The organism is Xanthobacter aminoxidans (assembly GCF_023571765.1).
Taxonomy (GTDB): domain Bacteria; phylum Pseudomonadota; class Alphaproteobacteria; order Rhizobiales; family Xanthobacteraceae; genus Xanthobacter; species Xanthobacter aminoxidans.
This window is the reverse complement of the sequence record NZ_JAMJXC010000001.1, coordinates 114,795-171,081: the sequence shown is the minus strand read 5'-3', so window position 1 is coordinate 171,081 and position 56,287 is coordinate 114,795. Positions and strand designations below refer to the sequence as shown.

Here is a 56,287-nt window from a genome sequence, read left to right as displayed (position 1 = left end):
GCTGTGGGTGTCCATCATCCCGCTGGTGGTGATCGCCTTCGTGCTCACCTACATCCACAAATATCTCTGGCATCGCATGGAGGGGATGAAGGCCCTGCACCTCGCCATTTCCGGGGTCGCGTGCCTGCTCTTCCTGTTCATCCCGCTGATCTTTCTCACCAACATCAACCTGATGCTGTTTCCCGAGAAATGGGGAACGGTGCACGGCTTCCTCTCCGCCCTCGCCTTGCCCAACGTGCTGCCGCGCTACGCCCATTTCGTGCTCGCCTGCCCGGCCATGGTGGGGCTTTTCCTCGTCTGGCTGTTCCGCCGACGCAGTGATGCGGAGATCGCCGATACCGGCTTCAGCCGGGCCGAGCTGATCCGCCTCGGCTATCGCTGGGCGTTCTGGCCGACCATGGCGCAGTTCCTCGTCGGCCCCGTGGCCCTCTTCACCCTGCCGCACACCAGCGGCTCGCAGGCCGGCGCCTTCGGCCTGTTCGGCCTCTCCATCCTCGTGTCGCTGGCGCTGTGCGTGGTGATGATCCGCGAGATCCGCGGGCCGGACGGCGCCATCGGCCGCATGTTCGGCCTCGCCGCCTCGCTGATGCTGGTGGTGGTGGTGCTGATGGGCGCCGGGCGGCACCTCTATCGCGAGGCGGCGGTGAGCGAGCATCGCGAGATGGTCCGCGCCAAGACGCTTGAGTACGCGCGCAAGGCCGAGGAGGCCCGCCGGCAGGCCGCGTCCGCCACGGCGGCGGCGGTGAAATGAGCCCGGCGCGCGGGGTACGGACTTCCCCGGAGGCGGAAAGGTCGCGTTGCCTCGCGTGCCGACGGGGCGATAGTGGTCGCGGTCCAGCTGCCGCAACCGGGGAGTGACGTCGGCATGAGCGTGACTGCCATCGAGAGCGACGCCACGCGCGACAATCTGCGGCTGCTCATATCGCTGCGCTGGCTCGCCGTGGCGGGGCAGATCGCGGCCATCGCCTTCGTGCATCTGTGGCTGGGCATCTCCCTGCCGCTGGCCGAGATGGGACTGGTGGTCCTCTTCCTCGTCGGCCTCAATCTCGTCAGCCTTCACCGGGCGCTCAGCGCGGTGGAGGTGACGCAGACGGAGCTCTGCATCGAGCTGCTGCTCGACGTGGCGGCGCTGACCCTCCAGCTCTATCTGAGCGGCGGCGCCACCAATCCCTTCATCTCGCTGTTCCTGCTGCAGGTGATCCTCGGCGCGGTGCTGCTCGCGCCGGCCATGGCCTGGGTCATCGTGCTCGTCACCAGCCTGTCCTTCATCTGGCTGACCCACTTCTATCGGCCCATCGACTTCGGCAACCATGTGGGCGGGCACCACCACGCCGAGCGCACCTTCTTCGACCTCCATGTGCAGGGCATGTTCCTGTGCTTCATCCTCGCCTCGGTGCTCGCGGTGGTGTTCGTGACCCGCATCACCTCCAATCTGCGCCGGCGCGATGCCCACCTCGCCGAAGCCCGGCGGCGCGCGGCGGAGGAGGAGCACATCGTGCGCATCGGCCTCCTCGCCTCGGGCGCCGCCCATGAGCTTGGCACGCCGCTGGCGACGCTCTCGGTCATCCTGAACGACTGGCAGCACATGCCGCGCTTCCGCGACGATCCGGCCTTCGCCGAGGAACTGGCGGAGATGCAAACCGAGATCGGCCGCTGCAAGTCCATCGTCTCGCACATCCTCATGGTCGCCGGCGAGGCGCGGGCCGAGGAGGCCCAGCGCAGCCCGTTGTCGGACTTCCTGGACGAGATGGTGGAAAGCTGGGTGCAGAGCCGCCGCCCCAGCGCCCTCGACTACGCCAATGCCACCTCGAAGGGGGCCGCGATCACCGGGGACGGCGTGATCCAGCAGGCGCTGTTCAACGTGCTCGACAATGCGCTGGAAGCTTCGCCCGGCGGCATCAGCGTCCGGGCCGCGGAAGAGGGGGAAGACCTTGTGATCCGCGTCACCGACCAGGGTCCGGGCTTTGCTCCCGATGCCCTCACGCAGCTCGGCCGGCCGTTCCAGTCCAGCAAGGGCGAGGCGGGGCGCGGGCTCGGCCTGTTCCTCACCATCAACGTGCTGCGCAAGCTGGGCGGGGATATCGAGGCCGGCAACCTTGCGGGCGGTGGCGCCTTCGTCGAGCTGCGCCTGCCGCTGGAGGCGCTCGCCGTGGACTATGCCGATGTCGCGTGAACGGGACCTCCTTCTGGTCGAGGACGACGCCACCTTCGCCCGGGCCCTTCAGCGTTCGTTCGAGCGCCGGGGCTACAGCGTGCGGCAGTGCGGGCGCATCGGCGACCTTCCCGAAGTGCTCGCCAGCTTCCACCCCGGCCGCGCCGTGGTGGACCTGAAGCTGTTCGACGCCTCCGGCCTCGAATGCATCCAGCAGCTGCGGACCTTCGATCCCGACATGAAGATCGTGGTTCTGACGGGCTTCGCCAGCATCGCGACCGCGGTCGAGGCGATCAAGCTCGGCGCCTGCCACTACCTCGCGAAACCGTCCAACGCCGACGACATCGAGGCCGCCTTCGCGCGGCAGGACGGCAACCCGGACGTGCCCCTCGGCGTGCGGCCAAGCTCCATCAAGACGCTGGAATGGGAGCGCATCCACGAGACCCTGGCGGAAACCGATTTCAACGTCTCCGAAACCGCCCGCCGCCTCGGCATGCACCGCCGCACGCTGGCCCGCAAACTCGCCAAGCGCCGGGTGACTTAGACCGCACGCGCCATCATCGCGCGGCCGGAGGCCGGATTCCGGCGCCTCATGGCCAAGACCAAGTTGCCACGTCCGGGAGCCGCGCCTAGCGTGCGCGTCGAACCGGCGGTTGTGGGCCGGGAAGCCGGCTTGCGCCATCGGCTTCCGCCTGTCCGCATCTACCGGCGGAGAGGGAGCATGGCCCGTTGTGACCCGGCCGGCTCCCGCGCGTCATCCGCCATGCAGATGCCCACCTCGCGGAGCGCGGCCGACACAAAAGACCTGATGCGGCAAGGAGGGATGAAATGCGTAAGACGACATTGGCGATCGCAATGACTATGGCATTGACCCCCTGCATTGCGGCCCGCGCTGCCGAGCCGGATGACAGCGAGGTCATGACGGTTGTGAATCAATATCTCGCCGACATGAACCAGGGCGCGGCGGAGAAGTTCGTCAAGCTGTGCGCGCCGCAGACCATCATCATCGATGATTTCCCGCCCCATGTCTGGCAAGGCCCCACGGCGTGCATGGACTGGCTGACCGCCTTTGCGGCATTCGATGCGAAGGCGGGCATCACCCCGCGTGCGGTGACCGTCGACAAGCCATGGCGCGTCAGCGTCACCGGCGACGTCGCCTATGTCGTGATGCCGGCAACGTACAAGTATACGGAAGGCAAGGAGAAGATCACCGAGGCCAATTCGGTGTGGACCCTGGCGCTCCGGAAAGGCGCGGATGGCTGGCGCATCTCGGGATGGGCCTGGGGACAGCGATAGCCAGCCCGCCCGTCCTTCCAGATCAACCACGCCCTCCCGCTCAGCCGGCGCGCCCGGCCCGGCTGTCGGAAGACGGGCGAGACCGGCTTGAGGGACAGCGAAGGAGCGACAGCGCGAGGATGTCGCCCCTGTGGGCGCCCGGCTAGGCGAGTGCGGCCCGCACTTCGGCGTCGGCCAGCACGTCGTCCAGGGTGCGCCTGAGGCGCGACAGAAGCAGGTCCATCTCTTCGCCGGTGCAGGTCAGCGCGGGCGCGAGGCCGATGGTGCCGTCAGCGAAGGCGCGGAAGATCAGGCCATTGCGGTAGCCGGCCTCGAACAGGCGGCGCGGCAGCTCCACTGCGGGATCGAAGCGCGTCTTCGCCGCCTTGTCGCGCACGAGTTCCAGCGCGCCGAGCAGCCCGCGCGCGCGTGCGTCGCCCACCAGCGGATGATCGACGAGGGCGGCGAGGCCCGCCGCAAAGGCCAGCCCGCGCGCCTCTCCATTGGCGAGGATTCCCCCCTCCGTATAGAGGCGCAGGACTTCGAGCCCCACCGCCGCGCTCACCGGGTGGCCGGAATAGGTGAAGCCATGCCCGATGGGCGCCTCGGGCGCCAGACCGTCGGCGATGGCCTGATAGATCCGGTCCGACATAAGAACCGCGCCCATGGGCACGTAGCCGGCCGTCAGGCCCTTGGCGACGGTCATCAGGTCCGGCGACACCGCCTCCGCGTGGCAGGCGAAGAGCGGCCCCGTGCGGCCGAAGCCGGTAATGACCTCGTCGGCCACGAACAGGATGTCGAGGCGCGTGCAGGTCTCCCGCATGGCCTTCAGCCAGCCGGGCGGTGGCACGATCACGCCGCCCGAGCCCTGCACGGGCTCGCAGAAGAAGGCGGCCACGTTGTCGGCCCCGAGTTCGGCGACCTTCGCCTCCAATGCGGCGACGGAGGCGGCGATCACCGCTGCGGGGTCGCCACCCGCCGGGTTGCGGTAGGGATAGGGCGAGGCGATGGTGTGCTGGCGCGGCGTCGGCACATCGAAATGGGCATGGAACGCCGGCAGCGCGGTGAGGCCCGCCCCGGTGGAAGACGAGCCGTGATAGCCGCGCTCCAGCGAAATAAAGTGTTTCTTCGCCGGCCGTCCAGTGGAGTTGAAGTAGTGCGTGATGTAGCGGACCGCGCTGTCCACGGCGTCCGATCCGCCGAGGGTGAAATAGACATGGTCCAGCCCCTCCGGCGCCAGTTCCGCGAGGCGCGCCGCAAGGCGGATGGAAGGCTCCGAGCCGAAGCCGAAATAGCCGGTGGCATAGGGCAGGCGGCGCATCTGCTCCGCCGCAACCTCCACGATGCTCTCCTGCCCGTAGCCGACATTCACGCACCACAGGCCGGCGAAGGCATCCAGCAGTTCATGCCCCGAGGCATCCCGCAGGAACATGCCGGAGGCGGACTGCAACACGGTGACACCGTGCTTCTCATGGCCGCGGAACGACATGACCGGATGGATGAGGTGATCGCGGTCGAGAACCTGAAGGGAATTCGCGGGCATCGCGGGGCGCGGCCGGGCGTCAGTCGAGGGCATCGGCGATCGCCTTTCCGCAGCTCAGCGTGTTGGCGGTGCCGCCGATGTCGGCGGTGCGGCCCGCAGGTTCGGCCAGCACCCGCTCGATGGCGCGTTCGATGGCAGCGGCGGCGTCCATTTCCCCGAGATGCTCGAGCATCATGGCCGCGGACCAGATCTGGCCCACCGGATTGGCGATGCCCTTGCCGGCGATATCCGGCGCGGACCCGTGCACCGGCTCGAACAAAGAGGGGAAGGTGCGGTCGGGATTGATGTTGCCGGACGGCGCGATGCCGATGGTGCCGGTGCAGGCGGGGCCGAGATCGGAGAGGATGTCGCCGAACAGGTTGGAGGCGACCACCACGTCGAACCGGTCCGGGTGCAGCACGAACTGCGCGGTGAGGATGTCGATGTGGTACTTGTCGGTGCGCACCTCCGGGTAGGCGGCCGCCATCGCCTCCACCCGCTCGTCCCAATAGGGCATGGTGATCGCGATGCCGTTGGACTTGGTGGCCGAGGTCAGGTGCCGGTTCGGCCGCCGCATGGCCAGCTCGAACGCGAATTTCAGCACCCGGTCCACGCCATGGCGCGACATGACGGTTTCCTGAATCACCAGCTCGCGGGGCGTGCCGGGATACATGCGCCCGCCGATGGAGGTGTATTCGCCCTCCGTGTTCTCGCGCACCACCCAGAAGTCGATGTCGCCCGGCTTGCGACCCACGAGGGGGCAGGGAACGCCCGGCATCAGCCGCACAGGCCGCAGGTTCACATACTGGTCGAACTCCCGCCGGAACTGCAGCAGCGAGCCCCAGAGCGAGACATGGTCGGGCACCGTATCCGGCCAGCCCACCGCGCCGAACAGGATGGCATCCGAGGTGCCGACCCGCGCCTTCCAGTCCGCCGGCATCATCTCGCCATGGCGGGCGTAGTAGTCGCAGCAGGCGAAATCGTGCCAGGCGAGATCGAGGCTGAAGCCATAGAGCGCCGCCGCCTTCTCCAGCACGCGCACGCCCTCGGGCATCACTTCCTTGCCGATGCCGTCTCCGGGGATGACGGCGATGCGATAGTGTCTTGCGGCCATGGTCACGTTTCCTGCGATATGTGTGAGATTGGGGTCAGACCGGCGCCGTGAGGCGCAGCCCACCCATGTGAAAGGCCTTGGGCTCCAGATATTCGGCGATGCCGAGATAGCCGCCCTCGCGGCCGAGCCCGGACTGCTTCACGCCGCCGAAGGGCGCCACCTCCATGGAGATGGCACCGGTGTTGAGCCCCACCATGCCGAATTCCAGCGCCTCGCCGACCCGCCAGGCGCGGTGCATGTCCTCGGTGAAGAAATAGGCGGCGAGCCCGTAGGGGGTGCCGTTGGCAATGGCGATCGCCTCCCCCTCGGTCTCGAAGCGGAACACCGGGGCGACGGGGCCGAAGGTTTCCTCATTGGCGAGCCGCATGTCGGTGGTGGCGCCGGTGAGGAGGAGCGGGGCGACGAAGTTTCCCTCCGCGCAGGACGTGTCGGCCTGCTGCGCCACGCGCGCGCCCTTGGCCAGCGCGTCGGCCACATGCGCGTGCACCTTTTCGGCGGCAGCCCGATTGATGAGCGGGCCGATGCCGACACCGGGCTGCGTGCCCGGCCCGACCTTCTGCGCGGCGATCCGCGCGCCGAGGCGGGCGACGAAGGCGTCGTGGATGCCGGCCTGCACCAGGATGCGGTTGGCGCACACGCAGGTCTGTCCGGCATTGCGGAATTTGGAGGCCATGGCCCCCTCCACCGCAAGGTCGAGGTCGGCATCGTCGAAGACGATGAAGGGCGCGTTGCCGCCCAGTTCCAGGCTCAGCTTCTTCAGCGTCCCCGCCGACGCACGCATGAGATGGGCGCCGACACGGGTCGAGCCGGTGAACGAGATCTTGCGGACCGCGGGGTTGGAGGTGAGCTCCTCGCCGATGGCGGCCGGCAGGCCCGTCACCACCGAGATGACGCCGGCGGGAATGCCGGCCCGCTCCGCGAGCTTCACCACCGCCAGAGCGGAAAACGGTGTCAGTTCCGACGGCTTGATGACCATGGTGCAGCCGGCGGCGAGGGCCGGCGCGCATTTGCGCGTGATCATCGCGATGGGAAAATTCCAGGGCGTGATGGCGGCGGTGACGCCGATGGGCTGCTCCAGCATCAGGATGCGCCGGTCGGCCCCGGGCGCGGGGATGGTGCGGCCGTAGATGCGCCGTGCCTCCTCCGCGAACCACTTCACGAAGGAGGCGCCGTAGCGCACTTCCCCCTCCGCCTCGGCCAGCGGCTTGCCCTGCTCGGCCGTCATGATCCGCGCGAGGTCGGCAGCGTTGGCGAGGATGAGGTCGTTCCAGCGCTCCAGCAGGCGCGCGCGCTCCGCCGCCGGCACTGAACGCCACGAGCGGAACGCCGTCTCCGCCGCCTCGATGGCGCGCCGCGTCTCGGCCGCGCCGCAGGCCGGAACGGTGCCCACGACCTTGCCCGTGGCTGGGTCCTCCACGGCGAGCGTCGCGCCGTCGTCGGCAGCGCACCACTGCCCGCCGATGAAGGCCGCCTGGACGAGGAGGCTCGGGTCGGCGAGGTTGAGGATGTGTTCAGCGGCGAGGGACATGGGCGGCGTCTTTCAATAGCCGCGGCTGCGTTCGACGAGGCCGATCATCGGCTCGCCCGCGGCGTGGCGGCGGAGGTTTTCGAGCAGGCTGACCACGGCGGTCTCCGGCCGGGTGAGACTTGCGACGTGCGGGGTCAGCAGGATGCGCGGATGGCTCCAGAACGGATGCTCCGGCGGCAGAGGCTCCGGCTCCGTGACATCGAGCACGGCGCCCGAGAGGGTACCGGCATCGAGCGCGGCGACCAGATCCTCAGCCACCACATGGCCGCCGCGCCCCGCGTTGACGATGCGGGCGCCCGCCGGCAACCGGGCGAACAGGCTTGCATCGAGGATGCCCCGCGTCTCGGCGGTGAGCGGCAGCAGGCAGACGAGGATGTCGGTGCGCGCGAGGAACGGGGCGAGCCCGGCCTCGCCGGCGAAGGTCTCCACGTTCAGGATATCCCGCGGTGAGCGGCTCCAGCCCGCAAGCGGAAAGCCGAACGGCGCGAGGCCCGTGAGCGCCGCCTGCCCCAGCGAGCCGAGCCCCATGATGCCGACGCGCCGCTGCGCCGCCGGCGTTTCATAGTGCTGCGCCCAGAGGTGCCGCTTCTGCTGGTCGATATAGGTCGGCAGGTCGCGGTGGAGCGCGAGCACGGCCATGGTTACGTACTCGACCATGCCCTCGACGATGCCGGGCTCCACCATGCGCACCACGGGAATGCCCGGCGGGATGCGGGTGAGGTCGAGGTGATCCACGCCGGCCCCGGTGGAGAAGACCACTTCGAGATTCGGAAACGTCGCCGCCAGATCCACCCGCACGTCCCAGACGGCAACCCAGCGGATATCGGCCGGGTCTCCCATGTCGGGCCAGATGCGCACGTCGATTTCAGGCGCCATTTCGCCGATCAGCCGGCGCCAGACTTCGCCGCGGGCGGGATCGGCCATGTAGAGGAGTGCCATGGGCAGGACCTGACGGAGTGAGGGAGCGGAATCAGGAAACGGCAACCCACAGCTTGCGCACGGTCTCCAGCGTTTCCCAGGTTCCCACGAAGCCCGGCCGCAACACGAAGGTGTCGCCGGCGCTGAAGCGGCGCGGACTGCCGCCATCCTCGGTCAACACGATCACGCCGGAGAGGATCGTGCAATATTCCCACGTCTCGCCCTTGATGGAGCGCGTGACGCCGGGCGTCGCCTCCCAGATGCCGGTGCGGATGTCCTTGTGGCCGGCCGCCGCGATTTCCCAGGTCTTGTAGCTCGGATCACCGGCGATCAGCCGGTCGGGCACAGGCTTGCTCTCGCGCGCGGGTCCAGGGGCGGCAAGGTCGAAGGCGATGAGGTTGCTCATGGGCGCGGTTCCAGACGGCAAAGGGAGGCGGGCGCCGGCCGGGATGGGCCGCCGCCGCGCGGGTGCGAGGCGTGCGAGGTCTCAGGCGTCTGCGTTCTTCCGCGGCGCGGTGCGTGCGCTGAGGGAAACGAGGATCACCATCAGGAAGGAGATCGCGGTCAGAAGGGTGCTGATGGCGGCGATGGTCGGATCGATCTCGTCGCGCAGCGCCGTGAACATGCGCTTGGTGAGCGTCTGGTACTCGCCGCCCGAGATGAAGATGGCGACCACCGTCTCGTCCAGCGCCGAGATGAAGGCGAACAGCAGGCCCGAGATGACGCTGGGGCGGATCTGCGGCAGCGTCACGATGAAGAAGGTGCGCAGCCGGTTCATGCCGAGACTGCGCGAGACCATCTCCTGCGCCGGATCGAACTTCCTGAGGCCCGTCAGCACCGAGATGATGACGAACGGCAGGCCGAGCATGACGTTGGCGAGGATCAGGCCGCTCATGGTCGCGAGCAGTCCGACGTTGGCGTAGACGAGGAAGACGCCGACGGCCGTGATCACGATCGGCACGACGAGGGGCAGAAGCAGCACCACCTGCAGGCTGCGCACCAGGCGCGACGTGGAGAGGTTCAGCGCGTAGGCCGCCGCCGTTCCAAGCACGGTCGCGATGATCGCGCTCGACACGGCGAGGATCAGGCTGACCCGCGTCGCCTGCATCCAGGCGGCGCTTTCGAGATAGGCCTCATACCAGCGCAGCGACCAGGAGGGCGGCGGGAAGGCGAGGAAGCGGGCGCCCGAGAAGGACATGGGCACGATGATGAGGACGGGGACCATCAGCCAGACCAGGATGAGGCCCACCACCACGTAAAGGATGATGCGGGAGAGGGACATGATCAGCGCGCCCCCATGATGCGTTCGAACGGGATGATGAGGCTCGCCAGCCGGAAGACGAGGAACACGCAGGCGAGCAGCACGATGCTGATGGAGGAGGCGGCGCCCCACTCGTTGTAGACCTCGATGTTCCGCGACACGAGCATGGAGACCATGTAGGTCCGTCCGCCGCCCAAGAGTTCCGGCGTGATGTAGAAGCCGAGCGTCAGCACGAAGACGAGAACCATGCCGGCCACGACGCCGGGCAGCGACAGGGGCAGGAACACCCGCGTGAAGACATAGAACGGCGTGCCGCCGAGGCTCGCGCCGGCCATGGTGAGTTCGGCCGGAATCTTCTGCATGGTGGCGTAGAGCGGCAGCACCATGAAGGGCAGGAGGATGTGCACCGTCGCGATCACGGTGCCCAGCTCGTTGTTGACGAGCGCGAGAGGGTTCTGGATCAGCCCGAAATCGGTCAGCACCGAGTTCACGAGGCCGCGCCGTTGCAGCAGGATCAGCCAGGCGTAGGCCCGCACCAGCACGCTGGTCCAGAACGGCAGGATGACCATCGCGAGGATGAAGATGCTCCATCGCCGCGATGCGCCGGCCGCCACATAGGCGATGGGATAGCCGAGCAGCACGGTCGCCGCGGTGACGATGAAGGCGATGCGGAAGGTCTGCAGGAAGGTCGTCCAGTAGACGGCGTCACTGAAGAACCGCGCATAGTGCGCCAGGGTGAACGCCCCATCCTGCCGCACCGACTGCCAGACGAGCCAGCACAGCGGCACGATCAGCAGGCATCCCACCACGGCAAGCGAGGGTGCGAGCAGCAGCAGGACGAGGCGCTGTTCGCCCCTCTTGTGGGCAAGCGACGGATCGGTTGACGAGGCCGACATGGCGGGCTCCTGGAGCAGGCTTGCGGGTCGGGCCGGCCCGCGACACGGCGGGCTCGGCAGCGCGGGAGGGATCGCTTCACCCCACCTCGGGCAGGGGAAGCGATCCGGTGGCCCGCGGGCTTATTTCTGGACGAAGCCCGCCCAGCGCTTGATGGCATCTTCGCCGGCCGGCGAGGCCCACCAGGCCTGCGACACCAGCACCTGCTTGGCCGCATTCTCCGGCGCGCTCGGCATCTGGGCCGTGCGCTCGGGCGAAATCTTGCCGGTGGCGTAGGCGGCCGGGTTGCCCGGGCCGTAGTCGATGTAGGCGGGGAAGTTCGCCTGGATATCAGGCGTCATGGCGGCATTCACGAACTTGTAGGCGGTCTCGAGGTTCGGCGCGCCCTTCACGATGCACAAAGAGGTTTCCTGAAGCAGGCCCTGGTTGAAGGTAAAGCTCACCGGAGCGCCCTCCTTCATCACCGCGGCGACGCGGCCGTTCCAGGCCATCTCCATGTCGATCTCGCCATCCGCCAGAAGCTGCGCCGACTGGGCGCCGGAGGTCCACCACACCGTGATGTTCGGCTTGATCTGCTCCAGCTTCTTGAAGGCCCGGTCCACATCGAGCGGATAGAGCTTGTCGGCCGGCACGCCGTCCGCGAGCAGGGCGGCTTCCATGGTCGCCTGCGGATGGTTGCGCAGGGCACGAGTGCCGGGGAAGGCCTTCACGTCCCAGAAGTCGGCCCAGGTCTGTGGCGCCTTGCTGGCGAACTTCTTCTTGTTGTAGGCGAGGACCGAAGAATAAAACTCGTAGGCCACCGAATAGGGCGTCTTGTACTGCGCCGGCATGGACGCCGCGTTGGGAAGCTTGGAGAAATCGAGCTTCTCCACCATGCCCTGGTCGCCGCCGCGGACGCAGATGGTGGTCGGCGCGTCGATGACGTCCCAGATGGGCTTGCCGGTGGCGGCCTGCGTCTTCAGGACCGGCCATGCATCGGGCGCGCTGTCCTGGTTGATGGTGATGCCGAGCAGCTTGGCGGCGGGGTTCAGGATGGCCTTGGTCTGGGCCTCCTGATACGCGCCGCCCTGCGAGACGAAGGTGATCTGCTCTGCGGAGGCCGTCGCCACCGACAGGGCCAGCGCCGCGGTCATCACCGGGATCGAGACTGAAAAGCGCATGCCTTTTCTCCTCTTGGCCGCTTCGGGCCCTTGCCTTCTGGAAGCTGTCTGCTCGTCCGCCGTCATCTCCCGATGGCGTCGAGGAATTGATAGACCCCTGCGACCAGCCGCACCGCCGGCTCGCGCAGGGCATAGAATGGAATGGGGTGGAGCGGCTGCCGGGTGATGAGGCCGAGATCCGGCTGGCGCCCCGTCACCAGATCCGCCACATGCCGTCCGATGCCGGAGGCCAGCGCGACGCCGGTGCCGTTGTAGCCCACGCTATAGACCACCCGGTCGTCGAGGCGTCCGAGATGGGGGAGGCTGTCCAGCGTCATGGCGACGAGGCCGGACCAGCGGTGCGTCACCTTCACCTGCTGGAGCTCGGGGAACTGCCGCACCATCGCCTGTTCCAGCGCGGTGAACGCGCTCTCCCGGTCGGTCTTGCCGAAGGCACCACGGCCGCCATAGAGCAGGCGATCGCCGGCCTTGCGGAACCAGCGCATCATGCGCCGCGTCTCGGTATAGCTCCGCCCGGTGCGCAGCAGATGGGCGCCGGGCGTGCCGGTGAGCGGCTCGGTGGCGATCATGGCGGAACGGAACGGGATGATGGAGGTGCGCACGCACGCCGTGGCAGGCGTCAGGTCCGAATAGGAATTGGTGGCGATCACCACCTGCCGCGCGGTGATGCGCGCCGCCGGCGTCTCGATCACCACGCCCGCCCCCTCGCGGCGCAGGCTCATGACCGGCGAGCGCTCATAGACGCAAATCCCCGCCGCCTTGAGCCCGGCGGCGAGGCCCAGCACGTAGTTCAGCGGGTGGATGATCCCGCCATGGGTGTTCAGCATGCCGCCGGTGAAGCCGTGCGAGCCCGTCTCCGCCGCGACCTCTTCTGCGCTCAGGATGGAGATCGCCGTGTCGCCGAGCGCGCTGCGCAGCCACTCCGCTTCGGTCCTGAGCTGTTCGAGCGTATGCGCATTGTGGGCGCAGCGCAGCGAGCCGGTGGGCTGGTAGTCCGCCCCTTCAATGCCAAGCTCCGCGATGATCTCGCCCGCATGCGCGATGGCCTCGAGCCCGAGATCGTGCATCCGGCGGGCGGTGTCGATGCCATGTCGGCTGGCGATGTCGCGGAAGCCGAGCCGGAACTTGCCAGAGACCACGCCGCCGTTGCGCCCGCTCGCGCCCCAGCCGATGCCGTTGGCCTCCAGCACCACCGGCGACAGGCCGGCCTTGGCCAGATAGTGAGCGGTGGTGAGGCCGGTATAGCCGCCACCGATCACAGCCACGTCGAAGCTCTGGTCTCCGCCCGCGCTCGCAAATGTGGGACGCGCGACCGAAGTCGCCTGCCACAGCGAGGGGATGTCGGTCGGGAGCGCGGGGGTGACCATGAGGTTCTGCCTTCTCGCTCAGGCGGCCACGCGGGACGTGTCGAGCTCCGCATCCACGGCATCGGCGAGCTGCTTCAGCGTGGAGAAGTGGAAGTCCGGCTTGGTCAGCACCTTCGGGTCCGGCGTGCCGCCGAAGCCCTTCTGGCCCTGGCGTCGTTCGATCCAGCAGGTGGTATAGCCCTCGGCCTTGGCGACGCCGATGTCGTGATACTGGCTCTGCGCCACGTGCAGGATTTCCGACTGGCGGAAGCCGTGCGCGGACTGGCGCCCCTTGTTGAAGGCGAAGAAGCGCGGATCCGGCTTGGCACAGCCCGTCTCGTCGCAGGTCACGCTGTCGTGGAAGGGGTTCTCAAGGGTTGCCGAATAGGCCGAGAAGGCGGTCCGGTCGGCATTGGTCATGGCGACCAGGCGGAAGTTCTTGCGCAGGCGGCGCAGCGCCTCCACCGAATCCGCGAAGGCCGGCCAGCGCAAGACGGCGAGCTGGAAGGCCTCGGCGGTGGCCTCGTCGTTCTGGAAGCCCCGTTCGGCGGCGAGGGACAGGTAGACGTCCTTCATGGCGAAGGAGGAGCGGCCATAGAACTTGTCGCGGCCGCGCTTGTAGGGCTCGAAGATGTCGTCGTCGCTGGCGGCCGCGGCCTTCGGGCCGCCCAGCGCGCGCACGGCGTTCAGGACACCCGTCTCGAAGTCGATGAGCGTGCCGACCACGTCGAACGTCAGGACCTTGAACTGAGAGAGCTTCATCTTACGCTTTCCTTGTGGATGTCGAATTCGGGAGCGGGGGTGTCAGGGCGCCTGAGGCACCACGATGGTGTCGTCGGGATGCAGCCGGACGGCGATGCGTTCGCCCGGCGCCTTCATGCGGGAGCGGTTTTCGTGATTGCTCGGCACCCGCAGGCTCAGGCGGACGCCGTGGTCCAGATCCACGAAGATGCGCACGCTCTCGCCCTGGTAGAGCGTTTCCGACACCGTGCCGGAGAGGATGTTCGCGGTGGTGTCTCCGCCGTCCTGCACCACCGTGAGCTTCTCGGAGTGCACGGCCAGGAACAGCTTGAGATTGTGCGGGATCGGCCGCGCCGAGACGATGCGGGTGCCGCCGAGGTCCACCGAATTGTCGTCGATGCGCGACACCGGCAAAAGCGTCGCCTCGCCGATGAAGCCGGCCACGAAGGAATCCACCGGATGGTCGTGCAACCGCTCCGGCGCATCCACCTGGACCACACGCCCCTTGTTCATGATGGCGATGCGGTCGCTCATGGTGAGCGCCTCGCGCTGGTCGTGCGTCACGTAGATGATGGTGGCGGCAAGCTTGCGGTGCAGATGCTTGAGCTCGATCTGCATCGTCTCGCGCAACTGCTTGTCGAGGGCCGAAAGCGGCTCGTCCATCAGGATCAGCCGCGGCTCGAAGATCATCGCCCGGGCGAGCGCGACGCGCTGGCGCTGGCCGCCGGACAGTTCGTGGATCTTGCGGTCGCCGAACCCGCCGAGCTCCGTCATCTCCAGCGCCGCCTTCAGCTTCGCCGGCCATTCGGACTTCGGCATGCGGCGGGCGCGGAGCGGAAAGGTCACGTTCTCGGCGACGGTCATGTGCGGGAAGAGCGCGTAGTTCTGGAACACGATGCCGATGTCGCGCTTGTGCGGCGGGGCGAACGTGATGTCCCGCTCACCGAGGAATACCGACCCGGAGGAGGGCTGGACGAAGCCGCCGAGAATGCCCAGCAGCGTGGTCTTGCCAGACCCTGAGGGGCCAAGCACGGAGACGAACTCGCCGGGCGCCACCTCAAGACTCACGTCGTTGAGGGCGCAGAACCCGGCGTAGTGTTTGGTGGCGTTCCGGATGGATACGCCAACGGTTCCGGAAGATGCAGGCCTGTTCATCTCGCCCCGCTCTGGAAAGCAACGCGGCAACGTTACATCGCATGTGCCACCGGACGAAAAAGCCCGTGCGCTGGCGCGGGCCGATCCGCGATCGCGATGCCGTTCCCCTGTGTCTCTGGCTTTTATCGGCCCTTGTTGGGCCTTCGTTGCGGCTAAGAAGACCAATCTTGCGCACCGGGTTCAATTGAAAAAAAATCCCGGCTAAGTTACATTATGTAAATGCGCAAAATCCGCCTCGCCCTGCCGTCCATGAATGGCTTCTTCACGTTCGAGGCGGCGGCCCGCTGCGGCAGCTTCGCCCGCGCCGCCGGGGAGCTGAACGTCACGCCGGCGGCCGTCAGCCGGATGATCGGCCGGCTCGAAGACCACATCGGGACCACTCTGTTCAACCGCCTGCCCGGCGGCGTGACGCTCACCGAGCCCGGGCTCATTCTCTACGAAGCCATCTCGCGGGGATTTTCCGGCATCGAGCACGCGCTGCGCGAAATCGAGGACCGCAATGCCGGCGTGGATACCGTGACGCTCTCGGTCTCGACCGGGTTCACCACCCACTGGATCATGCCGCGGATGGCGGAACTGAAGCGGACCTTCCCGACGGTGGAACTTCGGTTCGAACTCATCATGTCCGCCTTGACGGGGCCGGTCACCGACGTCGACCTCGGCATGCGCTTCGTGAACGGGCCGGACGAGCGGCACGAGGCGGCCTACATCATGCCCGAGATTCTCCTGCCCATCTGCAGTCCCGGCTACAGCGACGCGCACCGGGGCCCGACGAAGTCCACGGAGGAAACCCTCATCTTCCTGAGCGAGGCGCAGCCGAACTGGTCGCACCTCTTCTTTCCGGAGGACCCGAGTTCGCCCGTCAATTCAATGATCTTCTCGGACTACGCCATCGTCGTGCAGGCTGCCCTGCTGGGTCAGGGCGTGGCACTCGGTTGGCTGAACGTGATCTGCCACTGGCTGCGCAACAAGATGCTCATCCCCGCGAGCCCGCGCCTCATGACCACCGGGCGGCACTGCCAGTTCGTGCGGTCGCGCGACAAGGCCACGCGCGCGATCGTGACCGAGGTGCGGGACTGGATCATCGCGCGCATCCAGGAAGACATCGCGGTGGTCACGGAACTCCATCCGGAACTCGGCCTCGACGCGGTGCTGGAGCAGGGCGCGCGTCAGATCGCGTCGAGGAGCTGATGCGATCTGGACAGCCCCGGATTTTTAGGTGGGGGGCTCATAAGGCCGAACCCCAGATTCACCACGGCGAGCTTGAAAGCGGCAAGGACGGCGCCACTATCGCCTCCTCCCCTGACGGCCTCTCGCGGGCGGAGGGGTCGGCGCCGTCTATGATCGCCTTCTTGGCGTCGTCGCGCCGCGCCCGCGCCTTGGCAAGCGTCACATCGGGATAGGGGCCTATGGCGAGGAGCTTCTCCTTGCCCTCGATGCGGTACTTCAACCGCCAGAGGCGGGAGCCCGTTGGGTTCACCAGGAGATAGAGACCACCACCGTCCGCCAGCTTATAGGGCTTGTCGCCGGCCTTGGCCGCGCGGATGGCCGTGTCGGTCAGGGGCATAGAGGGCGCCCTCAATGGGGGTACGTTTCAGATACCCCCAAATTTGCCGGCTGCCAACGGATACCCCCAGACACCCCCGGAACCTGCTGAACCGGAGAATTGAGTGCCTACAAGGGTTTTCGGAGCTTTTGGGATCTACCCGGAAGGGTAAATGGTGCCAGGAGAGGCAACGAATAATTCAGATATATATCTGATTTCAAAGAAAATAATCTTTTGGTGAATTTTTGATACCCCCAAATGTACCCCCAATTGCTCAGGCTACCCCCTCCACAGCACGTCGCGCGGCTCGATCATACCCCCTTATCCCATCCCGGAAACAGCTCCTTCAGCCGCTCCACCGTATGGCGCCATTTCGGGGTGCGCGGGGCGCAGACGGTGTTCTGGTTGCCGAACATGCCGGTCTCGTTCACCGCCTGAGAGAGCGGCCGGGTCGCGAGCCATTCCATGGGCACGAAATATTCGCACCGCTCCGGGTCGTCGGCGACGCTGCGGTAATGGCCCTTCATCACCTCCAGCGCCGGGCGCTCGACACCGGCCTCGTCCGTCACGGTGAAGTCGGAGGCGGGGACGGAGCTGCCGCGCGCGCGGCCGACGCCGACGAAGCCGTAGCCGGGCGCCTTCACCCACACCAGATCGCCATCCTTCAGCAGCTTCAGCGTGCCCGTATACCAGGAGCCGCCGCCCGCGCTGATAAAGCCGTAGCGGCGTGCGTCTTCCCAATCGCGTTCGCCGTCGTGGCCGAAGCTGGCATAGAATTCGCCGTTCCACGGCTCCTTTTCGCCGGAGGCGCTGCTGCTCGATGCGGCCACCTGCGTCTCGATGGGATCGAGCAACCAGGCCCGGCTCAGCAATTGGCCGGCATCGGTCTCGAACACCTGAAAGCAAAGCACGTTGATGGGAATGTCGCGGCGGTTGAGATAGCCAACGATGCGCTCGCTGGCGGCGTCCAGCTCGGATGCGACGATAACGATCTGGTGGTTCTGGTTCAGCGTGTCGGGATCGAGCTTCTGGCCGAACCTTGCCGCAAAGGCGTCGTCGAGGCTGCCGCCCTTGGAGAAGCGAGCATAGATGCGATTGAGGTCCTGCGCCTGCAATCCTTCGGCCCAGGTGGCATAATCGAGGGCCTGCGCCACCACCTCGCGCGGGGTCTTGCCGCGCTTCAACTCGATCAGGATCAGCGTGCCATCGGGGGCGAGGGCGAGGAGGTCGATGCGGCCGGAAAAGCCGGTGTCCTCCTGCCGGCCGATCATCATCCATTGCCGAGAGAGGATATCCGGCGCGGCGACGATCATGTCTTCCAACAGCGCCTCACTGGGCAGGCTCGCCTCAACCAGCCGCGCCGGTTGTGCGCCGACGCGCCAGAGACTGTGATGGATGGGCATGAGGTCTCCTCTAGCTCAAAAGTATTGGTTTCTCTCAAATCATGTAATTATTCTATCTCCACGTCCGGCTGTCCTGCCATGAGCGCGTTGATCCAGGCCAATGTCATGTCGCGGCTGCGATACCGGCCGTATCTTGACACCTCCTCCCGCTCCACGATCGGGAAGGTCGAGAAAATATATCGGATGTTGTCACGGCTCTGCCCCGGTGCGGCAGGATCGAATACGCCGTAGAGGATGAAATAGAGCGCATCGAGCTTCGCCCGGAGCTTCAGTCGGCGGCCCTCGTCCCAGACAAAGGGCGGCAGGACGGCGCCCGACGCATCCACATGGCCCATGTCGCGGGCGAAGGGAGCCATATCGTGGGCTGTATAGGTCAATTCGAGTACCGCATCCCGCACGATGTCTTTGGCCGCCTTCGTGCCAAAGGCGCGAGTATAGGCGGCAGGCGGGACGGTAGGGAGCTGCTCTAGCAGATACCAAGCAAGGTGATTGCCATGGACTTTCTGCCGAGCGAGATAGTCGAAGACTACGCTGTTCAAATTTGCGAGTACCAAGGGTGCGAACTCGACATAACTGGGCGGACCATCGCCTTTCTCGGGAAAGAGTACGGGAAGGGTATGCCCGGCGGCGTAGCGTGGGATCATCGTGGCGATGGTGGTGCGCGCGTTCGTGACTGATGTGACATCCTTGAGCGACACGCACCAGTCGGTGGGCGCGGCCCATCCAATCTTGGACGCCGGCACCCAATAGCGCGGATTGGGCAGGCGAGCGGTGTCACAGTGTTCCTCATCGGTCAAGTCGGCGCCCTGACCGGGACGAAAAACGTTGGCCTCCGCCAGTACGACGTCTGAGGCCCGATGGTCGAATGCCTGCACCATCTTGCCCTCGTAAAGCGGCACCCACTGCCCGGCAGATGATGCGAAGCAATTGCCGTTGATGGGCCAAGCGCCTTCTTCGCTCTCAAGTTCGGCACGGGTCCGAAAGAGACCGCTGTCGTTCGCCATATCTAACATACGAACGTATCGCAACGGCCACACAACTACTGGCTCATTGCCGGAGCGGTTCACTAAGACGGGGAGGCGATCATAAATTTGTGCGGTGATGTCTTTGTCGCGTCTTGATCGAAAAATCGGAGCGGTTCCGCTATTAGGATTGATTTTCCGAATCTCATCAGCGGTTAAAGCAAACACGCGATCAGGATTTTCAATCTCTGCAAGCTCACGGATGAAAAATCCGTACGACGCCTCCTTGAACGTCCGAGCTTCGCCTCCTGCGACATAGGCACAAAACTTGAAGCGGTAATATACATCTGGGAAGAATAAACTACCGTCGTAGCGGCGATTGAAAAAATCGATGACCGCATGAATCTGCCTATTACTTGTGACTTGGCGGAAGAATGCAGCAGAACTCTGGTCCGACGCGATACCCGAAGGGACCAGGACGCCGACCATACCCTCCTGCTTTACCAGCGCGTGGGCGCGCTCAATGAAAAGCGAATTAAGATTCGTATCGCCGCCTGCCAGAAATGGATAGTGGCCCGACTTGCGCGCGACGCGGGCGGTGTCCGCTGCACGCGCCTCGGCCTTTTCATAGTCGGCAAAGAGCGGAGCACCCTCGGCCTTTAGGGCTGCGATCATGCGGGCACGGTCAGAGGCCCGCTGCGCCAGCGCAATTTCTGGCTTGCGAGCTGCGAACCATTCCACCTGTTGCAGCTTGATACGGTCCCACGGCGGATTGCCCACAACCGCGTCAAACCCGCCATCACGCTCCCGGCCTTCCCAGTTCGACCACACGCCAGGAAAGGCGATCTGCCAATTGAGGAATCGCTCCTCAGCAATCAAGGCGTGGGCGCGTTTCAGAATAGCGGCAAAACGTTCGCCCTCGTCCCGCCGCACGCGGCCGAACTGCGGCTGCGCTCGGCCGCCAGCAATGTCAATTGGGTTGCCGAACTGGCCGTCAAGCCAAGCCCTCACAGCCGCTTTATCTTCGCGTGATTTCAAGTCCAGCCAGTCAAGGGCATGCAGGAACGAGACGAAGGCATCCAGCGGGGCCACCTGTGCCTTGATGCCGAAGAAGGTGTCTGCGGATTGGTGCGCCTCGGCAATCTCCACGTCCACCAGCCGCTCGATCACCTGCATGGCGGATGCCGCCGACTGTGCCTCCTTCAATGCGGCGGCATAGAGCAGTTCGCCGCCGCCCCGCGCTGCCGCCTTGTCGATGGCATCACGCACCCACAGGCCGAACAGACTGTCGCCCGTGCGCAGATGATGGTCAATGAAGGAGAGGGGCGCGCCAACGGTAAAAGTGTGGAGCCAAAGGGCAACCTTAGCCAGCTCTACCGCCATGGGGTTCTTGTCCACCCCATAGATGCAGCGTTTGAGCACCATACGCCGAACGATGTGCCGGTCGTCGAGCTGGGCTTCGTCGACAGCCCATTTTGCCGCGCGGGCGTTGCGTAAGATGGTGGTTCGGATGTCCTCGATTTTCTCCGCCAGTGGGGAGACATAGCCGAGTTCCCCCCCCAGCACTGCGGCTTCCGCCATGGCGTCGAGCACATGGTCGGCGATCATGTCCACGAGGCTGACGAGGAAGTGGCCGGAGCCCATGGCCGGATCACAGATGCGCAGCCTAAGGATCGCCTCGGCAGGGTCTGCCTCGCGTAATGCGCGGCGACGCACAGCTTCAGACTCTTCCGGGTCGAGCCCGGCGAGCGCCGTGCGAAAGGTGCCGAGCCGCTCTATGATCAGCGGCTCCAGCGTCTGGGCAAGGATCAGGCCCACCAGTTCGTCGGGTGTGTAATAGCTCCCGCTATTCTTGCGGGCGAAAAGGTTGGGCCGCACCGAAAGCGTACCATCTTCTCTCCGGATCAGCTCAAACTCCAGCAATCGCTCATAGATGGAACCGAGCTGCTGAACTGACAGGTCCCGGTAGTTGATATAGCGCCGCTCACCCGTAGAACGCTCATAGGACAGGGCATCGAGTGCCCCGGCCATGATGGCATCGGCGATGCGCACCCGCCCCAGGAGCGGCGTGCCGTCGGCGGCGAACAAGCCGCCGTTATAGGGCGGAATGCCGACGCTGGTATCTCCTCGGTCGATTATGCGCGCCAAGTCCGCCACATGCCCGAAGATGCGCGTGGCGCTCGTGGAGAAGGCATCACCATTCGACACACGCCTGCCCACGTCGAGTCGCAAGTTGCGCAGGGCATAGTCATCATAGCGTTTGTCGTTCACCGGCAGCAGCGCGCGGTCTTCAGCGTAGAGCAGGAACAGCAGTCGATAGAGCAGCACCAACGCCGTGTCGCGCACCTCGGTTAGAGGTGCGTCCGGTGCCGCTTCGGCGATGGCTCCGGCTAGGTTGGGGAAGACGGTGGTGAACACCAGCTCCGACAGGCTAGAGGCAACCTTTTCCTCATAGAAGGCCGCATCGGCGCGGGCGCGCTCGTGGAAAGTTCGCCGATCGACACCTGTGCCGAGGAACGCTTCACGCGAGAACAGAACGGCAAACACCCGCAGCCAATGCTCGCGGTCCGCATCGCTGGCGAAGAGGTCAGCACCATCGAGTGCGAGGACGCGGGCAAGGTCGATCTCCAGAAACTGTTCCGACACCGAACGCGCACCAGCCCAGTAGAGCCGCCACCGCGAACCGTTGGTAAGGATACCCCAACGCAGACGGCCACTGGTCAAGTCGTCGATGCGTCGCAGATATCGCAACATCTGCGTTGACGGCGCGGTGGTCTCATCCTTACCTGATGCGCGGTCGAGGGGCCGAGCCCACCGCTTGCACTCCACGACGCAGAGGCCATGCGCATAACGCCTCCATTGTTCGGCCTGTGCGTTGGCCGCCACCTTCGATGCGGCGTCGGCGAACAAGAGCCCGTCGGGTACATCGTCGCGACCGCTGGCGGTCAGATTCTGTTGCCGGAGGCTATCGGACCAGCCAAGGGCACCGAGCACAGGCCATATGAAGTCGTCTTCAGTCTGGCTTTCGTTGGTTCGGATGCTCTTAGGGAACGGAACAGCGATTTCGGCCAAACGGGCGCGAAGGCTGGCAGCGTCAACGGAGCGATAGGCTTCAGTATGCTTAATCGCGTCCGCGAGGTAGTCGGTCGTGAACAGCGCGCCGGAAATGAACGAAGCTGAATCGGACAAGGCTTCCCCCTGCATCAACCCGCTCAATACCCGCAGACGCCCGACCGGCAAAGCGCATTATGGTCCGGTGCCTCCAACCCTTCTAAATCAAGGCCTGGACCTAGGCGACCAAATCGCCACCTCTTCGTTTGGCCAGCAAGGCGCCGATCTGCGCCAGCGTATCATCGTCGCTGCTGGGGGCTTGCGCTCCCATCCGCCCCATCACCTCCCCCTGCCGGTGGGGATCGATTCGGCCATACGACGTGAGCGTGGTGGCGATGTGTTCGTGGCCGAGGTTCTGGCTCCAGGCCTTCAGTTCCTCCGGGGTCCGGCACATGGTCTGCGCCAGATGGCCGAGGGTGTGGCGGAAGGAGTGGGGCGGGAAATAGGGCAGGCCCGCGCGCTCGAAGGCCTTGCGGAAAATCTCCCGCACCGGCGAGGCATTGCTCCAGTGCTCCCGCTCGATGCCCACCGGCGCAAAGCCGCCATCCTCGCCAAGGCCCATCCGCGTGCGGGGGAAGAGCGGGTCGGCCGGGCCGAACAGGTGGACCTTGCGCAATTCCTCGATCCAGGCGAGCGCGATATCGGCGAGGTCGTCGCCCACCGGGAAGAAATAGGTGACGATGGCCTTCGCGAATTTGGTCTCGACGCTGTTGGGGTCCTGCGCCACCACCGGTGTCTTGCCGGACGTGTCCAGATGGCCGAGCGACAGCGACACCAGCGCGCGGTCGCGGATGCCGGTCAGGAGCGTGAAAGCGACCAGGGCGCGATTGCGGCGCTCGATCACGGTTTCTTCCGGCATGGCGGCAACGGTCGCACGCACCAGTTCGAGGCTGGGGAAGGCCCGCAGCTTCGCCGCCTTGGCTCGCGCCGCATCCTTGTTCGACGGCGACAGATAATCGATATCCGCCATGTGGACCTTGGACTTGAAGCCGGGCTGCCACGACAGCCAGGTGAAGAACTCCTTCAGCGCGGTGAGCGTGGTGGCCTGCGTGGATGCGCTCAAGGCCTCGCCGGTGCGCACGCCTTCGGTCTCGGCAAGCCGCGCCTTGAAGCCCATAGCCTGCTCGCGCCGGAAGGTCTTGAAGTCCTTCGCAGCCGTGTACGCCTCATAGCGTGCGAGGGCCTTGCGCACGGCATCGAGCGTCGCCTCGCTCTTGCCCTTGGCTTCCTTCAGATAGCGGATATAGTCCCGCTTCAGGCGCTCATTGGACGGGTTCAGTCTCGTCATCGCGTTACACCTCCTCGAAAGCACGGTTTGCATTGGGGTCGGAACACCCATTCATTCGTTCCGGCGCCAGCCTGTGCAGATCGATCAGGGCGCCGAGGGCCGGCAGGTCGGCCCGCCGCACGGTGCGGTGCATGGGGGTTCCGCAGGAGGCGCAGAGGGCAGCAAGGCGCGCGACCTTCTCATTGCGGAATGAGAGGTCAGCCGTCCCGCCCCAAGGCGCGCGCGGCACCCGGCAGCGAAAGCAATAGAACTCGCCGGGGCGGCATGTGTGGCGCCGGCTCTCCCGCCGCTTGGCGAGGAAGGCCCTGAGGGCCGAGCCATGGATCAGGAGGGGGCGCCGGTCATCGATCGCCCCCAGCCCCTCCTTGAGCCACCGCCGCACGGTGTTGCGGTGGATGCCGAGGAGCTTGGCAACCTCGGCCACTTCATAGGTGGTGCCCTGCTTCACCTTCTGCGGAGAGCACCGGCGCGGCTTGCGGGCGCGCATTCCCTTCACCCCCGCCGCCCCGTCGCGATGCGGTCGGCAATCCAGCCGTCAATCTCCGCCTCGATCCAGGCAACGCACCGCTCGGTCAGGGCCACCGGCTGGGGAAAGCGCCCCTCCCGCATATAGGCGTAGATGGTGCTGCGGCTGAGGCAGGTACGGGCCTTCACGGCCTCCAGGCGCAGGAGAGAGGGGCGGGTCGTCGTATCGTTCGCGTTCATTGGCTCCATCCGGGTCCGAGTGGACATGAATGGAAGGATGGGCGCGACGCGGACGTTAAAATAGCCGGGCGAATTTGAAAAAAGGATGCCTGCTCAATGCACTAAGCGAACCCTAACCCGACCCAAAGTCACCTAGAAGGGGATGTCGTCGTCTAGGTCGGAACTGAACGAACCCGCCCCTTCGCTTGTCGAAAGAGGGGGGACCGTTGTTCCGAACCCTCCCCCATGTTCGCGGCGATCCTTGGGGGTGGTTGGGGCGCCGCCCGCTGGTTTCCAGTTCGCTACCTTGGCTATTTCCTCGATCCCGGTGGCATTTGGCGTTCCGTCTTTGTTCAGCAGTCCGTATCGGGCCGCGTTCTCTTTCAACCAAAGCTCGATCGCCTTTTTTGGCGAGCGTCCTCGAAGCCATTTCTTATCCGACGTAACGGCCTTCCAGGCATCATTCGCAGCCGCTAGTTTCGGCGCGTAGTAGGGACTGAAGAAGTCACCCGGCCCATCATCCTCTTCTTCGATGGGTACAAAAAACCCATCCTTGAAACCGGCTGCTTCCAACCATGAACGAATATCGTCTACCCGCATCAGACTGCGATCTAGATCGAGATATTCCTCGAACTCGCCAGTACGAAACTCTTTTGCCAGTTTTATTGTTCCATCTTCACTCGCACTTCGAAGCGCATGAATAACTGCGGCCGTCTTATTCTTAATATCGGGATGCCAATTGTATGGCGACGAATCCTCAAATTTGGCTGGGTCATAACCTTCGATGAGAAGCGCTGCTTGATAGATGGTTAGCGACTTGGCGAGCCGCCATCTGGACCGGCCGGACATAGTGCACCTGCGGACTGATTCGTTAGTTTTATTGTCGAATCAATTGGCCCTCAGTCCAGCGCCGTCCGAGGATTTCATCAGCCCGTGCACAATGGGCGGGCTGAGGCCTCCTCACTTTCCCGCAGCCCGTCCAGATGATCCGCCCACCACGCCATCATCCGCACCCGCTCCTCCCAATGCTCGCCTCTCAGGTACGCCCGGCGCACCTCATTGTTCTCCGCATGGGCGAGCTGGCGCTCGATGGCGTCGGGATTCCACCGCCCGCTCTCGTTCAAGAGTGTCGAGGCGGTGGCGCGGAAGCCGTGGGCGGTGGCGATATCTGGGCCGAAGCCGAGACGGCGCAGGGCGAAGTTGAGGGTGTTCTCGCTGATCGGCTTCTTCGCCGCGCCGATGCAGGGGAAGGCGAAATCGTCCTCCGCCGTCACCGCGTGAAGCTCGCGGAGGATGGCCACCGCCTGCGGGGGAAGCGGGATGCGGTGGGGCCGGCGCATCTTCATGCGTTCGGCCGGAATGGACCAAACGGCCTTGTCGAGGTCGAATTCGGACCACCGCGCCGCGCGCAGCTCGCCGGGACGGGGGAACAGCAGCGGCATAAGCCGCAGCGCGGCGCGTGTCGCCGGCTGGCCTCGATATCCGTCGATAGCCTTGAGGAGCTTGCCCAGCTCGGTCGCAGTGGTGACAGCGGATCGGTGCTGCACCTTCGGCGTGGTCAGGGCGCCGCGCAGGGCGAAGGTCGGGTCGTTCTCGATTCGGGCGGTGGCTATGGCGTAGCGGAAAACCGAGCCGACGACAGAGCGCATCCGCCGCGCCGTCTCATGGTGGCCCTTGGCCTCGATCTCCCGCAGCGCCACCAGCACGTCGGCCGAGCTGACACCGCCGATATCCCGGTCCCCGAAATGGGGGTATGCGAACCCAAGCAGCCAACGCCGCTTCCCCAGCGTGATATCGGCAAGCCCCTCGCGCTCCAGCTTGGCGAGGTGTTCCTCGGCCACCGCGCGGAAGGTGTTGGTCGGCGCCGCTTTCGCCTCCTCCCGCGACTGCTTCTTGAGGGCGGAGGGGTCAGCGCCGTCGATGATCGCCTTCTTGGCGTCGTCGCGCCGCTCCCGCGCCTTGGCGAGCGTCACATCGGGATAGGGGCCTATGGCGAGGAGTTTCTCCTTGCCCTCGATGCGGTACTTCAACCGCCAGAGGCGGGAGCCGGTCGGGTTCACCAGGAGATAGAGACCGCCACCGTCCGCCAGCTTATAGGGCTTGTCGCCGGCCTTGGCCGCGCGGATGGCCGTGTCGGTCAGGGGCATGGGGGGTCGCCCTCAATGGGGGTACGTTTCCGATACCCCCAAAAATACCCCCAAATTTGCCGGCTGCCAACGGATACCCCCAGACACCCCCGGAACCTACTGGACCGGAGAATTGAGTGTTTGTAAGGGTTTTCGGAGCTTTTGGGACCTACCCGGAAGGGTAAATGGTGCCCAGGAGAGGACTCGAACCTCCACGGCTTTCACCACTGGTACCTGAAACCAGCGCGTCTACCAATTCCGCCACCTGGGCCCCGTCCGGTTGGGGCCGGATCGGAGCGCGACACATAGAGGGGGTGCGGCTTGCTTGTCAACACGCTCCTTGCGCTCTGTCGCGGAAAGATGGGGAAGGCGGGTGCGGCCGGTGGGGCGGCACCCGCGTCTGCGTCAGCCCTTGAAGTTGGGCGGGCGCTTTTCGATGAAGGCGCTCATGCCTTCCTGCTGGTGGGCGAGGCCGAACTGGGACTGGAACACCCGGCGCTCGAAGCGGATGCCCTCGGCAAGGGACGTCTCGTAGGAGCGGTTCACCGCCTCCTTGGTCTGCATCGCGATCGGCAGCGACATGCCGGCGATGACCTTGGCGACCTTCAGCGCCTCGGTCATCAGCTCGGCGGCGGGGATGATGCGCGAGACGAGGCCGGAGCGCTCGGCTTCCACCGCATCCATCAGCCGTCCGGTGAGGCACATCTCCATGGCCTTGGACTTGCCGACGAAACGCGTCAGGCGCTGGGTGCCGCCCGAGCCGGGCATGACGCCGAGCTTGATCTCCGGCTGGCCGAACTTCGCGGTGTCGGCGGCGAGGATGAAGTCGCACATCATGGCAAGCTCGCAGCCGCCGCCCAGCGCGAAGCCGGCCACCGCCGCGATCACCGGCTTGCGGGTGCGCGAGAGGCGCTCCCAGGAGGTGATGTAGTCGTCGAGATACGTGTCCGGATAGGTGAAGCTCTGCATCGCCTTGATGTCGGCGCCGGCGGCGAAGGCCTTCTCCGAGCCGGTGAGGATGATGCAGCCGATGGCGCGGTCGTTCTCGAGCACGTCGAGGGCGGCGTTCAGCTCGTTGATGAGCTGGGCGTTGAGCGCGTTGAGCGCCTGCGGGCGGTTCAGCCGGATGATGCCAACCCGCTCGTCCACCTCCAACAGGATCGTCTCGTAAGCCATCCTCGTCTCCTCCTGAGCCGGCGTGACGCCGGTCGATATCCTGCGCCGCGCGCGCGGAACCGTGCTCTAGCGCTTCCGCGCCGGCATGCGAAGTGGCAGCCTCGCACAGCGGCCGTGCGGGGCTGCGCTATCTCTGGCAGACCGGGCAGTAGAAGGTGGAGCGCCCGCCTTGCACGATGCGCTGGACGATGCCCTTGCAGTGCCGGGTGCGGCAGGGTTCGCCCTCGCGGTCGTAGACGCGGAAGGTGTGCTGGAAATAGCCGAGCTCGCCGCTCACCTGCTTGTGGTCGCGCAGTGAGGAGCCGCCGGCCTGGATGGCCTCGCGCAGCACGTCGCGAATGGCGGTGACGAGACGCTCGACCCGCGGCGTCGGCTTGCCGTCCTTCGTGACGATGGTGTGGGCGAGGCGGCGCGGCGAGAGGCCGGCGCGGAACAGCGCCTCGCAGACATAGATGTTGCCGAGGCCCGCCACCAGCTTCTGGTCCAGCAGCGCGGCCTTCAGCGACGTCTTGCGGCGCGCGAACGCGCCCGCGAGATAGTCGGCATGGAAGGCGTTGCCCAGCGGCTCCGGGCCGAGGCCAGCCAGAAGCGGATGGCTCTCCAGCCGGTCGTAAGGGACGATCAGGATGGCGCCGAAGCGGCGCGGATCGTTGAAGGTCACGGTCGTGCCGCCGGCGAGGTGCAGCACCACATGGTCGTGCGGCCCGGCGGCGGCGCGGGGATAATGGAAGGCCCCGGGGCGGAGCGCCTTTTCGCCCTCCACCCGAATGGAGCCGGACATGCCGAGGTGCAGGATCATCACCTCGCCGCCGTCGAGGTCGGCGAGCAGATATTTGGCGCGGCGGCCGATGGCCTCCACGCGGCGGCCGGCGAGGCGTTCGGCGAAGTTCTCCGGCAGCGGCCAGCGCAGGTCCGGGCGGCGCGCCTCGGCGCTTTCGATCACGGCACCCTGCAAGACGGGCATCAGGCCGCGGCGGACGGTTTCCACCTCGGGCAGTTCGGGCATTTCGTCCTTAAAGGTCACGGGCGCGCCCCAACCGGCGCGCGATTCATCTCAGGCGTCAGCATCCCGCCTCGCAGGCCGCCGCGCAAGATGCCGCAGACCCCGACGGGGGCCGCATCAACAGGCCTCAGCCCTTGCGCAGGATCTTCTCCAGCGGCCGCCCGCGCGCCAGTTCGTCGATCAACTTATCGAGATACCTTATCTCCCGCATGGTCGGCTCGGCGACCTCCTCCACCCGCACCCCGCAGACCACCCCGGTGATGAGCGCGCGGGCGGGATTCGGCGCGGGCGCCCCGGCGAAGAAGGTCTCGAAATCGGTCTTTCCGGCGAGGAGGGTGGCAAGCTCGGCGTCGGAATAGCCGGTCAGCCAGCGGATCACCGCGTCCACCTCCGCCGGCGTGCGCCCCTTCCGCTCGGCCTTGGCGACATAGAGGGGATAGACGCTGGCGAAGCTGGTGGTGGTGATGCGGTGCTTCGGCATGGCGCCGGCCCTCACTTGGGCGGCGGGGAGGAGGGCGGCGGGGAGGACGCCGGACCGGGGGTGTCGAAGTCGAGCTGCTCCAGCCTCAGTCCGCGCCGGGCGATCTTGTCGGCGGAGATGATGACGCGCTGTACGTCGTCACCCACCTGCGCGAAATGCTTGGCGAGGTCGCCCACCCGCTCGCGCAGGCGGCTCACGTCCTCCACCAGGGCGCCGACCTCGGCGCGCACGCGGTCCGCCTCCTCGCGCATGCGGGCGTCCTTGGCGATGGCCTGCACCACCTGCACGGCCAGCATCAGGAGCGATGGCGAAACCAGCACCACGCGCTGGCGATAGGCCTCCTGCACCACGCCGTCGAAATGCTCGCTGATCTCGGCATAGACGGATTCGGACGGCACGAAGATGAGCGCCACGTCCTGCGTCTCGCCGGGGATGAAATAGCGCTCGGCCACGTCATAGACGTGCTTCAAGAGATCGTTGCGCAGGCGCTGGCCGGCGGCCTTGCGATGCTCGGCGGATGGCGCCTCGCGGAAGGCGGTGACGGCCTCCAGCGGGAATTTGGAATCGATGAGCAGCGGGCGCGCATCCCCCGGCAGGAAGATGGCGCAGTCCGGCCTTTTGCCGTTGGAGAGGGTGTACTGGAAGGCGAAGCTGCCGCGCGGCAAACCATCGGAGACGATGGCCTCCATCCGCGCCTGCCCGAAAGCGCCGCGCGCCTGCTTGTTGGCCAGCGTCTCGCGCAACGAAACCACCTGCGCGGAAAGATCGCCGAGCGTGCGCTCGGCCGTCTCCACCATCACGAGACGCTCGGCGATGCGCGTCAGGCTCTCATGGGTGGCGCGGGCGGCGGTGGAGAGCGTCTCTCCCAGCCGATGGGAGGTCTGGTCGAGCCGGTCGGAGACGGCGCGGGCCAGCTCGCTCTGCCTTTGGGCGAGGATCTCCGTCATGCTCTGCACGCGGCCGGCGGTCTCGGACTGGACGCGGACCAGCTCGCGCAGGCGGCGGTCCATCTCGTCCCGCCGCAGCGCCTCCTCGGCGACCGCGGCGGCGCGCGCCCGCGACTGGCGCACGAGCGTCACCAGCACGAGGAACAGCAGCAGCGCCAGCACCGCCGCGGCGACCGCAGCCGCCTCGGCCACGGTGAAGGGCCGCCCGCCGAAGGTGAACAGCACAACCGGCATGCCTTGCTCTTGCGTGAACCTTCTCTTCTTACGTGATTCTCTCATCTGAACAAACGGCGAACATGTTGACCTATGCGGCAGCTTCGCTTATCTCGCTCGAATGACGATCCGGCCCATCCTCATCATCCCCGAGCCCAAGCTGCGCACGCTTTCCACCCCGGTCGAGAAGATCGACAACGAGGTGCGCAAGCTGGTGGAGGACATGTTCGAGACCATGTACGACGCCCCCGGCATCGGGCTGGCGGCCATACAGGTGGGCGTGCAGCGCCGCGTCATCACCATCGATGTCGCGCGCGACGGCGAGAACAAGAAGCCCATCGCCCTCATCAATCCGGAAATCATCGCCGCCTCGGAAGAGACCTCCGTCTACAGCGAGGGCTGCCTCTCCATCCCCGAATATTACGAGGAGGTGGAGCGCCCGGCGAAGGTGGCGGTGCGCTTTATGGACGTGGAGGGCAAGACGCGGGAGGTGGAGGCCGAGGGCCTGTTCGCCACCTGCGTGCAGCACGAGATCGACCATCTCAACGGCGTGCTCTTCATCGATCACATCTCCAAGCTGAAGCGCGACCGCGTCATCAAGAAATTCACCAAGCAGGCGAAGCACAAGGCCGAGGCCTGATCCCGCCGCGGCGGGAGATCACGGGACACGAGGGTCCATGCGCATCGTCTTCATGGGTACGCCGGATTTCGCCGTGCCCACCCTCTCGGAGATCGTCGGGCGCGGCCACGAGGTGGTGGCGGTGTATACCCGCGCCCCGGCCCCGGCCGGCCGGCGCGGGCTCGACCTCACCCCCTCCCCCGTCCATGCGGTGGCCGAGCGCTTCGGCCTGCCGGTGTTCACGCCCAGGAGCCTGAAGGGCGAGGAGGCGGCGGACGCCTTCCGCGCCCATGAGGCGGACGTGGCGGTGGTGGTGGCCTATGGCCTCATCCTGCCGCAGGCCATCCTCGATGCGCCGCGCCTCGGCTGCCTGAACCTGCACGGCTCCCTGCTGCCGCGCTGGCGCGGCGCCGCCCCCATCCAGCGGGCCATCATGGCCGGAGACAAGGAGACCGGCGTCGCGGTGATGCAGATGGAAGCGGGGCTGGACACCGGCCCCGTGGGCCTCGTGGAGCGCATCCCCATCGGCCCGGACATGACCGCCGGCGAATTGCACGACCGGATGATGGTGATCGGCGCCGACCTCATGGGCCGGGCGCTGGCCGCGCTGGAGCGCGGCGGCCTCGCCTTCACGCCCCAGCCGGCGACCGGCGTGGAATATGCCGCCAAGATCGAGAAGGCCGAGACCCGCATCGACTGGTCAAAGCCCGCCCAGGAGGTGCACGACCGCATCCGCGGCCTCTCCCCCTTCCCCGGCGCCTGGTTCCCCCTCGGGCCGGAGGAGGCGCGGGTGAAGGTGCTGCGCTCGACGCTGGCGGAGGGCTCCTCAGCACCCGGAACGGTATTTGACGACCACCTCACCATCGCCTGCGGCGCGGGCGCGGTGCGGCTCGTGGAGCTGCAGAAGGCCGGCAAGCAGCCCATGGGGGCGGAGACGTTCCTGCGGGGCAATGCCGTCCCGCCTGGAAGCCGGCTCGCCTGAGGGCGGCCAGACCCGCCATGCCCCGCTACAAGCTCACCATCGAATATGACGGCACCCCCTTCGCCGGCTGGCAGATGCAGGCGGAGCTGCCCACCGTGCAGGGTGTTCTGGCCGAAGCCTTTCAGCGTTTCTGCGGGGAAAAGGTGACGGTAGCGGGCGCCGGGCGCACCGATGCCGGAGTCCATGCCACCGGGCAGGTGGCCCATGTGGACCTTTCCAAGGACTGGCGCACGGACACGGTGCGCGACGCCATGACGGCCCAGCTTCGCCCCCATCCGGTGGCGGTGCTCTCCGCCGAACTTGTCCCGGACAGCTTCGACGCCCGCTTCTCGGCCACCAAGCGGCACTACCTCTACCGCATCGTCAACCGCCGCCCCGATCTCGCGCTGGACCGCGACCGGGCCTGGCGCATCCCGCAGAAGCTCGACGCCGAGGCGATGCACGCGGCGGCCCAGCGTCTGCTGGGCAAGCACGATTTCTCCACCTTCCGCGCCGCCGAGTGCCAGGCTGCCTCGCCCGTGAAGACGCTGGACCAGCTGGACGTGTCCCGCCACGGCGACGAAATCCGCGTCGTCACCTCGGCCCGGTCCTTCCTGCACCATCAGGTGCGCTCCATGGTGGGCTCGCTGATGCGGGTGGGGGAAGGCCGCTGGAGCGCGGACGATCTCGCCGCCGCCCTCGCCGCCGCCGATCGCACCCGCTGCGGCCCCATGGCCCCGGCGGCGGGGCTCTATCTCGCCGCCGTCAGCTATTGAGCCGCTCCGTTCCGCCGGCTTGAGCCTTGCTGTGGGTAACATCCTGGTGACGTTCACGACGTCGCAGGTTGGAACGGTCGGGCACCCTTGAGCATTTCCACTGTGAAGACACCTCAGGGGCGATAGAGGACAACGGGTCCGATGTTCAGTTTCCGTATGCCGCGCTGGCAGCCCGCGCGCCGCCGCGTCCCCCTCTCCCTCGCCCATCTGGTCGCCCGCGCCGTGCCGGGTGCGCCGTGCGGCTGGGTCTTCTTCGACGGCAGTGAAACCCGGATCGATACGCAGGAGGGTGAGACCGTCATCGTTCCAGGCGGCGCTTTCTTCCCCCGCGAGGCGCATCGCTTCGCCAACGAGGGCGAGGCGCAGGCCGAGGCGGCCCGGCTCAACGATGCCAGCCTCTGCCTCGACCGCCCATGGCGGGTACGCCCTGCCTCCGCGTTCACGGTGGAGCGCGTCCCCCCCTCAGGGAGAATGCTCGCACGGCACGGCTGAGGCCTGTTCAATCCCCCACAAAAACAAAAAAGCCCCCGAATCGGGGGCTTTTTCATATTCGGCGGAGTCGAAGCTCAGATCGAGCCGTTGATCCACTGCACCAGCTTGGCCTTGGGGGCGGCGCCCACCTGCCGGGAGGCGATCTTGCCGTCCTTGAACAGGAGCAGGGTGGGAATGGACATGATACCGTACTTGGATGCCGTCTGCGGATTCTCGTCCACGTTCAGCTTCACGATGCGGACCTTCTCGCCCAGCTCGCCGGAGACTTCCTCCAGGATGGGGGCAACCATGCGGCAGGGGCCGCACCACTCCGCCCAGAAGTCGACGATGACCGGCGCGCTGGACTTCAGCACGTCCTGATCGAAATTCTGATCGGAAACTTTCTCGACGGCCATGACATACCTCGTAGGGCAGAACGGGGAGAACCACTGGATGTTGGGGGAGAACGTAGGTAGCCCCTCCCCTCCCCGTCAAGGCGGCTTCACGCGCCCTTGACGCCAAGGGAGGCGAAAGGCGGGGACGGAACACCAAGCTTCGTCAGCGCCGCGGCGAGCCGGGCGGGAATGAGCGGCACCACAAGCGGCCCGGCCGTATAGATCAGGCGCGCTTCCACCGGCCGCCCGCCGAACGCCTGCGACAGAATGGCGCCATAGACGGCGAGCTGGGAAACATAGCTTTCGCCGGCCTCCGCGGGGTCCGAAGGCGGTACCCGGTCCGTCTTGAAGTCGGCCACAAGGATGCGGTCGGGCTGGACGACGAGCCGGTCGATGCGGCCGTTGACGGCGAACACCTCCCCGCCTCCACCCGTGATGCGCCCGATCACCGGCACTTCCGCCCGGCTCCCGGCGCCGAACAGCTCCGCGAGGGGCGCATGGCCGAGCACGCCGAGCGCCTCGGCGAGAATCGCCCGGTGCGCCGCCTCGTCCACGCCGTCCGCCGCGTGGCGCAGCAGGCGCAGGCCCGCCGCCTCCCGCTCGGCAGCCGCCACCTCCGGCAGGCCGGCCAGCAGCCGGTGAACGAGATCGCCGCGCAGGAGGGGAGACAGCGCACTCTCGGGCAGCGGCGCGGGCGCAGCCGGCCGCTCGGGTCGGGGGTCCGTTCCATCGAGGCCGGAGGGGCGCAGGCGCCGCAAGGCGGGCTCGGGCGGCGGGGGATTGGGGAACGAAAGCACCTCCCCCTCCTCGACCATTGCCGCCACCGCGGCACCACCGCTCGCCACCTTCAACCCCGGTCCCCTGCGCCAGCGCAGCACCTCCCCCTCGAAGCCCAGCGCCGGGCCCGCGTCGGCGTCCGGCTCCAGCGCCGCGCGGGCGAGGTCGTACCAGCAGCCCTCGGGCCGGGCGTGGGGCTTGTCCTTGGCCGGCGCACGGGTCTCGGCGCCGCAGATGACGAGGGCATCCTCGGCGCGGGTCAGGGCGACGTAGAACAGACGGCGATATTCCTCCAGCTCGCGGGCGGCGGCGGCGGCGCGGGCGGTGGCGAGCACCTCCGGGTCTTCCGCCTTGCGCGGCGCCAGCACCGGCACCCCCGCACCCGGCAAGGTGAGCAGGCCACCCGCGATGCGCGGGCGCGGCATGTCCACCGTGTCGGCGAGGATGACGAGGGGCGCCTCCAGCCCTTTCGCGCCATGGGCGGTCATCACCCGCACCTCGTCGCGCCCGCTCTCCATGTCGCGCTTGGTCTCGGCCCCGCCGCGCCGGAGAAACGCGAGGAAGCCGGCGAGGCTCGCGGGCTCTGCGCCCTCATAGGTGCGGGCCAATGCCATGAACTCGTCCAGCACGTCCGTCGCCTCGGGGCCGAGGCGGGCCAGCATGGCCCTCCGTCCGCCGTCGCGGCCGAGGACCCGGCCGTAGAAATCGAACGGCCGCAGCCCCTCCGCCTCGCCCTTCCAGCCGGCGAGTCGCGCGGCAGCGGCGCGGTGGCGCGGATCGTCTGACGTGGAGAGGACGGAGGCCAGCGTGCCCTTGCGCTGGGGGCACAGGGCCATGAGATCGTCGTCGGTGAAGCCGAACAGCGGGCTTTTCAGCACGGCCGCGAGCGAAAGATCGTCGTGCGGCGAGAGCAGCGCGTCGCCCAGCGCCATCAGATCGAGGGCGGCGATGTGCTCCGGCACCACGAGCCGGTCGGCGCCGGCCACCTGCACCCGCGGATCCTTGAGTTCCTTGAGCGCGCGGATGACGGCCTCGAACACCCGCCCGCGCCGGCGCACCAGCACCAGAACATCGCCGGCCCGCATTGGCCGCCCGTCGCGGGAGGGAATGGCGAGGCCGTTCGCGATCCCTGCCTGGATGAAGCTCGCGATGCGCGCGGCGAGCCGGCTGACGGGATCGTCGGTGGGCACCTCGTCCAGCGGCCGGCGCCAGTTGTCCGGCTCGGGATGGGGCTCGGGAACGGTGGTGGGCCAGATCTCCACCAGTGCCGGAGCGTCGGCGCGGATGGCGGCATGGACGGGGGCCACGGTATCGAGGGTCAGCCCCGCATGGGCGACCTCGCTCTTGAAGATGGCATCCACCGCCTCCAGCACGCCCGGCGCGGAGCGGAAGGAGTGGGGCAGTTCCACCCGGCGGAAGCCCTTCGCCCCCACCTTGCGCTCGAAGGTGGTGCGCATGGCGCCGAAAGCGCGCGGATCGGCGCCCTGGAAGGAGAAGATGGACTGCTTCTCGTCGCCCACCACGAAGATGGTGCGCGTCACGCCCGCCCGCGCGCCCTCGCCGGAAAAGAAGTCGGAGGCGAGGCCCTCCACGACCTTCCACTGCTCGGGGCTCGTATCCTGCGCCTCGTCCACGAGGATGTGGTCGATACCCTGGTCGAGCTTGAACTGCACGAAGGTCGGCTGCTCGGCGAGCAGGGCCGCGGCCTTGGTGATGAGGTCGTCGAAGTCGAGCAGGCCCCGCGCCGCCTTCGCTGCTTCGTAAGCCCGGCAGGCCTCAGCGCCGAGGGTGAGGGCCGCGCCGGTGCGCTCCAGCGTCCAGGCCGCCTTGAGGCGATCGTCGAGGCTGGCGAGGCGGTCGCGCTCGGCGGTGAAACGGGCGAGAAGGTCCGGCTCGCGCGTGCCCATGCCCTTGGTGAGCAGGTTCTTGTCGGAGCGCGGGCCGTCCGAGCCGAAGAACACGCCGCGATAGGCCACGAGCGCGGAGGCGTCGTCTTCTGCCGCAGCGGCGGCCGCGAGGTCGTCGGCGCGCTTGCGGTCGGTGGCCTTGTCTGAGGTGGCGAGCGTCGCCGCGACGCTCTGCCATTCCGAGCGGGGAAGATGCGGGCTCGCCAGCATCTCGGCTTCCACATCGGCCACGGTCAGTCCCGCCGGCAGCCCCAGCGCCCGCGCCACCGCAGCCCGGCGGCCAGCGGGCGTGTCGCCCAGGGGCAGGATGCGGGCGCGCAGGGCCACCGCGGCCTCGATGAGGCCGGTGAGGCCGCTGTCGGACATCTCCTCCGTGAGCCGCGCCAGCGCCTCGCCGGCCGGGGATGCGGGGGCAAGACTCGCGGCGACTACGAGGTCGGCGCGGATGCGGGCCATCAATTCGCGCCGGGCCACCTCGTCCAGCTCGCGGAAGCCGGCCGCCACGTCCGCCTCGAACGGGAAGCGATGCAGAAGGCCACCGCAGAAGGCGTGGATGGTCTGGATCTTCAGCCCGCCCGGCGTCTCCAGCGCCGCCGCGAACAGCCGGCGCGCGCGGGCGCGCAGCGAAGCGTCTGGCGCCTCGCCCACCGTCTCGGCGATGGCGGCATCGAGCGCGGCATCGTCCATGCGCGCCCAGCGGCCGAGGATGGCGAGCACGCGGTTGGCCATGTTGGCCGCCGCCGCCTTGGTATAGGTGAGGCACAGGATGCGCCCCGGCGGCGTGCCGGCGAGCAGCAGCCGGATGACGCGGCGAGCCAGCACATGGGTCTTGCCCGAGCCGGCATTGGCCGAGACCCAGGCGGAAACGGCGGGGTGCGAAGCCTCCGACTGGCGGCGGGTGGCCTCGGACTTGGCGCTGCTCTCGAGGCTCGCGCTCATTCGCTTTCCTCCCCGGCCAGCGCCCATTCGCGCACGCGGGCGAGGTGGTCATAATCGCCATAGCGGCCGGACCATTGCGGCGCGGCGAGCGAGCGATAGCCCTGCGCCACATTCTCGAACGCCTTGAGCAGGCTTTCGAGGCCCGCGAGGGCATCTTCGGCGAGGTCGTGGGTGGAGCGGTCCTTCACCTTCACCGGCTTTTCCGCGCCGCCGTCGGCCCCACCCTTCAGCTCCACATAGGTGAGTTCCTCCACCGGCGCCCCCGGCACGCCCTCGAACCCGCCCCGCCAGGCCATGGCCGCTTCCAGCGGCAGTTGGGGCGACAGGGAGGCGGCCTGCTTCGCGCTCGGCGCGGTGCCGGTCTTGTAGTCGATGATGGCGAGCGTCCCGTCGCGCTTGATCTCGATGCGGTCGGCGCGGCCGGTGAGGCGGAAGGTGGAGGCGGCGAGCGGGATTTCGAGGCTCCCCTTCGTCTCGGCGACGATGCGGTCGAGATGCGCCCGCCGTTCGCGCTCGAAGGCGACGAGGAAGGCCGCCGCCCGCTCGAACCGCGCCCACCACAAGGCATGTTCGGCCGGGAACGCCTTCAGCGGCGCGAAGGCACGAGCGCCCTCCTCGATCAGCCGCGCCAGCGCGTCGGGCGGCAGGTCGTCGGGGAAGGCGGTGGTGAATCGGCCCACGGCCTCATGCAACGCCATCCCCCGCTCGGCGCCGCCCGGCGGTGCGTCGAGATCATCGAGTGGGGACAGGCCGAGGACGTGGCGGGCATAGATGGAGTAGGGATCGCGCAGGAAAGTCTCGATCTCCGTCACCGAAAGCCGGCGCGGGCGCAGCTCCAGCGGCGGGGCGGGCGCGGGGCGGGTCGCGCGGGGCACGGCGGGCGCCTCATCCAAACGGCGGGCGGCGCGGACGAAACGGGTGCCGCGCGCGCGGGCGGCGCCCCACTCGGCCTCCCCCGCCACGGTCTTCAGCCGCTGCACGAAGCGGGAGGGCACGCTCTGGGTGCCGCCCACCTTGGCGGCGAAGCTCAGCACCAGCTCCCGCGCGCCGAAGGCTTGAGCGAAATCGTGGGCGGCAAGGCCGATGCGCCGCTCCGGCAGATCAAGCCCCAGTTGCGCCCGCATGGGGCGGCTCAGCCACGGGTCGGTCTCGGGAATGGTGGGCCAGGAGCCCTCCACCAGACCGCCCAGCACCATGCGGTCCACATGGACGAGGCGCGCCTCCAGCGGGCCGAGGATGCGGATGCGCGCATGGGGCTCGGCGCGCGGGCGGACCATGGTGTCGGAGAAGAGCGCGCCCGCCGCATCGGCATAGGAGGCGAGGTCGAGGGCCGGGCCGTCGCCGGCCACGCGCTCCAGCGTCTCGAAGGTGCGGGCCAGTGCCGCCTCGGCAGCGTCTTCCGCCTCGGGATCGAGCCGGCCGGCGGCGGCCTCCACCGCGGCGCGATGGGCGGCGACGAGTTCGGCGAGGGGAACGGCGCCGTGCCGGTCGCCCAGCGCCAGCAGCGGGCCGAGCGCGCCCTCCAGCCGCCGCACCAGATCACGCGCGGCGGCGATGGCCGCGCCATCGATGCGGCTGCGGGGATCGGAGCGGCGGTAGCCTTCGGGATCGTGGGCATCCAGCGCGGCGGAGAGGCCAGCGAGGCCGGCGGCGGGGCGGGGGCCGCGCAGGGCGGCCAGTTCCAAAGCCGCCACCGCATCGGCCTTCGCCTCCGCATCAAGGCCGAAGCGCGCCAGCGGGTGGGTGAGGAGGGCGAACAGCGGCACCGGCGCCAGCCCTTCGGCCGCCGCCGTCACCAGAAGGCCCGCGAGGCGCCCGGCGGGGGCGTCGGCCAGCGGCGTTCCGGCGGAATCGTCCAGCGCCACGCCGAAGCGCGCCATCTCCGCTGCCACCCGCCGCGCGAGATCGCGATCCGGGGTGACGAGGGCCGCCGTCTCGCCCGGCCGCTCCAGGCTGTCGCGCAGCAGGAGCGCGACGCTCAGCGCCTCGGCGCGGGGGTCATCCGCCTCCACAACGCTGATGCCGGCCATGGCGGCGGCGAGGTCGTCCGCCGGCAGGCGCGCGGGCAGCGTCGCCCAGAGGTCGGTCATCTCGGCCTGCCGCAGCGCCTCGCCCATCAGCCGCTCACGGCCGAAGGGGGCCGGCGGCGCCAGCGGGACCACCTCCCCCCGCTCTACACCGAGCGTGCCGAGGAGGCGGGCGAGGCCGTATTGCGGATGGTCGGGCGCGCCGTGCACGGGATCGGCGAGGCGATCAAAGGAGGGCGCGTCGAGATCAAGGTCCAGCCCTGGCAGCACCACCGCGCCGCGGGGCAGGCTGGCGATGGCCTTCAGCAGGCGCGCGGTGGCCGGCATGGAGCCGGTGGAGCCGGCGGCGATCACCGGCCCGGCGGCCGTGCCGAGCGCGGTGAGGCGGCGCGCCTCGGCATCCACCAGCGCGTCGCGGCGGGCGGCGGGCTCCACCAGCCCCTCCTCCGCCAGATAGGCGGAGAAGGCGCGCCGGGCGATGCGGACGAAATCCAGTCCCACCTTGAAATAGCGGTCCAGCTCGTCCGGCACGAGCCCGTCCATCCGCTCGACGCCGAGGCCGGCGGTGGTGAGATCGTCGAACAGGGAGCCCAGCGCATCGGCCAGCGCGAAGGTGGAGGCGGTGCCGGCGGCGACCGCCTCCCGCTCCACCGCCTTGGACAGCGTATCGCGCCAGTGCGCGACCAGCCGCGCCAGCACCAGCCGGCGGTGGACCGGGGCGATGGCGTGGGGCGCGGCCAGCACCGGCGCGTCTTCCGAGAAGGCGAGCGCGTCCTCGTCCACGTCGCCCAGGGGCACGATGCGCGGCAGCAGCAGCGCCGTTCCGCCCGACGCCTCCAGCAGCGCCTCGGCGAACAGCCGCCCGGCGCGGCGGGTGGGCAGAAAGACGGTGGCACCGGCCAGCGCGAGCGGATCGTGACGCGGCGCGAAGCCTTCCACCAGCGCGCCGTCGAGCAGCGCCCGCGCGAGCACCGGCAGGAAGGGCGCGGAGGGCGGAATGGTCAGCACGCGCGGCACGGCTTCACTCCTCGTCCCGCCAGAGGAAGACCCTCAATCGCTCGACCGCTCGATGGCCTCCTCGGCCAAAGCGATGGCATCGGGCGTGCCCACATGCATCCAGATGCCGTCGAGCCGCAAGCCAAACAGCCGCTCCGCTGCCGCCGCGCGGTCGAACACGCGGTTCAAGGAGAAAGCGCCCTCCGGCGTGCCCTCGAACAGCTCCGGCTTCAGGATGGCGGCGCCGGCATAGACGAAGGGGGCGATGGTGCGCTCGCCCCGGCGCTCCAGCCGGCCGAGCTTGTCCATCTGGAAATCGCCCAGGCCGTCATAGCCGATGGAATGAGCGGCGGAGGCGAGCAGCAGCAGCGCGTCCATCCGTTCGGGATCGAACTGCTCCATGAGCCGCACGAGGTTCGGCCGCGCGCCCTCGATCCAGATCGTGTCGGAATTGATGGCCAGGAAGGGCGTGTCGCCGATCAGCGGCAGCGCCTTGCGCACGCCGCCACCGGTCTCGAGCAGCAGGCCGCGCTCGTCGGAGACGAGGATGTCGGGCGCGCCCGCGCGGGCCTTGAGGTGTGCTTCCAGCAGATCGGCATGGTGGTGCACGTTCACGATGGCGCGGGGAATGCCGGCGGCGGCCACGCGGTCAAGCACATGGTCCACCAGCGCGCGACCGTCCACCTCCACCAGCGGCTTGGGGCGGGTGTCGGTGAGGGGGCGCATCCGCGTGCCGAGGCCGGCAGCGAGCACCATGGCGGTATCAACCCGGACGGATCCGGCGGCGGGCACGTCAAGCAGCGTGTCGGGGGCAGCGGTCACGCGGAGAGGTCCTTCGATGGCAGCACCGCCTCATACCACATGCGCAGCGATCCCAGCTCCTCATGGGCGAGGCAGCGGGCGAGATAGCGCCGGATGCGCGGCAGGTGCCGGAGATAATGCGGCTTGCCGTCGCGATCGTTGAGGCGCGAAAAGATGCCGAGGATCTTGCTGGCCCGCTGGGCGCCCATCAGCGCGTAGGTGCGGGCGAAGCCGCGCGGATCGAAGGTGGGGTCCGCCTCGCGGCGCATCGCCACGTAGCGGCGCACGAGTTCGAGCTCCAGCTCCTCCGGCACATCCACCCGCGCATCCTGCGCCAGCGACACCACGTCATAGGCCGCCGGCCCCATCACCGCGTCCTGGAAATCGATGAGACCGATGCGGCGCAGGCCCTCCCGTTGGGGCAGCCAGATGAGGTTGGGGGAGTGGTAGTCGCGCAGCACCCAGGTGGGCGGCTCGGCCATGGCCGGGTTGAGCGCGCTGCGCCACAGCAGGCGGAATTCCTCGCGCACCACCCCGTCGAGCCGGATGCCGCGGGACGGCAGGTACCAGTCCAGCATCAGGTCGATTTCGGTGAGCATGGCAGCGACGTCGTAAGACGGCAGCGCCCGCTCCACCCGGGGCGCAATGTTCAACGTGCGCGGCAAAGGCCGGCTGTGCAGGGTGGCGAGCACTTCCACCGCGAGGCGATAGCGCTCCGGCACCGGGGCGGGCGGGGTGCCGGCCACCACAAATTCCGGGCCGAGGTCTTCCAGCACGAGTATGCCGGCTTCCAGATCCGCCGAATAGATGAGCGGCGCAGACAGGCCCTGCGCCAAGAGCGCCCGGTCCATGGCGACGAACGGCTTCACGTCTTCCGCCAGATGCACAAGCTGGCTGTAGGGCAGGCCGCGCTTCAGCGGCGGTCCATCCGGCTGGCGCGGCGCGTTCATGACGATGGCGGAGCGATCGCCCAGCACGAGGCGGCTGTAGGAACGGGCGGAGGCGTCGCCCTGCAGGAAGCGGTGCGCCGCCTCGGCAAAGCCGCTCTGCTCGATGAGCGACTGGGCGATCATCAGCCGGTCGAGCCGCGGGCCGAACTTGCCATAGCCGGTGACGATGGCGATGCGCGCCTCCGGGCCGAGATCGGCCGCGTCCCGCGTGCCGGCGGCAAGATAGAGCGCCACATCGAGACGGTCAGCCGGCAGGCGCTCCTCGGCGCGCTCGGGCCATTCCACCATGAGGAGCGCGTTCTCGCGCATCTCGTCCCAGCCGAGCTCGTCCAGCTCGTCCGGCTCCTGGATGCGGTAGAGATCGGCGTGCACCACCCGGCCGCGGGGAAAGTCGTAGGTGATGAGGATCGGGAAGGTGGGGCTCGGCACGTCCACGGTGGGATCGTCGGCGAAGGCGCGGATGAGCGCGCGGGCCAGCTCCGTCTTGCCGGCGCCGAGGTCGCCGGTGAGGGTGATGGTGTCCTTGCCCCCGAACCAGCTGGCGATGAGCGAAGCGAGACGGCTGGTGGCGGCGAGGTCCTTCAGCACCACGCGGCAGGCCACCGGCTGACCTTCAAGGCGTTCCAGCACGATGCTCATTCGGCAGCCTCCCGCCGGCGCTCGCCTTCGAGCGGGAAGATGCAGGTGGCGAGGGTGCCGCGCGTCGCGGACGCCGGCCCCACCGTGACCGAGCCGCCATGCAGGCTCACGAAGGAGCGCACGATGGCAAGGCCCAGACCCACCCCGCGATGGCGCGGGCCGGCGCTGCGGCTCTCGAAGCGATCGAACAGCGTCTCCTTCACCTCCGCCGGCACGCCAGGACCCTCGTCGCGGACGGTGAACACCAGCGCCCCGTCGCGCCGCGCGGCGCCGAGCGTCACGGTGGCGCCCTCGGGCGAGACGGCGATGGCGTTGGACAGGAGATTGAACAGGATCTGCCGCAGCCGCCGCGCATCGGCGACGAAGACGCCCGCCGCGGGATCGATGTTCACGGCGAGGGAAAGCCGCGCCTCGTCCACGCTGTCGCGCACCGCCTCGGCGACGGAGAGAACCAGCTCGCGCACGTCCACCTCGGCGAGATCCAGCTCCATGGCGCCGGCATCGATGGTGGCGAGGTCGAGGATGTCGTCGATGAGGGCGCGCAGCAGGTCCGAGGACTGGCGCATGTGGTCGAGATAGTCGCGCTGGCGGTCGTTGAGCGGGCCGGCAAGGCCCTCGCGCAGCATGTCGGCATAGCCCATCAGGGTATTGAGGGGCGTGCGCAAATGGTAGGAGACGTGGCCGACGAAGGCGTTCTTGAGCTTGTCCGCCGCCTCCAGCGCCTCGGCGCGCTCGGTCAGCGCGCGCTCCACCTTCACGCTGTCGGTGACATCGCGGAACGTCACCATGGTGCCGCCGTCCGGCAGCGGCTGGGTGGCGCCGTCGAGCACCCGGCCGTCCGGCCGCTCGATGCGCAGCGTCGTGACCTCGCGCGGGCCGATGGCCGTCACCGCCTGGCGGATGCGGGAGAAGGCGGCCGTCTCGCCATAGAGCGGGCGGCACATGGCGGCCACCGCGTCCACATGGGGCTTGTCGCCCATGGCCTGGGCGTCGAGGGACCAGAGCGCGAGGAAGGCCTGATTGTAGAGGTTGAGCCGCCCGTCCGCGCCGAACACCGCCACCGCCTCGGCGAGGCCGTCCAGCGTCTCGCCCTGGATGCGGATGAGGCTGTTGTAGCGGCTCTCCAGCGCCAGATGCTCGGAGAGGTCGTCGAACAGATAGGTGATGCCGCCCTCGGCATTGGGCGTGATGACCACGCGCAGCATCTGCCCGCCGGGCAGGTGCCACCAGTCGTTCACCGGCTCGATGGCGCGATAGGCCTCGCGCAATTGCGCCCGCCACGCGCGGAAATCGGCCTGCTCCGGCACCTTGCGCCGGCGGCGCAGGTCTTCGAGGATTTCGTTTTCCGGCGGGCGCTGGTCGAGGAGGCCGGGGGCGAGATCGAACAGGCGCTCATAGGCCGCATTGTGGAAGACGAGGCGCTCGTCGGCGCCGAAGATGGCGACGGCGGTGGTCAGCTGGTCCAGCGTGCGCTGGTGGGCGGCAACCGTGCGGGCGGTCTCGGCCTTCGCCGCGTCCTCGCCGGTCACGTCGATGGCGATGCCGGCGGTACCGAAGGGGCCGGCCACCTCCACCACGTCCATCTGCCGCCGCTGGCCACTCGCCACCGCCTTCACCCGCTGGCGGAAGGTGCCGGCTGCCCCCTCTGCGGTGAGCGCGGCGCTGCGGATGCGGGTGTCGAGCAGATCGAGGCCGGCGGCGCGCGCCTCGGCGGCCGAAGGCGCCCCCACCGCGGTGGCGAAAGCGGGATTCACATAGACCAGCGTGCCATCCGGCCGGCGCAGCCAGGCCGGCGCCGCGGCGGCATCGAGAGCGGCGGCGAGGCCATGGGCCATCCGCTCCGCCTCGGCGAAATCGACGGCATCGGCTTTTGCGGCGGTATCCACCGTATCGGCCGGACGCAGGAGCAGCACGCCCGCGCCGCCGAGGCTATGGCCTTCCAGCCGCGCGGGACCGGCCGGGGTGTCCACCAGCTGGGAAACGGTGCCGTCTTCCCGGCGCAGTTGCTCCAGCGCGCGGTCGAGGGCAGCGGAGGCGGCGCCGAGGCTGGCGCGGAAAGCTTCCGGCGTCGCGCCGTGCACATCCACCGGAAGCGCGCGGCCGCTCCAGGTCATAAAAGCGGGCGCGCCGGCGGTGAGGAGGGAGCGCGCGGCATGGGCTTCCGCCCGGGCCCGGGCGGCGGCGGCGCCGGCATCGCGGGCCTCGGCCTCGGCCTTGTCCATGCGCGCGCCGAGATCGGCGGCCACCCGGCGGGACCTCAGGGCCACGAGGCCGACGACGGCGCAGGCGGACAGAGCGATGACCGGCCACAGCGTTTCGGCCGCGCCCATGGCAATGCTCCAGCCGTCGGCGGAGGCCGGGGTGCCGGCAAGAGCGGTGGTGGCGAGGAGAAAGGAGCCGAACAGCGCGGTCCGGGTGCCGACGCAGAAATTCGCGCATCCCCTCGCCGGGGCCGGCCCCAGCCTGCGCCCGCGCGCCGGACGCCGCGCGCCGCTCCTCCGGATGCGCTCCGCCATTCGCCCCGGTGTCCTTCCCCTGCCCTGCGGCTGCCGCAGCCTCTCTGCGGCGCGCCGCGAATCACTTGCGAAGGATAACGGAGCGTTTACCAGCATTGAAAGGGCAGACCGCCGCCGGCCCACAGCCGGCAAACCAGCGCAGCCCTACACGTAGGCGACGGCCTCGATGCGCCAGCCGTCCGGGTCCATGAGGAATGAGGCGTAATAGCCGGGGCCGTACTGGGGCCGCAGACCCGGCGCGCCGTAGTCCGTTCCGCCGGTGGCGAGGCCCGCCGCATGGAAAGCCTCCACCGCCGCCCGGTCCGCCGCGCAGAAGGCGATATGGGTGCCCGGCGGCGGCGTCACCGGCCCTTCGCGCAACTGCACCCAGAAGGGCGCGGCGCCCGGCACGCCCTCCGGTGCCGGCAGGGTACCCGGCGGCCCCCAGCAGGCGGAAGCGCCCTCCGGCTCGTCATAGTCGGCCACCCGCACGAGGCCGAGGGGCGCCAGCACCGCATCGTAGAAGCGCACCGCGCGGGCAAGGTCCACGGTGGTGACGGAGAGATGCTCGATGACGGGGCGGACGGGCGTGAACGTCATGCTTCAGCTCCTGCTTACGCCCGCGCCCTCGGATGGGCAGCGCGCCAGGCGTTCATGAGGGCGGCGGCATCGACCTGCGTATAGATCTGCGTGGTGGAGAGCGAGGCGTGGCCGAGCAGTTCCTGGATCGCCCTGAGATCACCGCCCCGCGAGAGGAGGTGAGTGGCGAAGGAATGGCGCAAGGCGTGGGGCGTCGCGCTGTCGGGAAGGCCCAGCGCGCCGCGCATCCGCTCCACCGCCAATTGCACGATGCGCGGCGAGAGCGGCCCACCCCGCGCCCCCCGGAACAGCGGCTTGTCCGGCGCCAGAGGATAAGGACAGAGACCGCGATAGGCATCCACCGCCGCGAGCACCGGCGCGATCAACGGCACCATGCGCGTCTTGTTGCCCTTCCCCGTCACCGTGATCTGCGTCGTGCCGGGCGACATCATCCCCGCCGAGAGGCCCAGCGCCTCCGAGATGCGCAGGCCCGCCCCGTAGAGCAGGGCGATCACTGCCGCGTCGCGCGCCAGCACCCACGCCTCGCGTGCCTCGCCGGCACGGGTGTCGGGATCAGCCAGCGCGCGGGCGGCGGCGACGGAGACGGGCTTGGGCAGGCCCTTCGGCACCTTGGGGGCGCGCACCGCCGTGAGCGCGCCGACCTTGCCCTGCCCTTCCCGCTCCAGATGCCGGCCGAAGGAGCGTGCGGCGGCGAGAAGGCGCACCAAAGTGCGCGGGGCGACGCCCTCGGCCCGACGGGAGGCGAGCACGGCCCGCACGTCCGCCGGTGTCAGTGCGGCGAGATCGGGAAGCGTCGGGCGCTTGCCGAGATGGTCGGTGAGCCGGACGAGCACCACCGAAAGATCACGGGCATAGGCCTCCAGCGTCTTGGCCGAGAGCCGCCGTTCGTGGGCAAGGCGCGCCAGCCAGCCCTCGACGGCGGCCGCCACATCCGGCGCGGCGGCACTGGCGAGGCCGTGGGCGGCGCGGGCGGCGCGATCCTGATCTGACATGGCCATTGAGGAAGACTCCGGCGATTGGGCCGATCCTGCAAGCGCGGGCCTTCAGAAAGGCTGAACGGATTTTTCGGAGGAGCCCCTTGTCATCCAGATATATCGAACGATATAACCATCGTCGCTATATCTAACGACATATCTAAGGAGACTTCCGAATGTTCGGATGCAGACGAGACTGGCGGGACGCCCGCCGTGGCCGTGGCTTTGGCGGCGAAATGGGCGGCGATTTTGGTGGACGCGCGTTCGGCGAGCATGAGTTCGCGGGGCGCGGCGGCCACGGCCATGGTCCTGGCGAGTTCGGCGGCCATCGCGGCGGCGGGGGACCTGGCGGACGCGGCGGGCGCGGGGGCGGCGACATGTTCCGCATCGGCCGCATGCTGGCCCAGGGCGACCTCAAGCTTCTGGCCCTGTCGCTCATCGCCGAGCAGCCGCGCCACGGCTACGAGATCATCAAGCTGATCGAGGAGAAGACCGCCGGCTGGTATTCGCCGAGCCCGGGCGTGGTCTATCCCACCCTCACCTTCCTGGAAGAGGCGGGCTATGTGACCGCCGAGGCGGACGGCTCGAAGAAGCGCTACGCCATCACCGAGGAGGGCCGCGCCTACCTCGCCGAGAACCGCGACTTCGCCGACGCCATCATCGGCCGGCTGTCCGAGATCGGCCTCAAGATGGGCCGCGTGAAGAAGTGGATGGGCTGGAGCGAGAGCGGCCCGAGCCACGGCGCCGAGCTGCCCCGCCTGGTGGAAGCCGCGCTGGAAAACCTGCGTGATGTTTCCCGCGAGAAGCTGGAGCAGAACCGGGGCGCCGAGACGCGGATCGTCGAGATCCTCGCCCGCGTGGCCAACGACATCCGGGAGGCGTGAGCCGCGCGGCAAGGGCGGGCGGCAAAGGGCGGGCGCCGACCGTTGCGCCCGCTCTCGTGACGAAGTGATGTTTTAAACATCACTAATAATGCTTGATCGCTTAATAGACCGGGTGTAAGCAGCACAAATCACGCTAAACGCCTGCCGTCAGCGATCATGATCACAGCTGCCCAGCTCCGTGCCGCCCGCGCCATCCTTGGCCTCGACCAGCGCGCCCTTGCCGGCCTGTGCGGCCTCTCGCTCCCCACCATCCAGCGCATGGAAGCCAGCGACGGCGTGATCCGCGGCAACGTGGATTCGCTGATGAAGCTGGTGGGGGCGCTGGATGCCGCCGGCGTCGATCTCATCGGCGAAGGCGTGGTGAGCGACAGCGGCGGACGCGGCGTGCGCCTCAAGACGCCGGCCCCCCGGCCATCGGGGGACTGAGATGGCTCTCGCTCCCACGGTCCAGCTTCTCGCTGCCCTTTCCGCGGTGGCCGCGCTGCTCGTGCTGGCGGTGGCCGGTGCCGTGCTCGCGCGCGGACCTCTCGGACGCCCCGTGGTCTATGGCGGCGCGCTGGCGGTGACGCTCCTCGCCGCCGTATCCGCCCTCACCGCCATCCCGGCGCCCATAGGCGGGCTGGTGCTGCCGCTGGGCATTCCGTGGATCGGCGCCAATCTCCGGCTTGATGCGCTCTCCGCCGTCTTCCTCGTCGTGGTGAACCTCGGCGGAGCGGCGGCGAGCCTTTACGGCCTCGGCTACGGCCGGCATGACCATGCGCCCGAGCGGGTGCTGCCCTTCTTCCCCGCCTTCCTCGCCGGCATGAACCTCGTGCCGCTGGCGGCGGACGCCTACACCTTCCTGCTGGCGTGGGAATTCATGTCGCTCGCCTCCTGGGCGCTGGTGATCTCCCACGACAAGGAGGCCGGCAATGTGCAGGCGGGCCTCGTCTATATCCTCATGGCCTCGTTCGGCACGCTGGCGCTGATGCTGGCCTTCGGCCTGCTGGCGGCGGGCGGCGGCGGTTTCACCTTCGAAGCCATGCGCGCCGCGCCGCCCACCGGCTGGGCCGGGGCTGTCGTGCTGGTGCTCGCGCTGCTCGGCGCCGGCTCCAAGGCCGGCCTCGTGCCGCTGCACGTCTGGCTGCCGCTGGCACACCCCGCCGCGCCGAGCCACGTCTCCGCGCTCATGAGCGGGGTGATGACGAAGGTGGCCGTCTACGGCTTCATCCGCATCGTGTTCGATCTCGCCGGCCCGCCGGACTGGTGGTGGGGCATTCCGGTGATCGTCGCGGGCGCCATTGCCGGCGTCGTCGGCGTGCTGCAGGCGCTGCTGCAGAGCGATACCAAGCGCGTGCTGGCCTTCTCCACCATCGAGAACATCGGCCTCATCTTCGTCGGCCTCGGCCTCGCCCTCGCCTTCAAGGCTTCGGGCTTCGGCGGGGCGGCGGCGCTGGCTTTCACCGCGGCGCTGTTCCACGTGTTCAACCACGCGGCCATGAAGAGCCTCCTCTTCTTCGGCGCCGGCGCGGTGCTCACCGCCACCGGGTCGCGGGTGATGGACCGCCTCGGCGGGCTCATCCACCGCATGCCCGTGACATCGGTGGTCATGCTGATCGGCGCGGCGGCCATCTCGGCTTTGCCGCCGCTGAACGGCTTCGCCTCCGAATGGCTGGTGTTCCAGGCGATCCTGCTCAGCCCAGAACTGCCGGCCTGGGGCCTAAAACTCTCCGTCCCGGCGGCGGGCGCCCTGCTGGCGCTGGCGGCGGCGCTGGCGGCGGCCTGCTTCGTGCGGCTCTACGGTATCGTCTTCCTCGGCCGGCCGCGCAGCGAACAGGCGGCGAATGCGCATGAGGTGGACGCCTTCTCCCGCGCGGCGATGATCGCCCTTGCCGCCATCTGCGTCGCCGCCGGCCTGTTCCCCGGCCTCGTCATCGACGCGCTCCAGCCGGCGGTGACGGCGCTCATCGGCGTGAAAATGCCGGCGCAGAGCGAAGTGGCGTGGCTCTCCATCGTGCCGGTGGCGGAAAGCCGCTCGTCCTATAACGGCCTCCTCGTCTTCCTCTTCATTGCCTCCTCGGCGCTGCTCACCGCCTTCATCATCCACCGCCTCGCCACCGGCGCGGTGCGCCGCGCGCCGCCGTGGGACTGCGGCTTTCCCAATGCCGATCCGGTGACACAATATTCCGCCGGCTCCTTCGCCCAGCCCATCCGCCGGGTGTTCGCCCGCACCCTGTTCGCCGCCCGCGAACGGGTGGAGATGCCGCCGCCCGGCTCGCTCGCCCCGGCGCGCATCGAGATCACCGCCCGCGATCCCGCCTGGGCCTTCCTGTTCCTGCCCCTGGCGGGGCTGGTGGAACGCATCGCGACGCGGGCCAACCGCCTGCAATATCTCACCATCCGCCAGTATCTGGCGCTGGTCTTCGGCGCTCTCGTCCTCCTGCTGCTGGTGCTGGCGCTATGGACCTGATGGCGAACCTCCAGATCGCGAACCTTCTGGTGCAGGGCACCCAGATGCTGCTGGTGCTGGCGCTGGCACCGCTGCTCACCGGCCTCGTGCGGAAGGTGAAGGCGCGCCTCACCCGGCGGCGCGGCGCCTCCGTGTTCCAGCCCTATCGCGACCTCGCGCGGCTCCTGAACAAGGAGGCGGTGCTGGCCCACAACGCCTCCTGGCTGTTCCGCGCCGTGCCCTACCTCCTGTTCGCGGCAACCTGGGTGGCGGCGGCGCTGGTGCCCACCTTCGGCACCGGGCTCATCTTCTCCTGGTCGGCAGACCTCATCGTCATCACCGCGCTGCTCGGCTCGGCCCGCTTCTTCCTCGCGCTGGCGGGGATGGATGTGGGCACCAGCTTCGGCGGCATCGGATCGAGCCGGGAGGTGATGATCTCGTCGCTGGCCGAGCCGGCGATGATCATGATCGTCTTCTCCCTCGCCCTCGTCGCCCATTCCACCCAGCTCTCCACCATCGCCTCGGTGATGGTCGCGGGCGTCGGCCTGCGCGTGTCGCTGGCGCTGGCGCTGGTTGCATTGGCCATCGTCGCGGTGGCGGAGAACGGGCGCATCCCGGTGGACAATCCCGCCACCCATCTGGAATTGACCATGGTGCACGAGGCCATGGTGCTGGAATATTCCGGCCGCCACCTCGCGCTCATCGAGCTGGCCGCGCAGCTGAAGCTGCTGCTCTTCATCTCCCTCGTCGCCTGCGTGTTCGTGCCGTGGGGGCTGGCGCCGGCCGGCGCCGGGGCGGGCGCGGTGGTGCTGGGCATGGCGAGCTATGGCGCAAAGCTCGCGGCGGGCGCGGTGCTGCTCGCGGTATTCGAGACGTCGATCGCCAAGATGCGGGTGTTCCGCGTGCCGGACTTCCTCGGCGCCGCGCTCATGCTGGGGCTGCTCGGCACCCTGCTCCTCTTCGTGTCGAGGATCCTGTGATGGACCGCACGCTGGAAATCGCGCACGGAACGCCGCTGGACGCCGCCCTCTCGGCGAGCCTCGTGTTCGACGTGGCCCACCTGTTCGCCGGCGCGCTGGTGCTCATCAGCTTCCTGATGCTCTATCAGGACCGGCTCTATGCGCTGCTGAAAGTGTTCGCTTTGCAGGCGGTGGTGCTGTCCCTCTCCGTGGGTTGGCAGGCGCTGGCGCAGGATGCGCCGCACCTTTATGTCACCGCCGCCATCGCCCTCGTGTTCAAGGCGGTGGTGATCCCGCTGGCGCTGGCGCGGATGGTCGCCCGCCTCGGCATCCACCGGCAGGTGGAGACGGTGGTCTCCATCGGCCCCACCATGCTGGCCGGCATCGCTCTCGTGGCGCTCTCCCTCGTGGTCATGCTGAAGGCCACCGCCGCCGTGGGCGGCGCGGCCGATGCGCTGGCGCGGGAGGACCTCGCCTTCGCCCTCTCGGTGGTGCTGCTGGGCCTCCTGATGATGGTGACGCGGCGCAATGCCGTCAGCCAGGTCATCGGCTTCATGTCGCTGGAGAACGGGCTCATCCTCGCCGCCACCGGCGCCAAGGGGATGCCGCTGGTGGTGGAGATTTCCGTCGCCTTCTCGGTGCTCATCGCCCTCATCGTCATCGGCATCTTCCTGTTCCGCATCCGCGAGCGGTTCGACACCGTGGACGTGGACGCCCTCGACCGCTTCCGGGGAGGGCGCGCATGAGTTTCCTGTCCGGCCTCCTCGTAGATCCCGCCCCCCTGCTGGTGGCCGTGCCGGCGGCGAGCGCGGTGCTGCTGGCGCTGATGCCGTCCTATCGCGTGGGCGCGCTGGTCAACGTCGCCGCCTGCGGCCTCACCTTCGCGCTGGCGCTGCTGCTGTTCGGCGCGCCGCGGATCGCGGGGCCGTTCCTCATCGTGGACGACCTCAACATCGTCTTCGTGGTGCTGAACACCTTCGTCGCCTTCACCACCGCCTGGTTTTCCGCCGGCTACATCGCCCATGAGCTGGAGACGGGGCGGCTGACGCCGCTCAACCTGCGCTTCTACCACGCCATGTATCAGGTGCTGCTCGGCGCCATGACGCTGGCGCTGCTCTCCAACAATCTCGGCGTCATGTGGGTGGCCATCGAGGTGGCGACGCTCACCACCGTGCTCATGGTCGGCCTCTACCGCACGGAGGCGGCCATCGAGGCGGCGTGGAAATATTTCATGCTCGGCTCGGTGGGCATCGCGCTCGCTTTGTTCGGCACCATCCTCGTCTACATGGTGGCGCAGCCGGTGGTGGGCGAAGGCGCGGACGGGATGATCTGGAGCGTGCTGATGAAGCATGCCCATAATTTCGATCCGGCGCTGCTCAACGTCGCCTTCGTCTTCCTGCTGCTCGGCTACGGCACCAAGGTGGGCCTCGCGCCGCTCCATGCCTGGCTGCCGGATGCGCATTCCGAGGGCCCCACCCCGATCTCGGCGGTGCTGTCGGGCCTCCTCCTCAACGTGGCGCTGTTCGCGGTGCTGCGCTTCAAGTCGCTGCTCGCCGCCCATCCCGGCACGCTGGCGCCGGGGCCGCTGATGATGGCCATGGGCCTCGGCTCCCTGCTGCTCGCCGGCTTCATGCTGTACCGGCGGCGCGACATCAAACGCCTGTTCGCCTATTCCTCCATCGAGCACATGGGCATCATCGCCTTCGCCTTCGGGCTCGGCGGGCCGCTGGCGAATTTCGCCGGGCTGCTGCACATGACCATGCACAGCCTCACCAAGTCCGCCATCTTCTTCGCGGTGGGCCATGCCTGTCAGGTGAAGGGCACGCAGGAACTGGCGCAGATCCGCGGCCTCACCACCTCGCACCCGCTGCTGGGCTGGAGCCTCGTCGCCGGCGTCGTCGCCATCGCCGGGCTGCCGCCGGCCGGCGTGTTCATGAGCGAGTTTCTGGTGGTGACGAGCGCCTTCGGCGCCCGGCCGTGGCTGGCGCTGATCCTCGTCCTGGGGCTGCTGATCGCCTTCGGCGCGCTGATGGTGAAACTCTCGGCCATCGCCTTCGGCGAGCCGAGCCCGGGCACCGATCCGGTGAAGGCGAGTTTCGTGCCCATGGGCGTGCACCTCGCCCTCGTCTTCGCCGCCGGGCTTTACCTGCCGCCGGAACTGGTCGCGTGGTTCCGCCACGTGGCCGCGGTGCTGGGCTAGGAGGGCGGCATGGTCAACCTCTCCGATCTCTTCGCCCGCAACGGCACCCTGTGCCGCCCCTGGCCGCGCGTGAGCGTGAACGAGGCGGAATGGACCGGCCTCTGCACGGAGCTGGCCGCCGGCCGGCTCACGCTCTCGGCCCTGTTCGGGGATAGGATTCAAGGTGACTTGGGCGCCGTCCACATGGCGCTGCTGGAGGAGGCCACCGGCCGCCTCGCTCTCGCGAGCCTCCCCTGCCCCACCGGCGCTTTCCCTTCCGTGGCGCGGCACCATCCCCCCGCCGCCCGGCTGGAGCGGACCATCCGCGATCTCTTCGGCCTGACGCCCGTGGGCGCGCCCGATCTGCGCCCGTGGCTGGACCATGCCCGCTGGGGCGTGCGCGCGCCGCTCGGCGCCGCCACGCCCGATGCGGGGGCGGGCGAGGCCTATCCGGTGCTGCCGGTGGAGGGCGAGGGACTGCACCAGATCCCGGTCGGCCCGGTCCATGCCGGCATCATCGAGCCCGGCCATTTCCGCTTCTCCGCCTATGGCGAGACGGTGGTGCGGCTGGAGGAACGCCTCGGCTACGTCCACAAGGGCATGGAATCCCTCATGGCCGGCCGCGCGCCGGAGGAGGCCGCCCGCATCGCCGGGCGCCATTCGGGCGATGCCACGGTGGCCTATGCGCTTGCCTTCTGCCGCGCCGTGGAAGCCGCGCGCGGCGTCGCGGTGCCGGAGCGCGCCCATGCCTTGCGCGGCCTGATGGCGGAGCTGGAACGCCTCGCCAACCATCTCGGCGACATCGGCGCCATCTGCAACGATGCCGCCTTCGCCATCATGCTGGCCCATTGCGGCGTGCTGCGCGAGCGCGTGCTGCGCGCCTCCGCCCGTGCCTTCGGCCACCGGCTGATGATGGACCGCGTGGTGCCCGGCGGCGTGGCGCAGGACATCACGGCGGAGGCCATTGCGGGCATGAAGGCGCTGGTGGCCGAGGTGCGCCGTGCCTTCCCCGCCCTGGTCCGCCTCTATGACGAGACCGCCTCGCTTCAGGACCGCACGGTGAGCACCGGCTTCACCAAGCCGGACTATGTGCGCCAGTTCGGCGCCGGCGGGTTCGTCGGCCGCGCCTCGGGCCGCGGCTTCGATGCGCGCCGCGCTCTGCCCTATCCGCCCTACGACCGGCTGCCGTTCGAGGTGCCGGTGCGCTCGGATGGGGACGTGAACGCCCGCGTGTGGGTGCGCATCCGCGAGGTGGAGGAAAGCCTCGGCCTCATCATCCGCCTGCTCGACACGCTGCCCAAGGGCGACATAACAGTGCCCGTGCCGGCGGGCGGCGGCGAGGGGGTAGCGCTGGTGGAGAGTTTCCGGGGCGATGTCTTCGCCTTCGTGGCGCTGGAGAGCGACGGGCGCGTGCGCCGGGCGCATCTGCGCGATCCCTCGTGGTTCCAGTGGCCGCTCTTGGAGACGGCTATCGAGGGCAACATCGTCGCCGACTTCCCCCTCTGCAACAAATCCTTCAACTGCTCCTATTCGGGGGTGGACCTGTGATGCGGAAGCTCCTGCTTCAGGGCCTCCTGAAGGCCCCGCTCACCGAAAAAGGCCCGGACGACGCGGCGGTGGAGGCCCTTGCGCGCGAGCTGGACGCCGCCGCCCGCGCCCGGCTCGGCCGCAGCCTCTCCATCCGCGAGGTGGATGCGGGCTCCTGCAACGGCTGCGAGCTGGAAATCCACGCGCTGGGCAACGCCTTCTACGATCTCGACCGCTTCGGCATCCGCTTCGTCGCCTCGCCCCGCCATGCGGACGTGCTCTTGGTGACGGGCCCCGTGGCGAAGAACATGGCCGAGGCGCTGAAGCGCACCTATGACGCCACGCCCGGCCCGAAATGGGTGGTGGCGGCCGGCGACTGCGCCATCAATGGCGGCGTCTTCGCGGGCAGCTATGCGGTGACGGACGGCGCTGCCGCCATCATCCCGGTGGATCTGAAAATCCCCGGCTGCCCGCCGACGCCGGTGGACCTACTGACGGGGCTGCTGGCGCTGCTCAAGGCGGGGAAGGGGTGACCGAGCGCAGGCGCCATGCACAGCGGCGGGACATCATGTTACATATCCTCTAGACGGTTTATGCAGAATATGTAACATACTCCCTATCGCAAGTTAGGGGAACGGCTCATGATGCCCGTAGTCAGGATCAACGATGCTACATTTTCCGACCTAAGCACTCTCAAGACATGGTTCGGCACCAAGACTCCCAGCGAGACCATTGATCGCCTCGTGCGCGAAATGATGGAGCAACTCGGCATGGAGCGGGAACCGGCCGAAGGACGGACGACATCGAACGATGCTCCACCTCAACTTAGCAGCACGCCGGGGCTTACTTTCACGAAGCCATTGGCGGCGTCGATCAATGGCAACGAACTGCATCGACCAACATGGTCTGCAATCCTAATTGCAACAATCTCACAAGTAAGAAAGAAAGGCGTTGACGGCGAACGGCTGGTCCAAGAACTAGGGATTCCGGCGAAGGCACGGCCATACGACAAGGAGGGATTTAAGTTCCTTCCCGAGCTCGGCATCTCCGTGCAGGGTCAGGCTGCTCCTGAATGCTGGAAAGAAGTAGATCGCCTTGCCAAAAAGTGGCGCATCCCCGTTTCTGTCGAGTTTCAGTGGCGCGACAATCCAAAAGCGCAACACCCTGGTCAGCGGGGTGTGTTGCACTCCGGTAATGCGTGAGACTTTTCTGATCGAAATCGGCGCACTGAGTCCTAGCCCCAACCACCGACGCCGCAGACCCGGGGGAAACGGGTCTGCGGTCGAAGCGCATGGCTGTCGGCCCTCCGTGTTTTTTCTTTACTCACGCACACAAAGGAAAAGCCGGGGATGGCCGCTTTTTGAGGCCACCGCGCGCGCCGATGGGACGGTGAAACAAACGCGCGCGGGGCCACGGCCACCCCCGGTGAAGCCCCGGGAGGGGGCAGTCGGTTCGCCGATCAGAAGAAGCCGAGCTTCTTGGGCGAATAGCTGACCAGCAGGTTCTTGGTCTGCTGGTAGTGATCGAGCATCATCTTGTGGGTCTCGCGGCCGATGCCGGACTGCTTGTAGCCGCCGAAGGCCGCGTGGGCCGGGTAGGCGTGGTAGCAGTTGGTCCACACGCGGCCCGCCTCGATCTCCCGGCCGACGCGGTAGGCGCGCGAACCGTCGCGGGTCCACACGCCGGCACCGAGGCCGAAGAGGGTGTCGTTGGCGATGTACAGCGCCTCTTCCTCGTCCTTGAAGGTGGTGACGGAGACCACCGGGCCGAAGATCTCTTCCTGGAAGATGCGCATGTTGTTGGTGCCGAGGAAGACGGTGGGCTTCACGTAGAAGCCGTCCGCAAGATCGCCGTCGAGCATGTTGCGCTCGCCGCCGGCCAGCACCTGGGCCCCCTCGGCCTTGCCGATGTCGATGTAGGACAGGATCTTGTGCATCTGCTCGGACGACGCCTGCGCGCCGAGCATGGTCGCGGGAT

General features: G+C 68.2%; 50 protein-coding genes and 1 tRNA gene (2 of these 51 only partly in view). 18 read left to right on the top strand and 33 right to left on the bottom strand.

The annotated features are described in order from the left end of the window. The 4 genes from EJ105_RS00735 to EJ105_RS00720 all read left to right on the top strand — a co-directional run. Positions 1–751: the 3' portion of a hypothetical protein gene (locus EJ105_RS00735; RefSeq protein WP_051678946.1), read on the top strand. Its footprint begins 335 nt before the window's first position; only the last 751 of its 1,086 coding nucleotides appear in the window; its start codon lies off the left edge, out of view; the stop codon is at positions 749–751. Positions 752–865: 114 nt separating this feature from the next. After that, positions 866–2,173, top strand: a complete 1,308-nt coding sequence (locus EJ105_RS00730; RefSeq protein WP_250164935.1) for an ATP-binding protein — start codon at positions 866–868, stop codon at positions 2,171–2,173. Next, positions 2,163–2,696, top strand: coding sequence for a response regulator transcription factor (locus EJ105_RS00725; protein ID WP_250164934.1), 534 nt, complete (start codon positions 2,163–2,165; stop codon positions 2,694–2,696). The genes EJ105_RS00730 and EJ105_RS00725 overlap by 11 nt, the downstream gene beginning before the upstream one ends. Before the next feature lie 284 nt (positions 2,697–2,980). Next, positions 2,981–3,448, top strand: coding sequence for a YybH family protein (locus tag EJ105_RS00720; protein ID WP_250164933.1), 468 nt, complete (start codon positions 2,981–2,983; stop codon positions 3,446–3,448). Positions 3,449–3,590: 142 nt separating this feature from the next. Here the strand turns inward: EJ105_RS00720 and EJ105_RS00715 are convergent, their stop codons facing one another. The 11 genes from EJ105_RS00715 to EJ105_RS00665 form a co-directional block, all read right to left on the bottom strand. Then, a complete protein-coding gene (locus tag EJ105_RS00715; RefSeq protein ID WP_250165197.1) occupies positions 3,591–4,970 on the bottom strand; it encodes an aminotransferase class III-fold pyridoxal phosphate-dependent enzyme in 1,380 nt (459 codons plus the stop codon). Between the two features lie 19 nt (positions 4,971–4,989). Next, a complete protein-coding gene (locus tag EJ105_RS00710) occupies positions 4,990–6,063 on the bottom strand; it encodes a tartrate dehydrogenase (RefSeq protein ID WP_250164932.1) in 1,074 nt (357 codons plus the stop codon). Between the two features lie 34 nt (positions 6,064–6,097). Further along, on the bottom strand, positions 6,098–7,591 hold the full coding sequence (locus EJ105_RS00705) for an NAD-dependent succinate-semialdehyde dehydrogenase (protein ID WP_284145252.1): 1,494 nt from the start codon (positions 7,589–7,591) through the stop codon (positions 6,098–6,100). A 12-nt stretch (positions 7,592–7,603) separates the two neighbouring features. Further along, positions 7,604–8,530 (bottom strand): 2-hydroxyacid dehydrogenase, encoded by a 927-nt coding sequence (locus tag EJ105_RS00700; RefSeq protein WP_250164931.1) that lies wholly within the window; start codon positions 8,528–8,530, stop codon positions 7,604–7,606. 31 nt (positions 8,531–8,561) lie between these two features. Further along, positions 8,562–8,915: a cupin domain-containing protein gene (locus EJ105_RS00695; RefSeq protein WP_250164930.1), complete on the bottom strand. Its 354-nt coding sequence runs from the start codon at positions 8,913–8,915 to the stop codon at positions 8,562–8,564. 81 nt (positions 8,916–8,996) lie between these two features. Continuing rightward, entirely contained in the window at positions 8,997–9,791 is a 795-nt protein-coding gene (locus tag EJ105_RS00690; RefSeq protein WP_250164929.1) for an ABC transporter permease, read from the bottom strand. Between the two features lie 2 nt (positions 9,792–9,793). Then, positions 9,794–10,666, bottom strand: coding sequence for an ABC transporter permease (locus EJ105_RS00685; protein ID WP_024276994.1), 873 nt, complete (start codon positions 10,664–10,666; stop codon positions 9,794–9,796). A 120-nt stretch (positions 10,667–10,786) separates the two neighbouring features. After that, the gene (locus EJ105_RS00680) at positions 10,787–11,824 is read right to left on the bottom strand and encodes an ABC transporter substrate-binding protein (RefSeq protein WP_250164928.1); all 1,038 of its coding nucleotides are present in this window, start codon (positions 11,822–11,824) and stop codon (positions 10,787–10,789) included. Between the two features lie 62 nt (positions 11,825–11,886). Further along, positions 11,887–13,191, bottom strand: coding sequence for an NAD(P)/FAD-dependent oxidoreductase (locus EJ105_RS00675; RefSeq protein WP_250164927.1), 1,305 nt, complete (start codon positions 13,189–13,191; stop codon positions 11,887–11,889). Between the two features lie 18 nt (positions 13,192–13,209). Next, positions 13,210–13,932, bottom strand: coding sequence for an HAD-IA family hydrolase (locus EJ105_RS00670; protein WP_024276991.1), 723 nt, complete (start codon positions 13,930–13,932; stop codon positions 13,210–13,212). Positions 13,933–13,974: 42 nt separating this feature from the next. Continuing rightward, positions 13,975–15,066: an ABC transporter ATP-binding protein gene (locus EJ105_RS00665; protein WP_250164926.1), complete on the bottom strand. Its 1,092-nt coding sequence runs from the start codon at positions 15,064–15,066 to the stop codon at positions 13,975–13,977. Positions 15,067–15,285: 219 nt separating this feature from the next. Here EJ105_RS00665 and EJ105_RS00660 point away from each other — a divergent pair, with 219 nt between their 5' ends. Continuing rightward, entirely contained in the window at positions 15,286–16,257 is a 972-nt protein-coding gene (locus EJ105_RS00660) for a LysR family transcriptional regulator (RefSeq protein WP_250164925.1), read from the top strand. Positions 16,258–16,315: 58 nt separating this feature from the next. Here the strand turns inward: EJ105_RS00660 and EJ105_RS00655 are convergent, their stop codons facing one another. From EJ105_RS00655 to EJ105_RS00595, 13 genes are all read right to left on the bottom strand, one after another. After that, positions 16,316–16,633 (bottom strand): Arm DNA-binding domain-containing protein, encoded by a 318-nt coding sequence (locus EJ105_RS00655; protein ID WP_250164924.1) that lies wholly within the window; start codon positions 16,631–16,633, stop codon positions 16,316–16,318. 290 nt (positions 16,634–16,923) lie between these two features. Then, on the bottom strand, positions 16,924–18,015 hold the full coding sequence (locus tag EJ105_RS00650; RefSeq protein ID WP_250164923.1) for a DUF8606 domain-containing protein: 1,092 nt from the start codon (positions 18,013–18,015) through the stop codon (positions 16,924–16,926). Positions 18,016–18,062: 47 nt separating this feature from the next. Then, positions 18,063–22,181, bottom strand: coding sequence for an Eco57I restriction-modification methylase domain-containing protein (locus EJ105_RS00645; RefSeq protein WP_250164922.1), 4,119 nt, complete (start codon positions 22,179–22,181; stop codon positions 18,063–18,065). Positions 22,182–22,266: 85 nt separating this feature from the next. Beyond that, the gene (locus tag EJ105_RS00640; RefSeq protein WP_250164921.1) at positions 22,267–23,376 is read right to left on the bottom strand and encodes a tyrosine-type recombinase/integrase; all 1,110 of its coding nucleotides are present in this window, start codon (positions 23,374–23,376) and stop codon (positions 22,267–22,269) included. Positions 23,377–23,380: 4 nt separating this feature from the next. Further along, entirely contained in the window at positions 23,381–23,863 is a 483-nt protein-coding gene (locus EJ105_RS00635) for a helix-turn-helix domain-containing protein (protein ID WP_250164920.1), read from the bottom strand. Positions 23,864–23,868: 5 nt separating this feature from the next. Next, positions 23,869–24,081 carry a helix-turn-helix transcriptional regulator gene (locus tag EJ105_RS00630; protein WP_250164919.1) on the bottom strand — a complete coding sequence of 71 codons (213 nt, stop codon included), beginning with the start codon at positions 24,079–24,081 and terminating at the stop codon, positions 23,869–23,871. Between the two features lie 132 nt (positions 24,082–24,213). After that, positions 24,214–24,909: a hypothetical protein gene (locus tag EJ105_RS00625; protein ID WP_250164918.1), complete on the bottom strand. Its 696-nt coding sequence runs from the start codon at positions 24,907–24,909 to the stop codon at positions 24,214–24,216. A 77-nt stretch (positions 24,910–24,986) separates the two neighbouring features. Then, positions 24,987–26,207, bottom strand: coding sequence for a tyrosine-type recombinase/integrase (locus EJ105_RS00620; protein ID WP_250164917.1), 1,221 nt, complete (start codon positions 26,205–26,207; stop codon positions 24,987–24,989). A gap of 165 nt (positions 26,208–26,372) precedes the next feature. Then, positions 26,373–26,457: transfer RNA gene (locus EJ105_RS00615), tRNA-Leu, on the bottom strand. A gap of 134 nt (positions 26,458–26,591) precedes the next feature. Continuing rightward, positions 26,592–27,362 (bottom strand): enoyl-CoA hydratase, encoded by a 771-nt coding sequence (locus tag EJ105_RS00610; RefSeq protein ID WP_024276973.1) that lies wholly within the window; start codon positions 27,360–27,362, stop codon positions 26,592–26,594. Between the two features lie 127 nt (positions 27,363–27,489). Beyond that, a complete protein-coding gene (gene mutM, locus EJ105_RS00605; RefSeq protein ID WP_029556620.1) occupies positions 27,490–28,368 on the bottom strand; it encodes a bifunctional DNA-formamidopyrimidine glycosylase/DNA-(apurinic or apyrimidinic site) lyase in 879 nt (292 codons plus the stop codon). Positions 28,369–28,492: 124 nt separating this feature from the next. Further along, complete coding sequence (locus EJ105_RS00600; protein ID WP_250164916.1) at positions 28,493–28,846, bottom strand: DUF2200 domain-containing protein; 354 nt, start codon at positions 28,844–28,846, stop codon at positions 28,493–28,495. Positions 28,847–28,857: 11 nt separating this feature from the next. Then, the gene (locus EJ105_RS00595) at positions 28,858–30,027 is read right to left on the bottom strand and encodes a DNA recombination protein RmuC (protein WP_250164915.1); all 1,170 of its coding nucleotides are present in this window, start codon (positions 30,025–30,027) and stop codon (positions 28,858–28,860) included. A gap of 100 nt (positions 30,028–30,127) precedes the next feature. Between EJ105_RS00595 and def the strand changes: the two genes are divergently transcribed. The 4 genes from def (at position 30,128) to EJ105_RS00575 (ending at position 32,854) form a co-directional block, all read left to right on the top strand. Next, complete coding sequence (def, locus tag EJ105_RS00590; RefSeq protein ID WP_250164914.1) at positions 30,128–30,646, top strand: peptide deformylase; 519 nt, start codon at positions 30,128–30,130, stop codon at positions 30,644–30,646. 37 nt (positions 30,647–30,683) lie between these two features. Beyond that, positions 30,684–31,607 carry a methionyl-tRNA formyltransferase gene (fmt, locus tag EJ105_RS00585; RefSeq protein WP_250164913.1) on the top strand — a complete coding sequence of 308 codons (924 nt, stop codon included), beginning with the start codon at positions 30,684–30,686 and terminating at the stop codon, positions 31,605–31,607. Between the two features lie 17 nt (positions 31,608–31,624). Next, positions 31,625–32,362, top strand: a complete 738-nt coding sequence (gene truA / locus EJ105_RS00580) for a tRNA pseudouridine(38-40) synthase TruA (protein ID WP_250164912.1) — start codon at positions 31,625–31,627, stop codon at positions 32,360–32,362. A gap of 141 nt (positions 32,363–32,503) precedes the next feature. After that, positions 32,504–32,854: a hypothetical protein gene (locus tag EJ105_RS00575; protein ID WP_250164911.1), complete on the top strand. Its 351-nt coding sequence runs from the start codon at positions 32,504–32,506 to the stop codon at positions 32,852–32,854. A gap of 74 nt (positions 32,855–32,928) precedes the next feature. Here the strand turns inward: EJ105_RS00575 and trxA are convergent, their stop codons facing one another. The 8 genes from trxA to EJ105_RS00535 form a co-directional block, all read right to left on the bottom strand. Next, positions 32,929–33,249, bottom strand: coding sequence for a thioredoxin (gene trxA / locus EJ105_RS00570; RefSeq protein ID WP_024276966.1), 321 nt, complete (start codon positions 33,247–33,249; stop codon positions 32,929–32,931). Positions 33,250–33,335: 86 nt separating this feature from the next. After that, positions 33,336–36,851, bottom strand: coding sequence for a double-strand break repair helicase AddA (addA, locus tag EJ105_RS00565; RefSeq protein ID WP_250164910.1), 3,516 nt, complete (start codon positions 36,849–36,851; stop codon positions 33,336–33,338). After that, positions 36,848–39,895, bottom strand: coding sequence for a double-strand break repair protein AddB (gene addB, locus EJ105_RS00560; RefSeq protein WP_250164909.1), 3,048 nt, complete (start codon positions 39,893–39,895; stop codon positions 36,848–36,850). The genes addA and addB overlap by 4 nt, the downstream gene beginning before the upstream one ends. Before the next feature lie 33 nt (positions 39,896–39,928). After that, on the bottom strand, positions 39,929–40,630 hold the full coding sequence (locus EJ105_RS00555; RefSeq protein WP_029556611.1) for a nucleotidyltransferase family protein: 702 nt from the start codon (positions 40,628–40,630) through the stop codon (positions 39,929–39,931). A gap of 62 nt (positions 40,631–40,692) precedes the next feature. Continuing rightward, the gene (gene tsaE / locus EJ105_RS00550) at positions 40,693–42,264 is read right to left on the bottom strand and encodes a tRNA (adenosine(37)-N6)-threonylcarbamoyltransferase complex ATPase subunit type 1 TsaE (RefSeq protein WP_250164908.1); all 1,572 of its coding nucleotides are present in this window, start codon (positions 42,262–42,264) and stop codon (positions 40,693–40,695) included. Beyond that, complete coding sequence (locus EJ105_RS00545) at positions 42,261–44,780, bottom strand: sensor histidine kinase (protein ID WP_250164907.1); 2,520 nt, start codon at positions 44,778–44,780, stop codon at positions 42,261–42,263. Before EJ105_RS00545 ends, tsaE begins: the two co-directional genes overlap by 4 nt. Before the next feature lie 144 nt (positions 44,781–44,924). Next, positions 44,925–45,359 carry a VOC family protein gene (locus tag EJ105_RS00540; protein ID WP_250164906.1) on the bottom strand — a complete coding sequence of 145 codons (435 nt, stop codon included), beginning with the start codon at positions 45,357–45,359 and terminating at the stop codon, positions 44,925–44,927. 14 nt (positions 45,360–45,373) lie between these two features. After that, complete coding sequence (locus EJ105_RS00535) at positions 45,374–46,351, bottom strand: tyrosine recombinase XerC (protein ID WP_394042242.1); 978 nt, start codon at positions 46,349–46,351, stop codon at positions 45,374–45,376. 218 nt (positions 46,352–46,569) lie between these two features. Here EJ105_RS00535 and EJ105_RS00530 point away from each other — a divergent pair, with 218 nt between their 5' ends. From EJ105_RS00530 to EJ105_RS00490, 9 genes are all read left to right on the top strand, one after another. Beyond that, entirely contained in the window at positions 46,570–47,217 is a 648-nt protein-coding gene (locus tag EJ105_RS00530) for a PadR family transcriptional regulator (RefSeq protein ID WP_431192955.1), read from the top strand. Between the two features lie 156 nt (positions 47,218–47,373). Beyond that, on the top strand, positions 47,374–47,643 hold the full coding sequence (locus tag EJ105_RS00525; protein ID WP_024276957.1) for a helix-turn-helix domain-containing protein: 270 nt from the start codon (positions 47,374–47,376) through the stop codon (positions 47,641–47,643). Between the two features lies 1 nt (position 47,644). After that, complete coding sequence (gene hyfB, locus EJ105_RS00520) at positions 47,645–49,666, top strand: hydrogenase 4 subunit B (RefSeq protein ID WP_250164903.1); 2,022 nt, start codon at positions 47,645–47,647, stop codon at positions 49,664–49,666. After that, positions 49,666–50,625: a respiratory chain complex I subunit 1 family protein gene (locus tag EJ105_RS00515; RefSeq protein ID WP_394042215.1), complete on the top strand. Its 960-nt coding sequence runs from the start codon at positions 49,666–49,668 to the stop codon at positions 50,623–50,625. Before hyfB ends, EJ105_RS00515 begins: the two co-directional genes overlap by 1 nt. Continuing rightward, positions 50,625–51,350 carry a hydrogenase-4 component E gene (locus tag EJ105_RS00510; protein WP_156026286.1) on the top strand — a complete coding sequence of 242 codons (726 nt, stop codon included), beginning with the start codon at positions 50,625–50,627 and terminating at the stop codon, positions 51,348–51,350. The genes EJ105_RS00515 and EJ105_RS00510 overlap by 1 nt, the downstream gene beginning before the upstream one ends. Then, a complete protein-coding gene (locus EJ105_RS00505; RefSeq protein ID WP_250164901.1) occupies positions 51,347–52,804 on the top strand; it encodes a hydrogenase 4 subunit F in 1,458 nt (485 codons plus the stop codon). The genes EJ105_RS00510 and EJ105_RS00505 overlap by 4 nt, the downstream gene beginning before the upstream one ends. Before the next feature lie 9 nt (positions 52,805–52,813). Next, positions 52,814–54,331 carry a hydrogenase large subunit gene (locus tag EJ105_RS00500; RefSeq protein ID WP_250164900.1) on the top strand — a complete coding sequence of 506 codons (1,518 nt, stop codon included), beginning with the start codon at positions 52,814–52,816 and terminating at the stop codon, positions 54,329–54,331. Beyond that, positions 54,331–54,843 carry an NADH-quinone oxidoreductase subunit B family protein gene (locus EJ105_RS00495; protein WP_250164899.1) on the top strand — a complete coding sequence of 171 codons (513 nt, stop codon included), beginning with the start codon at positions 54,331–54,333 and terminating at the stop codon, positions 54,841–54,843. Before EJ105_RS00500 ends, EJ105_RS00495 begins: the two co-directional genes overlap by 1 nt. Positions 54,844–54,951: 108 nt before the next feature. Beyond that, on the top strand, positions 54,952–55,512 hold the full coding sequence (locus tag EJ105_RS00490) for a T4SS efffector SepA family protein (protein WP_250164898.1): 561 nt from the start codon (positions 54,952–54,954) through the stop codon (positions 55,510–55,512). A 257-nt stretch (positions 55,513–55,769) separates the two neighbouring features. On the opposite strand, the gene adh is transcribed toward EJ105_RS00490, so the two are convergent. Next, a protein-coding gene (gene adh, locus EJ105_RS00485) for an aldehyde dehydrogenase (RefSeq protein WP_250164897.1) crosses the window boundary here: on the bottom strand, positions 55,770–56,287 show its 3' end. Its footprint extends 1,003 nt past the window's final position; only the last 518 of its 1,521 coding nucleotides appear in the window; the start codon falls outside the window, past its right edge — the gene reads right to left on this strand; its stop codon occupies positions 55,770–55,772.

What these genes read in the sequence shown, in the direction of transcription:
- EJ105_RS00730 (WP_250164935.1), top strand. Translation starts at nt 866, where the DNA reads ATGAGCGTGACTGCCATCGAGAGCGACGCCACGCGCGACAATCTGCGG.
- EJ105_RS00725 (WP_250164934.1), top strand. Translation starts at nt 2,163, where the DNA reads ATGTCGCGTGAACGGGACCTCCTTCTGGTCGAGGACGACGCCACCTTC.
- EJ105_RS00720 (WP_250164933.1), top strand. Translation starts at nt 2,981, where the DNA reads ATGCGTAAGACGACATTGGCGATCGCAATGACTATGGCATTGACCCCC.
- EJ105_RS00715 (WP_250165197.1), bottom strand. Translation starts at nt 4,970, where the DNA reads ATGCCCGCGAATTCCCTTCAGGTTCTCGACCGCGATCACCTCATCCAT.
- EJ105_RS00710 (WP_250164932.1), bottom strand. Translation starts at nt 6,063, where the DNA reads ATGGCCGCAAGACACTATCGCATCGCCGTCATCCCCGGAGACGGCATC.
- EJ105_RS00705 (WP_284145252.1), bottom strand. Translation starts at nt 7,591, where the DNA reads ATGTCCCTCGCCGCTGAACACATCCTCAACCTCGCCGACCCGAGCCTC.
- EJ105_RS00700 (WP_250164931.1), bottom strand. Translation starts at nt 8,530, where the DNA reads ATGGCACTCCTCTACATGGCCGATCCCGCCCGCGGCGAAGTCTGGCGC.
- EJ105_RS00695 (WP_250164930.1), bottom strand. Translation starts at nt 8,915, where the DNA reads ATGAGCAACCTCATCGCCTTCGACCTTGCCGCCCCTGGACCCGCGCGC.
- EJ105_RS00690 (WP_250164929.1), bottom strand. Translation starts at nt 9,791, where the DNA reads ATGTCCCTCTCCCGCATCATCCTTTACGTGGTGGTGGGCCTCATCCTG.
- EJ105_RS00685 (WP_024276994.1), bottom strand. Translation starts at nt 10,666, where the DNA reads ATGTCGGCCTCGTCAACCGATCCGTCGCTTGCCCACAAGAGGGGCGAA.
- EJ105_RS00680 (WP_250164928.1), bottom strand. Translation starts at nt 11,824, where the DNA reads ATGCGCTTTTCAGTCTCGATCCCGGTGATGACCGCGGCGCTGGCCCTG.
- EJ105_RS00675 (WP_250164927.1), bottom strand. Translation starts at nt 13,191, where the DNA reads ATGGTCACCCCCGCGCTCCCGACCGACATCCCCTCGCTGTGGCAGGCG.
- EJ105_RS00670 (WP_024276991.1), bottom strand. Translation starts at nt 13,932, where the DNA reads ATGAAGCTCTCTCAGTTCAAGGTCCTGACGTTCGACGTGGTCGGCACG.
- EJ105_RS00665 (WP_250164926.1), bottom strand. Translation starts at nt 15,066, where the DNA reads ATGAACAGGCCTGCATCTTCCGGAACCGTTGGCGTATCCATCCGGAAC.
- EJ105_RS00660 (WP_250164925.1), top strand. Translation starts at nt 15,286, where the DNA reads ATGCGCAAAATCCGCCTCGCCCTGCCGTCCATGAATGGCTTCTTCACG.
- EJ105_RS00655 (WP_250164924.1), bottom strand. Translation starts at nt 16,633, where the DNA reads ATGCCCCTGACCGACACGGCCATCCGCGCGGCCAAGGCCGGCGACAAG.
- EJ105_RS00650 (WP_250164923.1), bottom strand. Translation starts at nt 18,015, where the DNA reads ATGCCCATCCATCACAGTCTCTGGCGCGTCGGCGCACAACCGGCGCGG.
- EJ105_RS00645 (WP_250164922.1), bottom strand. Translation starts at nt 22,181, where the DNA reads ATGCAGGGGGAAGCCTTGTCCGATTCAGCTTCGTTCATTTCCGGCGCG.
- EJ105_RS00640 (WP_250164921.1), bottom strand. Translation starts at nt 23,376, where the DNA reads ATGACGAGACTGAACCCGTCCAATGAGCGCCTGAAGCGGGACTATATC.
- EJ105_RS00635 (WP_250164920.1), bottom strand. Translation starts at nt 23,863, where the DNA reads ATGCGCGCCCGCAAGCCGCGCCGGTGCTCTCCGCAGAAGGTGAAGCAG.
- EJ105_RS00630 (WP_250164919.1), bottom strand. Translation starts at nt 24,081, where the DNA reads ATGAACGCGAACGATACGACGACCCGCCCCTCTCTCCTGCGCCTGGAG.
- EJ105_RS00625 (WP_250164918.1), bottom strand. Translation starts at nt 24,909, where the DNA reads ATGTCCGGCCGGTCCAGATGGCGGCTCGCCAAGTCGCTAACCATCTAT.
- EJ105_RS00620 (WP_250164917.1), bottom strand. Translation starts at nt 26,207, where the DNA reads ATGCCCCTGACCGACACGGCCATCCGCGCGGCCAAGGCCGGCGACAAG.
- EJ105_RS00610 (WP_024276973.1), bottom strand. Translation starts at nt 27,362, where the DNA reads ATGGCTTACGAGACGATCCTGTTGGAGGTGGACGAGCGGGTTGGCATC.
- mutM (WP_029556620.1), bottom strand. Translation starts at nt 28,368, where the DNA reads ATGCCCGAACTGCCCGAGGTGGAAACCGTCCGCCGCGGCCTGATGCCC.
- EJ105_RS00600 (WP_250164916.1), bottom strand. Translation starts at nt 28,846, where the DNA reads ATGCCGAAGCACCGCATCACCACCACCAGCTTCGCCAGCGTCTATCCC.
- EJ105_RS00595 (WP_250164915.1), bottom strand. Translation starts at nt 30,027, where the DNA reads ATGCCGGTTGTGCTGTTCACCTTCGGCGGGCGGCCCTTCACCGTGGCC.
- def (WP_250164914.1), top strand. Translation starts at nt 30,128, where the DNA reads ATGACGATCCGGCCCATCCTCATCATCCCCGAGCCCAAGCTGCGCACG.
- fmt (WP_250164913.1), top strand. Translation starts at nt 30,684, where the DNA reads ATGCGCATCGTCTTCATGGGTACGCCGGATTTCGCCGTGCCCACCCTC.
- truA (WP_250164912.1), top strand. Translation starts at nt 31,625, where the DNA reads ATGCCCCGCTACAAGCTCACCATCGAATATGACGGCACCCCCTTCGCC.
- EJ105_RS00575 (WP_250164911.1), top strand. Translation starts at nt 32,504, where the DNA reads ATGTTCAGTTTCCGTATGCCGCGCTGGCAGCCCGCGCGCCGCCGCGTC.
- trxA (WP_024276966.1), bottom strand. Translation starts at nt 33,249, where the DNA reads ATGGCCGTCGAGAAAGTTTCCGATCAGAATTTCGATCAGGACGTGCTG.
- addA (WP_250164910.1), bottom strand. Translation starts at nt 36,851, where the DNA reads ATGAGCGCGAGCCTCGAGAGCAGCGCCAAGTCCGAGGCCACCCGCCGC.
- EJ105_RS00555 (WP_029556611.1), bottom strand. Translation starts at nt 40,630, where the DNA reads ATGGTGCTCGCTGCCGGCCTCGGCACGCGGATGCGCCCCCTCACCGAC.
- tsaE (WP_250164908.1), bottom strand. Translation starts at nt 42,264, where the DNA reads ATGAGCATCGTGCTGGAACGCCTTGAAGGTCAGCCGGTGGCCTGCCGC.
- EJ105_RS00545 (WP_250164907.1), bottom strand. Translation starts at nt 44,780, where the DNA reads ATGGCGGAGCGCATCCGGAGGAGCGGCGCGCGGCGTCCGGCGCGCGGG.
- EJ105_RS00540 (WP_250164906.1), bottom strand. Translation starts at nt 45,359, where the DNA reads ATGACGTTCACGCCCGTCCGCCCCGTCATCGAGCATCTCTCCGTCACC.
- EJ105_RS00535 (WP_394042242.1), bottom strand. Translation starts at nt 46,351, where the DNA reads ATGTCAGATCAGGATCGCGCCGCCCGCGCCGCCCACGGCCTCGCCAGT.
- EJ105_RS00530 (WP_431192955.1), top strand. Translation starts at nt 46,570, where the DNA reads ATGGGCGGCGATTTTGGTGGACGCGCGTTCGGCGAGCATGAGTTCGCG.
- EJ105_RS00525 (WP_024276957.1), top strand. Translation starts at nt 47,374, where the DNA reads ATGATCACAGCTGCCCAGCTCCGTGCCGCCCGCGCCATCCTTGGCCTC.
- hyfB (WP_250164903.1), top strand. Translation starts at nt 47,645, where the DNA reads ATGGCTCTCGCTCCCACGGTCCAGCTTCTCGCTGCCCTTTCCGCGGTG.
- EJ105_RS00515 (WP_394042215.1), top strand. Translation starts at nt 49,666, where the DNA reads ATGGCGAACCTCCAGATCGCGAACCTTCTGGTGCAGGGCACCCAGATG.
- EJ105_RS00510 (WP_156026286.1), top strand. Translation starts at nt 50,625, where the DNA reads ATGGACCGCACGCTGGAAATCGCGCACGGAACGCCGCTGGACGCCGCC.
- EJ105_RS00505 (WP_250164901.1), top strand. Translation starts at nt 51,347, where the DNA reads ATGAGTTTCCTGTCCGGCCTCCTCGTAGATCCCGCCCCCCTGCTGGTG.
- EJ105_RS00500 (WP_250164900.1), top strand. Translation starts at nt 52,814, where the DNA reads ATGGTCAACCTCTCCGATCTCTTCGCCCGCAACGGCACCCTGTGCCGC.
- EJ105_RS00495 (WP_250164899.1), top strand. Translation starts at nt 54,331, where the DNA reads ATGCGGAAGCTCCTGCTTCAGGGCCTCCTGAAGGCCCCGCTCACCGAA.
- EJ105_RS00490 (WP_250164898.1), top strand. Translation starts at nt 54,952, where the DNA reads ATGATGCCCGTAGTCAGGATCAACGATGCTACATTTTCCGACCTAAGC.